Source organism: Desulfovirgula thermocuniculi DSM 16036, assembly GCF_000429345.1.
In the GTDB taxonomy this organism is placed as follows: Bacteria; Bacillota; Desulfotomaculia; order Desulfotomaculales; family Desulfovirgulaceae; genus Desulfovirgula; species Desulfovirgula thermocuniculi.
Genome location: NZ_KE386887.1, coordinates 78600 through 121056 on the forward strand (window position 1 = coordinate 78600; position 42457 = coordinate 121056).

A 42457-nucleotide genomic window follows, 5' to 3' on the forward strand; every position below is an offset into this window, starting at 1 on the left:
CTGCGTTTCAATCCCACAATGGTTCGATTTGAACCGGCTGGAGTTTCAACGCTCCGTTTAAGGCCGATATGTTTCAATCCCACAATGGTTCGATTTGAACCAACGAAAAAATCGAGTATTTTTAATGGCTTGGTGATTCAGGGTAGCCGCAAATCCCGGGTAGGCGGATTTTAACCGGGGATCGACGGCACCAATTATAAACGGAAACTTGCATAAAATCTTGCTCCGCCCTATAAGCACTACCAGGAAAAACCAAATTAGATCCGGAAAAACCGTGTTCGACGGCAATTATAATACGAGTCTGGGAATCCATGCAAGCACCGGATGGGTTATCCCCTCCATATGCCCCTGTAGAACTGCAAGTTACCGCCTCCGGGTAGGTACCACACGGAACATGCCAAATCCCTGCATGTTCCTCTCCCCCAGGCCGGCTTCGTACGCCAAGAGGAGCAGGCTTTTTTCTCCCTCCAAAGCAAATCGCCCTTCATAACACCGCACCTGTGTTCCCTGCACCGTCAACAGCTTGGAACGCCACTCTCCTATCCTTTCAAACCGTACCCGCGCCCCCTCTTTAACCGGCACCTCCAAGGCATAAGCCTTGCGGAGCAAATTTACCTCCAATACTTCCCAAAAACGCGGTTCATCGGGAGATAGAAATTGTTTCCGCAGCTTGCCCCCCGACATAACGCCGGTCGAGGCCACCAGGGGTGAGATGGTCTCACATAACACGCGCCCCTCCAGCTCAGGGACCGGCTCTACCTCTATCCTTTCCACCGCCAAACGATTGGTCCCCAAAATTGCCTCTCCTTCCGCCAACAGGGTTACGGCCAGCGCCTCCATGGGCGCAGCGAGGGGGGAGGAAACCCACCAGTGAATGGGAGGCGTTAGGGTCAGGCCCGCGCTACAGGTAGCGGCGCGGCGGGGATAAAGTTTTGAGAACACCACCATCTTGTAGCGGTGGCTTTCGGCCACAAAGCCCTGTTCATGCAGGAAGCTACCCAACTGTGGGCGGGCCCTGGCAATGGCCCCGTACAAAAAACCGTGCAGGAGGTGCGGGTAATGCCAGGGTAAAGTTATTGGTTTCCCAGTGTTAAACACAATGTGCAAGCGCATTTTTAACCTTCACCACCCTTTCCGCTCCGGAGGCCCCGGCTTTTAAAAGCCTGGGGAGGAAGGCGCGGTAATTTTTTTCTTTCGGCCAAATTGTGGTATCATAAAAACATGAAGCGCTGCAATATCGTCCGCGTGCTCTTCTCAAAAGAGCAAGCCAAAGTCCTCGAAACCCTGGGAGACCGCTGCGCTGCGCTCTGGAACGCTGCCAACTTCCGCTGCCGCCAGGCGTTCCTGAAGAGGGAACCCATGCCTTCCTACGCCACCTTGTGCGCGGAGTTCCAAAACCACCCCGCGTACAAAGCCCTGCCGTCAGACATCGCGCAGGAGGTTTTGAAAAAGCTCAGGAAGGCGTGGGACTCCTTCTTCGCTTGCTTGCGGCTCTGGAAGAAGGGCAAACTGGAGAAGCGGCCCGGTCTCCCAAGGTATTGGAAAGATCGCCGCACGGGGAAGAGGCTGGTCAAGCTAATCCCGGTCAAGTCCCCACGGTCCTACTCCCTAGACGCCAGGACGCTTTCCCTAACTCTGCCCGCAGACCTGCGGGACGGCAACAGCCGCCTGGTCCTACATACGAAGGGCGTCCTGCGCTTCTCCGGCACCCCAAAGACCCTGGAACTCAGGCACGACCGGGTGAAGAAGCGCTGGTACGCCCACCAGGTCGTGGAAGTGCCGGAACCAGCAAGAAAAACCCGGCCCGAGAAATGCGCCGCTTTAGACCTCGGCACCAGGGTACTGGCAGCCCTGGCCGTCGAAGGCTTAAATCGCCAGATTCTCTTTTCCGGCCGCAAAGTTTGGAAGGACTTCCTGTACTGGACTAAGCGAATCGCAGAAGAGCAGTCCAGGCTGAACCGGGCCGGGCGTAAAACTTCCCGGCAGTTGGGAAGGCTCTACCTGGTTCGCGCCCACAGGCTCAGACACGCCTTCGTTGCCCTGGCCGCGGAAATCGCACGCATCCTGAAGCAGCACCGCGTGACCACGCTATTCATCGAAGATCTGGCAGGCATCCGGGAAGACATGGACTTCGGGCCGAAGAACTTCCTGGTGCACAACTTCTGGGCTTTCAGGATGCTGAAGAAGCTTGTCGAAGCCGCCTGCGCCCGGGCCGGGATAAAAGTCGTTCCCGTCGAACCGCACGGGACCTCTTCCAGGTGCGCCGTCTGCGGCTCTCCCACTGGGCGTCCCGTCCGGCACAAGGCGGTGTGCAAAAGATGCGGCTACGTCTGGCACGCCGACGCCAACGCGGCGCTCAACATACTGCTTTTGGGCTCCTCGAAGGGGCACGGGGCGGAGGCTACGCCCCTGAAGCCGCTTGCCCTCCGGTGGAACCGCCATCGGTGGGTAAGCCGCTTCGAATCTGCCGCCGGTACGCCTAAAACGGCGAGCGGTAGCCGGATGGCGGCGTAAGCCGCCTGAAGGAATCCCCGGGCTTTAGCCCTAGGGAGGAAGTCAATCCAGGATTTGGTCTATAAGGGCCTTTTCCTGTCCCATAATCTCTTTTCGCAGGTACTTCTTATGTGGCAGGCGGTAGATATAAACACTATCGTAGTCGGGATCGATGAGGTTTTTTAACCCCAACTTTAAGCGTTCCAGCTGGGATTCGCTCAATTCTCCTTCAAAGGCACTGTTCTGCACCCAGTGCAAAAAGCGCCGCAGATACTGGCACACTTTGGCCACGCGCGCCTGTTCCACGTCGTACACGATGACCACGTACATACCCTCACCACCAGGCTCTAAGAGACCTGTAAGGCTCCATGCCCGTGAGATGCCGGATGATCTTATAGGCCTCAAGGCGAATTAAGTGACGGTAGGATACGTTGCGCTTTAGCCTCCGGTGATAAACCGTTGTTTGCAATGTTTCTTCCAGCTCACGGACTACGGTTTTCCGCGCCTTCTCTTTAAGATAGACTGCCGGCGCCTCGCCCAGGCCCACGAAATCCTCTTCATCAATGACGCCCCGGTTGAGCAGGCGGAAAAGCACACGGTCCCCAACCAGGGGCTTAAAAATTTCGGCTATGTCCAGTGCCAGGGAAAAGCGGCGCTGGGAAGGCTCGTGCAGGTAGCTGATGGTGGGATTTAACTGCGTCACATAAATCTCTGAAAGGGTGGCCGTATAGATGAGGGTGTTAAGGAATGAGATCAGGGCATTAAGCATATTGTCGGGCGGGCGCCGCACCCGCTTCTCGAAGGGCTCTTCCAGCTCCAAAATTTCGTTAAAGGCGGCGTAATACGCTTCCCTGGCCTGCCCCTCTTCGCGCATCAATTCGGGAACGCTCTCGCACGCGGCAAGTCTTTCCATGCACCGTTCCACCACGGCCAGCGAGCTTCCTACGGCCTTACCCCTGTGGCTGTAATAGTTGAGATTGCGCCTAATGTGGTAGAGGGCACTACTGACAAACTCGCGGGCGAGAAGCATCCGCTTTGGTAAATCCAGGTAGTGTTCTACCTGTTTGACCATCAGGTGGCCGCTGATATTTGTTTCGCGCGGGTAAAAACTGCCGGCGTAAAAACCGTGGTAGTTAAAGAAATGGACGACTACCCCGTTTTGGGCAAGGAAGTTAAGTAGTTTTGTGTTTAGGTCAATTTCCCCAAAAAGGTAAATATCGTGCACATCTTCAATGGGAATGGGTTGGCGGGTAATTTCACCGGTTTCATCTTCCTGCTCAAGGTAGAGTGTGTTTTGCCGCCGCCGCAGGCGGCCATTGCGAAAAATGTAGTAGCTACGGGCCAAACCGGTCACCTCTTACCCCCAGCATAGCTCACAGTATGCACAAATGCGGCAAGTGGGCATAAAGTTTGCTTGTGGCGGTGAGGGCAGCTGTTCAACCCGGCGGATGCCCCGCAGGGCTTCCATAACGGCGGCTTCCAGCTCAGGCGTCAGATGAACTTCCTCCCTGCGCCGCTCCTTTGGAAATCGCAACTCACCGGCCAAGTCCCCGGCACCCAGGCGCCTCAAATAAAGGAGGTAGTAGGCAACCTGCAGGCGGGCGGCATCCACAAGCTTGCGAGAGTGCTTGATTTCCAACACCTTGCTTTCCGCTTCCAGCAAGTCTATCTTGATGAGATCGTCAATGAGCACTTCCCGCCTGGATAAATCGGGGTAGGCACGCTCGTGAAGCAGACGCCCCAACGCCACCCTTTCCGATAACGGCTCCATGCGCAGTCCTTTGGCATACAACCATACTTTGCGGTGGCATACCACCCAGTAGTTGATCTTAATACCGTTCGTTCGCAGTTCGGCAAATTCTTCGTCGGTCATCAGGTCAAGCGATGAAGCCGACATCCAAGTCGACCTCCCCGGGCAGCAAACCCAATTCGGGGTCATATGCAACATTTGCTACCAACGTGCCGTCTTTTAAGGGCGTAAGTCTTCCCGCATTGTTTAGCATCCAGAAAGTACCAAGCGGGACGGGCACTAACAGCTGTGTTGCGAGGAGAAAATGCTTTTGGGTACGATGCTCTTCATACTCCGGATATAAGCAGCGAGGCAGCACTTCCACACCTTGAAACATGTTGCGGAATTGTTCTTCACCTTCAGGCATGCGGTATAAGGGGCGCAAAGAATTAAGCACGGTTTGAAAAGCGTTCTGAGCCTGCTCAAACCGCTTGCGTTCTTTGGCTGTCCAGCCATTACGATATACCTGACGCACCCACTCGGCAGCGACTTCCACCGTTAATGGCTCGCCGTCAGGCGGCGCACTTTCCAGTGTCCCCTGTAAGCGCTCTAAATCATAAACGCGCCGTAACTGCTCAGCGTTAAATTCCCGCGTCACATGAACTTCCACGCCTTCAGGATGCTCGCCGTAGCGGTTCACCCGCCCAAAGCGCTGCAATAAGTCGTCAACAGGAGCAATTTCCGTGAAGATGGTGTCAAAACTGACATCCAGCGATACCTCCACTACTTGCGTGGCCACAAGCACACGCACATCAGCATCCTCTCTACCTTGCAATGTTCCGAGGATTGCTTTTTCCTTGGCCACCCGATCACGACGGGTAAAGCGTCCGTGCAAGAGATGAACGCCGTCTAGCTGCTTTTGCAACTGCCGGTATAGTTCCTGGGCCTGGGCCACGCGGTTGGCGACGACGAGCACGCGCTTTTTATTTGCGGCGGCTTTCACGATAGCCGGTACAAGCGCTTCAAGGGGTTCATCATGCCAGCGCAAGCGATGACGCACTCGAGCAAGGAATTGTTGTGCCCATTGGGCATCACCACCCTCCAAGCCGAATTCGGCAGCTGGCTCACCCAACGCCTCTTTAAGCAACTCCTTTAAAAAGGGAGGGAAGGTGGCGCTCATGAAGAGGCAACGCCCGCCCAGTTTTTTTAGCACCCGCACCATCTCGACAATAAGCGCAACCGTATGGGCATCGTAGGCATGAATCTCGTCAAAGATGAATAACCCGCCGAGCATTTCGCTGACGCCGATTTCAAAGCGCGGAATGCCGAAAAACCACTTGAGCAACTGAAAGGGCGTAGCGACTTTAATGGGCTTATGGATAAGGCGATTGACGTCGGCTTCGGATTTGGCCTGTGCTGCGGCCACTTCATACTCGCCACTACGCTCAAAATATTCCCGGAAGGCATAATCCAGCGCCCGCGCATGAACAGTCCCCACATTTTCTTTACCGAATCTCTCTTCCAAAGTATCCGCCATTGCTTCAATGCTAGCCTGGTACGGCAAAAGATAAAAAATCCGCTCATTATGCTGACGGTTGCGTCGCGTCCACAGTAAAGCAGCCAGTGTTTTGCCCGAACCCGTCGGCGCCTCCAAAAAAGCATGGCCTTCATGCTCGCCCGCACGCTTTTGGAATGGACGTAAAAAAGGTGGCATTGGTGGCTCAGGGAGAGCGTTTTTGAACTCCGACACGCCCGCACTGACCGCATGATCCGCTGCCATGAGCCAGCCGCGTACAAGAAGTAAGGCTAAAGATTTTTTGTTACAGAAGAGGGTCTCATTGCCGGTTTCCGATTTTAGGCCTTCTATAAAACCGGCAGGTAGCGGCATTTGTTCCGGCATTTTGGGTAAGCATAACCCGTGCAGTTCAGATTGCTCTTTGCAAAATTTTTGTAACCACGCCCAAAAGGCTTGCAACTCATCGGCTTTTTCGCGAAACTTCCGAACGGCGCTTTCCACGATGTCGGGTTCGGGTAAGGGTACAAAGCCCGCATCGCCTAAAAGTTGGGCATCGCTCAGATCACGGTGGTGGGTGAGCACAGCCGCAACCGCCAGCGCCTGTATGTCATCGTCCATGTCAGCGGCAAGCAGCAGCGCTGCCGATAAGACCTCGTGGCGAAATTCCCAGCGAAACCATCCGTCCGTAAGGCTGCGCTGAAAGCCGCTTGCAGCTTTGCCCAAGTCATGGGCAAGAGCAGCGATGATAAGGGCCTGCCGCAACCGCTCCGCCTGTTTGTCACCAAGTAAGCGGCGCCAGTGATCCCAATATGCTTCCGCTACAGCTTGGGCATAAGCTGCGACCTGGCGGGAATGCTCTGCCAACGAAATCGCCCGCTCACCTGATTTGGCTAGGGGTTCTCCTATGGTCATATTACAATCCCCCAGAGCAAAAACGCATTTTCTAAATTTGTTAATCCCACGTAAAAGTCCCCTTTGGAATTTGGATCATTCGCTTTCCTCACAAAGCAACATTTAAGTTCTTAGTTACCCACTCTCGTCGATATAATGGTACTACTGTCCCACCAGTGGTATCTCGCACCAACCAACCGAAGGCTCGCACAAAAGCAGGGCGGTGTCTGACATCTACTACACCGAAAATTTTCATGCCCAGCAATTTCCGGTAAGGCTCAGCGGTGAAGGCAAGGGGTAAGTTGTGCAACCATGCGCCTACCCTGTTCTGGCTGTCCGCCACCAGTTCTAAGGGCAGCAAGACCCCACTTACCTCGCCCTCGTCAACAGGCTCTAAGGTAACAGGCGTTATGGAGTCCACACCGGCGACATCCTGCGTGCGTCCCAGAAGCAAAGGATAACGCGGTTTACGAAACGCTGCTTCCCATTCCGGAGGCAAGTAGAGGGCCAGGCGGGGCATTACCAAAAACTCGCGTTGGAGAACATTGCGTCCGACAAGCCGCGCAGCTTCTGTAGGTTTAGAGCGCTCCACCGTAATGATTGCTTCTAAATCCACCGCCTTGCCCTCATATTCACAACGGTATGCCAGCCATTCTACTTCAGTAGGCAAAATCCATCGCCCCGCTGCTGCAGACAGTAAGCCATAGATCGTGGACAATGGCGGTACGGGCAGCGTCAGTTGGTGCCCAACAAAGCTGGGCACTCGAAAGGAAGCCGTATAGGCAGTTAACACAATACGGATAGCGCTTATCATGGGCATACACCCTGAGAGCTACAATTTATAGCATTCGAACACCGGCTTCACTTGCTCCGCTGCTTTCTCCAGCGCTTGCTGCGGTGTTCCCGACATCTCAATGAAGTCCTTAAACGGTGCCTCCTCGGCAAAGGCTTTGAGCACCTCGTTTTCATTGGCTAGCACGGTCGGGCGATAGCCGAAATACAGAGCTTTTCCACTTTGAGGTACCAGCAAGCGGTCCTGGTAGTCTGCCACCACAGAGCGCAACCGTTTCAGATTCAGTCGCACCCGCTCGTTGTTCTCGTCGGGTTCAAACAGACGCTGGAAAGGCGCATTGCCGCCATCCAGAAAGCCCACCAAAACGACGACAGGGCCCACGTCGGAAAGGTTGCGGGCCAGATGAGCCCCTCCGCGCAGGCGCGCTAATGCCTTCAGGACATCTTGCACGCGCCTGATGCGCTTATCGCACGGCAGCCGGTAAGTACGTTCATCTACTTGCTCCAGTTCGTTTTGATAAACCCTAAGCGTCTCATCGGACAAGTCGAACATTTCTCCCACTTCAAACCGCCCCACATCGCCCAGCGAGAGGGTGAAGGTGCCTTGGAAATAAGTCGTGTAGTGTTCGGTTTCAAAGGGGATGATGTCAGCGCCGGGCGGTAAGTTTCGGGAGAAGTGCCCGAAATCTCGCTCAATGACATTGGGCAAAACAGAGATGAGTAAGCTATTTTTTAGGGGCGAGATGCGGCGGAAGGTGCCTCCCGCTCCGCTCTCTTCATCGCCTTCACCGCGCCGCCGCTGGCGCTTTCTTGCTGCCATGTAGCCAAATAGATCGTCTTCCTCATAAGAAATCGGGTCGCCTTTTGTATACGCGCTTTTTGCTTCGCGCGTCACCTCACTGGGTGTCCAGCCAAAGTCGGCATAGAGCACTTCCCGCCACCAGCGGCGCCACGCCTGCCCCGACACATACGGGTAGCGCAACCGCCCAATGCGGATTTGTTTCACAACGACGGCATTATCGGCCCGGATTCCTTCATCTTGCCCAGCGTTGTTAAGCGCCGCACCATTGGTTTCAATGAGGACGGCCCCTGTTAACACAGGATACGCCATCATACTTCACCTCCACTTATAATTGGCAAAGTACCTTTTATTGGCAATATAGGGGCGAGATATGTATTCATTCTGTCGTGAGGATAGATACATTGGCTTGCCCTTGTTGAACCTCGCCTATGCCAGCGGCAATTTCCTCTTCTTCTGGCACCGCCCCTGGAGCACGGTCAAACAGAAACGCCAGCAGGTAATCGCGCAAAAGCCAAAGGCGGTGTCTGTCATCCAGTGGAGCGAGAAACACAAAATCGGCAAAACCCATCGCACCCGCACGCACGGCACTCAAGTAAACATCTCGGATGCGCTCAGCTTGGCGGGCAGTTTGCAACTGCGCAATCCAACGCGAAAGATTCGGCAAGGAAGCGATGAGCCGCTCGCCGATTTGTTGAAGGCGGGACAACGTTTCGTCAGGTGAGAAGGTCGCTTGACCTCCAAGAGCGGGAAATTCTTCACCCTGCTCCTGGCACCGCTTCCATTCGTAAGCTACTGCCAGTACGATGTCCCGCACCTCACCGGCTGCCCCGTAATCGTTCGGGGGCAACAGGCTGTAAAATTCGTCGTGCTTGAGCCAACCCTGCCGTACATAGCGAAGCAACACGCCGTAAAGCTCGTTCCTCTGCGCCCTCTGTAACTCGTTGAGGCGTTTTTTGGCGTCGTCACTTTGGGCAATGGCAATGCCCAGCCGTTCTATAATGGCCAACTTCTCGACAACCATCCCCCGCACCTCCTTAAGGTAAAGGCGATGTCCTATCCACCCCCCGTGCAGTTTGGGTATATCAGGCTCAAGGCAACTGCCGACAAGGGCATCGCCATTGAGTAACCGTTGAGCGACGCTCTGTACAAACCCGATGCGGATCCTACGTTCTTTCTCGCTTAGTCCATTCGGCACTTGCATCAACTCACGCCAAAAGCGCTGGAAAGCGTGCTTCGATTCCAGTTGCAACTTTGCCAAAAATCGAAGTAAATCGTTGGGGACGGGAAGAGCTTGCACGAAGCCGCCCCGGTTGTCGTTGGAAAAAACATATGCCGTTGTTGGCAGCGGGCTTTGATAAATCGCCCGCACTTGGTCGCCAAAACGCTCTAAAAGTTCGCAAAGCAAGTAAAGCACCGTCCCTGCATCGCCCGCTGTCTCCCAAGAGCTGAAAAAATCAAGTATTTCATTGGCAGCGATGTGTCGGTCAAAATGCTCCCAGCCGTAAGTTTGGGCAATAACAGTAGCAACTGGTAGCGCTTGTGTATGCAGAAACCATAAGCGGTTTTGGACACCCGTACGCATGACTGCCATCGGCAAAAACCGCACCGCTAACGCGCACAAACCGCAGATGCGAACGCCATAAGCAAAGGCGGGATAAAAGTTCACGATGCCTTCCAAGAGCGGCATTTTGTCCTTGCGCCGTATCTCCATGGCCTCTGCTTGACGGCGCTCACCACAGGCAAAGCAAACCTCGTCGCCACCTGCGACTTGCAAGCATTGTTGTGCTTTCCGCAATTCTGATGCCAGTGCTTCACGGAACTTGCGCCGTACGTTTTCCGCTTTCCCCTCCGCTGTTTCGCCTCTCCAGTTGGAGGGATTATCCAGTTCGCTATTGGGAAAAACTCGCTGCAGCGCTTTTTTGGGACCCGAAAAGGCTTTGCCCACCCCAATACCCAGCGCCTGGTCGCTGAGCAGGATTCGTTCCAATTCCTTTGTAGCTATCTCTAAATGTTCAGGCATTAAATCCTCTAACCGCTGAACTTTTGCTGCCGCCGCCAGCGCTGCTAACCCCGCATCCACGAAGGGATGTCCTGTCCAGTGCACCTGCGCCATCGATCTCACCTCAGCCATATTTCAAGCCGTCACCGCTACCACCACTTTACCACTTCCCACTGCAACCAGTGTGCAGTGCCGCAAAGTTTTTAACGGTAAATCTGCGCCATCTTTTGGATCTCTTCCCTAATTGCCTGCCTCAAAGATTCGGGAGCCAGAACCTCGGCGTGGCTGCCGTAGCCCATGACCCAGCGCTTGACTTCGTCCAAGCCGCCGGTAAAAAAGCGCAGGATGAGACCGCCGTCGGGAAGCTCTTCGATTTCCTGGCTGGGGTGCCAGGATCGTTCCCGGATGTAGCGGGCCTGGTAGGGGTCAAACTTTATCACCACCTCCACCGGCTCCTCACCCCGCTCGGCCACAAAGGCCTGGGCCATCCACTTTCCCACCGAGAAGCCCGGGTCGCGCTTAAATTCCTGGTTTAGCACCTCCCACTCCTCTATGCGCCCGGCGTGAAATGTGCGCATGTCACGGCGGAGGTGGTCAAAAGCAATTAAGTACCAGTCCCCGCGGAGGTTGTAGAGATGGTAGGGCTCCACCACCCGGACCTGCCGGCACCCTCGGCTGGCCGTATAGTAGCGGATTTTTACCTGCCGGCAGCACTGGATAGCCCGATGCAGTTCCAGGAGCAGCTCTTCTTTCACCGATACCACCGGGGGAGGGGCAAAAATATAGCAGGCCCGCAAGTCCCCCAGGCTCACCTGGATCTGGCTCTTCAGGCCTGCCGTTATCTTTTCCACTGCTGAGCAAAGCGGTCCCTCAAAGGCGGTGCCCAGATACCGCCTGGCAACTTCCACGCTTAAGAAAAAGGCCAAGAGCTCTCCCTCCGTTACCAGTACGGAAGGCAGCGCCCAGTTAGGGTCCGTGTAATACCAGCCTCCGCGGCGGCGGTCATAGGCCAGCGGCGCCCGCAGCCTGTCCACCATGAACTGCCGGTCCTGGTAGATGGTGCGCTCGCTCACTTCCAGCTCTCTGGCCAGCCGGCGGGCATTGGGATATTTGAGGGCCCGGATTTGCCGGTCTATTTCCAGTATGCGTTCCAGCTGCTGGCGGCCGGACATATTTCGACACCCAGCCCCTTATTTTGACATAATGCTTCCATTACTAGATTTATTTCACTATGTTAAGAGAATTTTCCTCCTTACTAGAGCCACCAGTTTAGCCAGCCACCATCTTCCAGAAACGCAAGCAATGGCGCCAGCAGCACCAGGCTGAGGAAAGCCATGCCCATAATGGCCAGCGGCCAGAAGTCAAAGGCCAGAAGGTTGCTGACCACCAGGGCCAGTAAAGCGGCCAGGCAAAAGGACATGCCCATAACCGCGACGATCCCGGCCAGCACCAGTAAGCGCAGGATTGCCGCCCGCAAACGCCTCCAAATGCCCAATGCCCACCCCTCCTCCCGGAGCGGTAATCATATATTTTACTTGCGCGAATATTTTCCCTTTTCATTGTGCAAAAAATATAAAGCGCATATTATCTTGGGGGGAGGCGTTCTTCATGACCGGGGAACCGGTAACGGTCTACACCACACCCACCTGACCCCACTGCCGCACGGTGAAAGAGTTTCTTTCACAGAGAGGTATTAAATTTACGGAAAAAAACGTAGCCGAAGACGAGGTGGCGCGCAACGAGATGGTGCGCAAGACAGGCCGGCTGGCCGTGCCCACGATTACCGTAGGCGAGCGGGTGGTGGTGGGCTTTAACCGCGAGGAGCTGGAAAAACTGCTCCACTAGGAAACGGCGGCCTAAAAAGAAAAGCCCTCCTGAATAATGGAGGGCTTTTCGGCCTTTTTTATTTTTAAAGCAGGCTCTCCAGCTTTTTGGCCAGCACGCCTTTAGGCGTAAAGCCCACTATTTGATCCACTACCCTGCCGTCTTTGAAAAACACCAGCGTGGGGATGCTCATCACGCCAAAGCGGGCGGCCAGGTCCCGGTTTTCATCCACGTTTACCTTGACCACTTTTGCCCGTCCGGCAAATTCCCCGGAGAGCTCCTCAATGATGGGCGACATGCTGCGGCAGGGCCCGCACCAGGGAGCCCAGAAATCCACCAGCACCGGCTGGGCCGATTTCAAGACCTCTTCTTCAAAATTGCTCGCGCTAAGCTCAAGGGCCACTTTTGTTCCCCCTCCTTATAGTTTAAATGTCGCTCAGGGTCACCGACCCTGCGCTTCAGATGGCTCACCCGCCTCCCGCACCGGCAGTGCTTGTCCCGCCACAACTGCCGCCGCCCCCTTTCACCTGCACGGCACAGGGGGTAATAAGCTGCTTCACGCGGCGGCTTTCGCAGTGCGGGCAGGCTACCTTGTGCCTTTCTTCGATGCCCACCAGTACGGTAAACTCGCGCCCGCACTCCTCGCAGCGGAAGTCATAAAGAGGCATGGACACACCGACCTCCTTTTAGGCTATTAACGGTTAGGCTATGGTGATAGCCCCTTGAGGGCAGCTGAAGATACACTCCTCGCATTCGCGGCACAGCTGCGCGTTCACTCTGGCCACCTTGGCGGCAACCGCAATGGCCCCGTACGGGCAGGCCAGCACGCAGGCGCCGCACCCGGCGCAAAGTTCGGAAATGACCAGGGCAGGCATGATATGTCTCCTAATCGTCTTCTCTTTTCTATTATACTAAACCTTATTTTCGCTTTCAATAGTTAACTTAAGCCCGACCTCTTGAATAGCTGGATAAAGTTCAGAATAAACTGCAGCTCTTTTTGGTTGAGATTGCAGACCAGGTTTAAAACGGCCTGCACGTTGGGATGCATGAGCAATTCCCTTAGTTCCGGGTTCATCAGGCTCAGCATTTGGTCGACGGCCCCCGGCTCCATGATGAAATAGCAGGGCGAAACACCCATTACCTCGGCCAGCTTTTCCAGCGTCTTCAGGGAGGGCTGTACCTTGCCCTGCTCGATCTGACCAATCAACCCGGCGGTAACGCCGGCCAGCTTGGCCAGCTGCGCCTGGGTGAGGCCGTATTCTTCCCGCAGGGCTTTTAGCTTATACCCCAGGGAGCCTTCCTGGCCCATGATGGAGGTGGGAGGGACACCCAGCGCCTCGGCAATACGCTTTACGGTGTTAAGGGAGGGGTATACGGTGCCGCGCTCAATTTCACTCAGGTAAGAAAGGGAAATGCCGGCACGCTCGGCCAGTTCCTGCAAGGACATTTTTTTCTCCGTGCGCAGGATGCGGATTTTATCCCCCAGGGAAAGGCCGCGCTCCACCACATCCCCCTCAATGAGCTGGGTCTTGGGTACGTTTAAGGCCGCGGCCAGTTTTTCCAGCGTCTTCAGCGAAGGCTTCTTGGAGCCCCTCTCGATTTCGCTTAAATAAGAAAGGGACAGGTTTGCCCGGCGGGCCAAATCCTGCAGGGTATAGCCTCTCTCTTCCCTTAAGGCGCGGATTTTTTCCCCCTTGATAATCATTGCCAGACCCCACACTCCCAACGAAAAACAACTATACTATTATCGTACTATAACCATACTAAGCAGTCAACGCTTCCTGCCAGAATTTTCCCCATATTTTTTAAAAAGTTCAAAAAGCTACTGCGCGATCCCCGCCTCAAGGGCACGAAATTTCTCTTCCCACCCCTTACGACTGATACTTTTTCTTGTTGGCGTTGTGCTCCTCCAGGGTACGGGCAAAGGCATGAGTGCCGTCAGGGCGGGCCACATAATAGAGGTATTCGGTGCGGGCCGGCAAGACGGCGGCCAGCAGCGAGGCTTCCCCCGGGCAGGCTATGGGGCCGGGGGGAAGGCCGCTGAAAAGGTACGTGTTGTAAGGGGAGTTAACCCCCAGGTCGCGGTAGTAGAGCTTTGCCCGGTGCGTTCCCAGGGCGTACTGCACGGTGGCGTCCACCTGGAGGGGCATGCCCAGCCTGAGCCGGTTTAAGATTACCCCGGCAATGAGGGGCCGCTCCTCGTCCACCTTTGCCTCCCTCTCGACCATGGAGGCAATGGTCACCGCCTGATGTAGCGTAAGGCCTGCTTGCTCCGCCCTGCGGCTGTAGTCCAGCTCCTTCATCTTCTGGGCAAAGCGGGAGAGCATCATTTCTATAATCTCTTGCGGAGCAAGGTTGTATCCCAGGTAGTAAGTGTCCGGGTAAAGGTAGCCCTCAAGCCGGTTTGGGCCGGGAGGAAGATTTTTAATAAATGGGTAAGGAAAATCCGCATTTGCCGCCGCGGTCAGAAATTCCTGGCGGGAAGCCAGGCCCTCCCTCTCCAGCAAGTCGGCTATCTGGTTAACGGTAAAGCCCTCGGGGATGGTCACCACCCTTACCTCGGCCTCCCCCGCTACCAGGCGATCCACTAACTCCCCCAGCGGCATGGAGGTGGTAAAGGTATAGCGTCCCGCCTTGAGCTGGCTGTCCACCCCCTTTAAGCGGGCATAAAAGCTAAACGCACCGCCACTGCGCACCAGCCCCTTTTCCTGCAGAAGCCAACCTATCTCCCCGGTGGAAGCATGGCGCGGGACGATTACGGAGACGGTGCGCCCGAAGCCGGGCGGGCAAGGAGGGTAAAAAAGAGAAACTCCCCAGACAAGCACCAGGATTCCTAAAAATACCATCATGCCTCCGGCCAAAAACCACTTTTGGCGGCGAAACATCTATCCCCCGCTCCCACGGTTACCTTGCGTTTTCCTTAAGGTTGGGGCTGCCGCTCCTGCCACCCCTCCGGTGAGGCCTGCCCCGGAGGGGATTCTCCTCCCGAAAGAGGGGCCTGCCCCGAGGGGGAAGCCCGAGCCGGCGCCCCAGGGCTGGAGCCGGAAGGCTCTTCCTGTCCCCGGCGGCCCGGCGCAACCGGCCCGGCAGCAGGTTCCCGGGCGTCACGCTCTTTCTCCTGCCCCGCAGGTGGCGGTACCACCGGCCCGGTGCTCGGCTCCTTTGCCCCGATGACCACCACCTGATCTACCGGCTCGTAAAAACTATCGGGCAGGTTCTCCATATAAACCCGGTCCCCTTCACGCACCACCCGCTGGGCGGTAACGCGGTAGCCGCGCGAGCCCTTCTGCTTGACCACCTGTTCGCCCCGCGTGAGGTTGGGGTCCACCTGCTGAACGATCTTTGGCTCCAGCACCTCCACCACCTGGGTGCGGATCTCCACCGGCACCCTGTAGTCGGTATTGCCGTATATCTTAAAGGTGAGCCGGTCACCCTCCACATAAGAGCGGATGTAAAGGTAGCTTTCGGTATTATTGCGGAAGCGCAAGTCGATGTAGCCGTAAACCACCGTGGCATCGCGCCCCAGGGGCACATACGAGACCGGCAGGGAATGGTTGGTGCGCTCCAGGATTTCCAGGTTGGCCAGCAAGACCGCGTTGTACAGGGTAGTGCTCACCTGGCAGACACCGCCGCCCGGGCCTTCCACAAACTGGTTATTAACAATCACCCGTGCATTCTTGTACCCGGCTTCGTGGCTGCGGGGCCCCACCACGTTGTTAAAAGAGACTTCCTGGCCCGGAGGCACCAGGAGTCCGTCCAGGGCGGCAGCGGCCACGCGGATGTTGTACGCCCGGTCGATGTCCGACGGATCAAACCTGGTGGTATAAGAGGCCAGGAGGCCCTTTAGACCCATGGCCTGCACTTCTTCGGTCGTCACCCGCGGCTTTACCCTGGTGAGGTTGAGGCCGATAACCGGTTCTGCGTTCCCTGCGGCAAGGGCCAGCAAGAGGTCCTGGTAGGCCCGCTCCGTGTCAACTTCCAGGCCCTCCCGCCCGGGTATTATCTCAATGACATCCCCCGGCAGCACGCGAAAGGCGGCATCCTGGGGTGGACTGGCTATCGAGGCGGCGAGATCGCTCACCTGCCGGGTAAATTTTTCCCTGTTGACGGCGTAGACGAGGGGCAAATCCAGCCCTCCGCGCCTGGCGCGCCAGCGCGTTGCCAGCCTCTGCCACCAACTACCCTCCCTGCCCACCTCCAGGGCCCTGGCGGCCGTCGCTTCCGCATCCAGGTGCAGGCCGATTTCTGCCGCGCGTAGAGTCCAGGTGCGGTCCTGCCAGGTAAAGGTTACCGGCATGGCGGCCAGCCTTTCCTCCAAGGGCTGCAGGGCCTCAAGGCACTCCTCCCGGGTAAGGCCGGAAAGGTTCACCTCCCCGGCTACCACACCGCCCACCACCCGCTCCCCCCCAAAAGAAAAGGCTGCCAGCCCTACGGTAGCCATCAACGCAAGGATAGTTGCGGCCACGCCCGCTACCTTTAAAAAAATGCGCATCCCCCGTTCCCTGCCCCACCGGATACAAACATAAAAGCTGGATGAGCAGGTAGCCCTGTCCCCAGCTTTTAGCCCCTACCGATAACCTCCCTTAGGCATCCTCCTGAGAGGCCATCTCTTCCCAGTAATCGGCTACTTTTTCCCATTCCTCGTCGTCTTCAATGTCCACGAGGATCTCGCTGCCGTCCTCGTCTCTCTCAAACCGAAGGATGATGGCCTCCCCTTCCTCTTCATCCTCACCGACCTCTACGGGAAGCAGCACCGCATACTTTTTTCCTTCCAGGTGTAAAATGTCGATGACCTCAAAATCCCTCTCCTGGCCCTCCTCATCGACCAGCGTAATTATTTCTTCCAGCTCCAGATCTTCGGGCATACAGGTCACCCCTTACCTAAAGTTGTGCCTATTCTATACCACGATAAAACCCTTGTCAAGGATCCTCCATCCCGCAAAGTTAATTTTCCCCACTTCTTTCTTTTTTATTATAAAAATCAAGATAACCCTGCAGAATAAGAGCTGCCGCCAGCTTATCGACCACCTTCCGGCGCCTGGCCCTGCTCACGTCGGCGGCCAGCAGGATTCTCTCCGCCCCCACGGTGGTGAGCCGCTCGTCCCACGTTTCCACCGGCAACCCCGTAGCCTCCCTGAGCCACCGGGCAAATTCAAGCACCCGCAGGCCCTGCCTGCCGAGGGAGCCGTCCATATTGCGCGGCAGGCCCACGACAATTTTCTCCACCCCGTACTCCTGCACCAGCCTGTTAACCCTCTCCAGGAGCTTTCCTTCACCTATATCCCTGGGTATTACCTCTACACCTTGAGCCGTCAAGCCCAGGGGATCGCTCAGCGCCACGCCTACGTTTTTCTCCCCCACATCTAAGCCCATGACGCGCATGGCCACGGCTCTCCTTTACAGTACCTTAATGCAAAAATGGGGGCACGCCGCGCCGCAGTAACCGCAGAGCCGGCAGCGCGAGTGGTCCACCACGGCGCGCCCTCCGGACAGCGAGAGGGCGCCCGCCCCGCACTTCTCCACGCACCGCCCGCAGCCGCAGCACCACTCCTCAATGTGCAGGCGCCGCTCCCTTTTTTCCAGGATCTGCCGTAGCTCCGCAGGTACCTCCCTCCCCGTGAAAAACCTGACGTTAAAATCAACCTCTTCCCTGCTCCGCATCCCCACGGCTACGCTGGCCAGGTAGGGAATCTGCAGGGCAAAAGAAAAGGCCTCTTCGGCCCGGGCGATTAGATGGCCCCCACCCAGCACCTTCATGGCGTAGAGGCCCTTTCCAAAGGCAGCCGCCTCCTCTATGGCCGCCAGCATGTCCTCGCGCGTTCCGCCCTGGATGCCCACGCCGGCAACGTTGACCAGGGGATGAATGACGTCTATTTCCGGCACGCGGGCCGCAGCCCGCACACCTTCAACGCTGTGGGTGGAAATACCGACGGCCCTGACCAGCCCCTTCTCCCTGGCCTGCAGGAGAAACTCGAAGGCCTCCCAGTGGCCGCGCAGGGTTAAAGCCGACTCCTGCTCGTGCAGGAGGAAAATATCAATATGGTCGCGGCTTAAAGCCCTCAGGGCTTCCTCCAGGCTTTCCCTCATGCCGCGGTGAGAGTAGGCGTAGGACTTAGTGGCGATAATTACCTCCCCATCCCAGCCCTGCAGGGCTTTCCGTATATGCGCGTAAGTGCGGTAGCTCTCGGCCGTGTCGAGAAAATTAACGCCCGCCTCCAGGGCGTAGCGAATTACGGCAGCGCCTTCTTCAACCGGCAGGTTGACCTGCAGCGGGCCAACGGTAAGGGTGCCGAAACAGAGGCGGGACACCCTTATGCCCGTTTTTCCCAGCACGCGGTATTCCAAAATGCCTAACCTCTCTCCAGGTAGTTCCTTACCAGCTCCTCCAAGAGCTCATCACGCTCCAGCTGGCGGATCATGCTGCGGGCGTTCTTGTGGCTGGTGATATAAGCCGGGTCCCCCGAAAGTAGGTAGCCCACAAGCTGGTTGATGGGGTTATAGCCTTTTTCTTTTAAAGCCTCGTACACGGACACGAGTATTTCTCTGGCGCGGCTAACTTCCTCCGCTCCCTTTTTAAACATCACGGTATTTTCCTGCGCGTCCCTGGCCATGGCGCCTGTGCCCCCCTCCCCCGTTAAATTAAAAGGTAACCTTTAGGGGATTTATATTCGGCTGGGGCCACTCCTTTTCCTCTCTACCCCTTTAACTGGCTGGCCGCAACGGCATAAGCCCTTTCCAGGGCCTCCTGCAGGCGGGAGGGGTCCTTGCCGCCTGCCTGGGCCATATCCGGGCGCCCACCGCCGCCGCCACCTACAACGGCGGCCACCTCTTTAATCAGCTTACCCGCGTGCAAACCGCGCGGCAGCAGGTCCTTCGTCACGGCAGCCACCAGGTTGACGCGCCCCCCTACGGGGCTGGCCAGGACGATAACCGCCGAGCCCAGCCGCTCCCGCAGGAGGTCCACCATGGCCCGCAGGCTATCCATGTCCGGAGCGGAAGTTTTGGCGGCCAGGAATTTGGCGCCGTTTAGGTCTTTTACTTGCTCCAGCAGGCTTTGTACCTCAAAGCGGGCTATCCGGGCCCGTAAGGTCTCGCACTCCTTTTCCAACTCCCTGTTCTCTCTAACCAGGGCCTCCACCCGGGCCACAACTTCGTCGGGAGAGGCTTTAAGCAGGGAAGCTACCTGATCCAGCTGTTCTTCCCGGGCCCTGAGGTAACCGAGGGCACCCGCGCCGGTTACCGCCTCTACCCGGCGCAGGCCCGCCCCCACGCTGCCCTCGCCGACCAGCTTGAACAGCCCTATTTCGGCGGTGGAGCGCACGTGGGTGCCCCCGCAGAGCTCAAGGCTAAAGTTGCCCATCTTCACGACCCTCACGCGCTCACCGTACTTTTCCCCGAAAAGGGCAATGGCCCCCATCTTTCGCGCCTCGTCAATAGTGGTGAGGTATGTTTCCACGGGGAGGTTTTCCAGTATCTTTTCGTTAACCAGGTCCTCCACCCGGCGCAGCTCCTCGGGCGAGAGGGCGGTATAATGGGTGAAGTCAAAACGCAGGCGGTCGGGCGCCACAAGGGAACCGGCCTGGTTGACGTGCGGGCCGAGCACTTCCTTCAAGGCCTTGTGGAGCAGGTGGGTGGCGGAGTGGTTGCGGGCCGTATCCCGCCGGCGCCGGGCGTCGACCTCCACCCTCACTTCGTCGTTTTCCCGCAAAATGCCGCTCCGCACCTGCCCGCGGTGTACGATGAGCCCCTCCACGGGGCGGAAGACATCCCGCACCTCCACTTCCAGGTCGTGCCGGGCCCTGACCACCGCATGGTCGGCTACCTGGCCGCCGGCCTCCGCATAGCAAGGGGTGACGTCCAGGACAAACTCCACTTCCTCACCGGCTGCCGCCGCCCCCACGCGCCGTCCCTCCTTGAGGACCGCCCGGACCCTCGCCCTGGCCTCTAAGCTCTCGTACCCGACGAAGATGCTCTCGCCCAGCTCATCCCGCAGGGACTTGTAAAAGGCATCCCTTTCGGAAAGGTACTCCATTTCCACGCGGGCGCTGCGGGCCCTCTCCCTCTGCTCCTCCAGGGCGCGCTTGAAGCCTTCTTCGTCCACCGTGAGGCCCTCTTCGGCAGCCATTTCCTTGGTTAGCTCAAGGGGGAAGCCGTAGGTATCGTACAGCCTGAAGGCATCTTCCCCGGAAATGACCGTGCTGCCCGCCGCCCTGGCCTCGCTTATAAGGGCGTTTAAAATTTCCGTGCCCTGGGCCAGCGTTTCGCCAAAGCGCTCCTCCTCGCTGCGAATCACCTTTAAAACGTGCTCGCGGTAAGTCACAAGCTCGGGATAGACATCGCCCATCTGGCGGATAACGGCATCGGATACACGGTAAAAGAAAGGCTCGTGCAGGCCCAGCAGGCGGCCAAAACGCACGGCGCGCCGCAAAAGCCTCCTGATGACGTAGCCCCGCCCCTCGTTGGAGGGAAGGGCGCCATCGGCAACGGCAAAGGTCACCGCCCGGCAGTGGTCGGCAATGACCTTCAGGGCCATGTCCGTTTTCTTGTCGGCCCCGTAGCGGACGCCGGCAATAGACGAGGTAAAGTCCATAATTTCCCGGAAGAGATCGGTATCGAAGTTACTGGGCACCCCCTGCAGGACGGAAGCCACCCTTTCCAGGCCCATGCCCGTATCAATGCCCTTGCTGGCCAGGGGGGAATAGTTGCCCTCCTCGTCACGGTAAAACTGGATAAAGACCAGGTTCCAAATTTCCAGGAAGCGGTCGCAATCGCACCCCACCCGGCAGTCGGGAGAGCCGCAGCCCCGCTCTTCCCCCAGATCGACGTGGATTTCCGAGCACGGGCCGCAGGGACCAACGCCTATTTCCCAGAAGTTGGTATCCTTGCCCATGCGCACTATCCTCTCCGCAGGGACACCCACTTCCCGGTGCCAGATGTCAAAGGCCTCGTCGTCGTCCAGGTAAATGGTCACCCACAGCTTGTCCGGAGGCAGGCGGAGTACCTCGGTGACGAATTCCCACGCCCAGGGAATGGCCTTTTCTTTAAAGTAATCCCCAAAGGAAAAATTGCCCAGCATTTCAAAAAAAGTATGGTGCCTGGCCGTGCGCCCCACGGACTCGATATCCGGCGTACGCAGGCACTTCTGGCAGGTGGTCACGCGGCGGAATTCGGGTATGGCCGTCCCGGTAAAGAAGGGCTTGAAAGGCACCATGCCTGCCGCCGTCCACAAGAGGCTGGGGTCGTTGGCCGGGATGAGGGAGGCGCTGGGCAAAATGCGGTGCCCTCTCTCCTCGAAAAATTTGAGGAACTTCTCCCTGATCTCTTTTCCGGTCACTTAACTTTACCTCCTACACACAGCGGGCAAATTAGAAGAAATCCCTTCTTATTTCGGTGTAATTATACAAAAGCGCTCTCTCCAATGTCAATAAAAGAAAAAAGTGAGGAAACCCCCACCTTTACCTAACGCAAGATGTATTCGCTTACCCTGCTGGATACTCCCCTTAAGAAACGGCGTGCGCGGGAAGGGCGGCTCATGCGTACGAGGCGGAAAATGTTCCTCTCGTCCTGTTTCCTAGGGGGAGGGGATAGCAGCATCCCGATCAGGGCACCCAGCAAACTGCCGGCGATCACGCCGCGCCAAAAGCTCAAGCGCATAAGATCACCCCCCGGGAACTATGTTAAATGAAAAACTCGTTTTCCGGGTCGAAGGCGACCAGGCTGCCGTCCTCGGCAACTTCATAAATTTGCACACCTTCCTTGTTTATACGGTACTCAACACAGCAGTCCCAGCAGTAATAGTGGTCCTGGCCGACCTTACCGGTAGCCTTTCCTTTGCAAATCGGGCAGTGCAAAAACACTTCGCCTCCTGTGCTGCAACACCTGAACTCATCATGCATTATGCCCTTAAAAGACCCGAAAAATACCCCCCTGGCCTGGAATATTCAAGCACCCCGCACGGCATTTGGAGGGGCACCGAAAACAACTGCCTTGCCCGCCTCCCTGACCACCAACTCCCCCTTCCCCACCAGGTGCATGAGGTGGGCCAGGGTTTCGGCCATAGCGAAACGCACCTCGTGCATCGTCAACCGGTCCCCAAAAGTTGCACGGGCCACTTCATAGGCCGTGGCCCCGGGGGCGGCCAGTTCCTTCATCAAGCGAAGCCTCTGCCGGTGGTGCTCGAGCAACTGGTTGATGCGCTCGGGGAGGTTGGCGAAGGCCTCACCGTGAGCCGGCAAAACCAGGCTTACCTCCAGCTTCAGGCATTCTTGCAGGGACTGCAGGAACTTGGCCAGGGGATCCTGCTGGGCAAAAGGCCACAGCCCGACGTGGGAAGAAATATGGGGGAGGAGGTGGTCCCCGGAAAATAGGATGCCGAGGGCAGGGCTGTAAAAGCAGAGGTGGCCGTCGGAGTGCCCGGGGGTCAAAAGCGCCCGGCAATTAAATACCCCTAGCCTTACCTCCTCGTGGGGGCTTACGACGGTAAGGCTGGGGTGGGCGTTCATGGTGGCCATGAGCTCTTTCATGGCACCAACGGCCTCGCGCGCCAGGGCAGGAGGCATGCCGTGTCGGACAAACAGCTCCCTTACCGCCTCCGCCGCCCTGGCGCCGTCACGCCAGTAAATCCCGGCCAGCCGGGCATCGGCAGCACTGATGCAAACCCTCGCCCCGGTCAACTGCTGCCACCAGCCGGCCAACCCGTAGTGATCGGGGTGGAAATGAGTGAGGTAAACGGCCTTTACGTCACGGGGGTCAACGCCGTGGGCAGCCAGGAAGTCCTCCCAGGCCTCACGGGCCGGCGGGATGTTTAAGCCACAGTCGACGATGTACCAGCCCTCCCGGCCCTGCACGGCATAGCAGAGCACGTGATCCAGGCGGAAAGGCAGGGGAAGCCTCACCTGGTAAATCCCCCACCGCTCGAGTTCCATATCCTACCACCTCCCGGCGGACTACGAGGTGCTCCTCCCGGCTATTATCCCGCCCCCCACCACGCACTGGCCCCGGTAATAGACCACCGCCTGGCCGGGGGTGATGGCCCTCTGGGGCTCTAAAAAGCTTACCTTCACCCGCCCTTCCCCCAGGGGGCTGATAACTGCCGGGGCGGGGCGGGACCTGTAGCGGATCTGCGCCTGCACCTCCAAGGGCGAGGTTAGCTCCTCAATGGAAATGAAATTGTTGTCTTCGGCAACCAGCTCGCTCCTCCAGAGCGCCTCCTGCGGCCCCAGGATTACCGCATTGCGGGTCGGGTCGATGTCCACCACGTACAGCCTCCTACCGGCAGCAATCCCCAGCCCCCGGCGCTGGCCCACGGTATAAAACGGCAGCCCCTCATGCCAACCGAGAACGTTGCCTTCCAGGTCCAGGAAAGGGCCCGGCTTAATCTGCGACCCGGCCACTTCCCTTAAAAACTCCCGGTAGTCGTCGTCCGGGATGAAGCATATTTCCTGGCTCTCGGGTTTTTCGGCCACCGGGAGATTTCTTTCACGGGCCATTTGCCGCACTTCCTCCTTGGTATAATCGCCCAGGGGCATCAGGGTGTGGGCCAGCTGTTCTTGCGTAAGGGTGTACAAGAAATACGTTTGATCCTTCTGCTCGTCCCGCGAACGGCACAGGTAATAGCGGTTACGCCTCCCGTCGTAAACAATACGCGCATAATGGCCGGTGGCCACGTAGGTGGCCCCAAGGGCGCGCGCCTTCCGCAGGAGTAATTCAAACTTGATGAAGCGGTTGCAGGCAATGCAGGGGTTGGGCGTGCGACCGCGCAGGTATTCAGCGCAAAAGTAGCGGATTACCCTTTCTTCAAAGGCACGCCGGAAGTTGAGGACGTAATAGGGGATACCCAGGCGGTTGGCAACGCGGCGGGCATCCTCCACCGCCGCTAGGGAACAGCAGCCCACGTGCTCACCGGCCACCTCGGTCACCGCCGGGTCCCAGATCTGCATGGTTACCCCTATGACCTCGTAACCCCTTTCAACTAAAAGAGCGGCGGTTACCGAACTGTCCACGCCGCCGCTCATGGCCACCAGTACCCTGGTTCCCATTAACCACCACCCGTTTTCTCCTGCCGTTCCTTTTTGCTCAAGTAATCCTTGATGGCCGCATGGAGGGCATCAGCCGCCAGGTTGGAGCAGTGCATTTTCTGCGGGGGGAGGCCCCCCAGGGCCTCGGCCACCTGCCGGTTGCTGACCTGCAGCGCCTCCTCAATGGTCTTCCCCTTCACCATTTCCGTAACCATGCTGCTGGTGGCAATGGCCGCCCCGCACCCGAAGGTTTTGAACTTGATGTCCTCGATGACGTTATTTTTTACCTTGATGTAGATTTTCATGATGTCCCCGCAAACCGGATTACCCACCTGGCCTACCCCATCGGCATCGGGAATCTCCCCTACGTTCCGGGGGTTCATAAAATGATCCATTACTTTTTCAGAATACATTAACGGTGACCCCCTATCCCTTACATATGTGGCTCACCCGGCAGCCGTTGCAGTGATTGGAAACGGTAAACTCCGTCTCCTGGTCCAGCGGCGACATGGCGCGCAGCCTCTCCACAATCGGCGGCATTACTTCCAGGAAGTAGTCAATGTCTTCCTCTGTATTATCCCGCCCCAGCGTGATGCGGATGGAGCCGTGGGCCACCTCCGGTGGGATGCCCATGGCCAGCAAAACATGGGAGGGCTCCAGGGAACCGGAGGTGCACGCGGAGCCGCTGGAGGCGGCAATCCCCTTTAAGTCAAGGCTCAAAAGCATGGACTCCCCTTCGATAAATTCAAAGCAGAAGCTGGCGTGGTTGGGCAGGCGCTTGGTGGGGTGCCCGGTCAGGCGGACATGGCTTATTCTGGTGGTAACCTCGCGGATAAGCTTATCGCGCAGCCTGGCCAGCCGCGCCGACTCCTCCTCCATGCTGGCCATGGCCAGCTCCACCGCCTTGCCAAAGCCTACAATGCCCGGCGTGTTTTCCGTGCCGGCCCGGCGCAGGCGCTCCTGGGCTCCCCCGTGGAAGAGGGTCTGCTTCCAGCGGGTTCCCTTCCTTATGTACAGTGCCCCTACCCCTTTGGGCCCGTATATCTTGTGAGCGGAAATGGTGAGCAGGTCCACATTCAGCTCATCCACGTTGACCGGAATTCTCCCGAAGCTCTGCACGGCATCCGTGTGGAAAATAATGCCCTTTTCCTTGGCCAGGCGGCCTATCTCGGCAATGGGCATGATGGTGCCCACTTCATTGTTGGCGTGCATGATGCTTATTAAAATGGTCTTATCGGTAATGGCCGCCGCCACGTCCTCCACGCTGACCATGCCGTACTTGTCCACCGGTAAAACGGTTACGGTAAAGCCCTCCTTGCCGAGGGCTTTCACGGTATTGAGCACCGCATGGTGCTCCACGGCACTGGTAATGATGTGGTTGCCGCGGTTGCGGTTGGTGTAGGCCACCCCGTGAATGGCCATGTTGTCGGCTTCCGTGCCGCCGCTGGTAAACACAATTTCGCTCGGGTGCGCCCCGATGGCTGCGGCCACCTTTTCCCTCGCCTCTTCCACGGCCTTGCGGGCCCTCTGGCCAAACCAGTGAAGGCTGGTGGGGTTACCAAAGTTATCCCTCAAAAACTCGCACATCACCTCCACCACTTCCGGGTGCACCGGTGTGGTGGCGCTGTGGTCAAAGTATATGCGGCGGGTCATGTAGCGTTATGGCCTCCCTTCCTAACATCTTCCGCTTCCCGGCAAAGATCGGCCAGGCTGATGGAGTCCAGAGTGCTTGCCACGGCATCCCGCACCCGGAGCCACACGGTGCGCGCGCGGCAGTACGTAACGCGGTCGCATGCCACCGGGTCGCCCTCTTTCACGCAGGAAACCGGCGCAATTGGGCCTTCCAGGGCACGGATCACCTCTCCCACTTTAATTTTCTCCGGCTCGCGTGCCAGCATATACCCCCCCTGGGCCCCCCTCACACCCTTGACCAGCCCGGCCTGGCGCAGGAGGGCGATGAGCTGCTCTAGGTAATGTTCGGATATGCCCTGCCTTTCGGCCACGCTCCGCAAAGCCACCGGGCCCTGGCCGTAGCGCAGGGCAAGGTCCATGATGGCCTTTAAGCCGTAGTGTCCCCGGGTGGACAGGCGCACCTGCCTCACTCCTGCCGTTTTGGACTCCCGTTCAAATTCCTACAAAAATACTCGGAATTCGTTGGTTATGATTTTAATATATCCGGGAGGGCCTGTCAATTCTCCTCACCCTGGCCCGACGGCTCGTAAAAAACGCGACCGGCCAGCTCAGGGGGAAGGTACTGCTGCGGGACATAGTGCCCCGGGTAGTCATGGGGGTACTTATACCCCCTGCCGTGGCCGAGCTCGGCGGCACCGCTGTAGCTGGCATCCCTCAGGTGAGGAGGCACGGGATGGGATCTCTCCCTTTCCACCGTTTCCATGGCCCTGTTGATGGCCCGCAGGACGGAGTTGCTCTTCGGCGCCCTGGCTATGTAGATGGCGGCTTCGGCCATAATGAGGGCCGCTTCGGGCAAGCCCACCCTTTCCACCGCCTGGGCCGCTGCCGTAGCCAGCAGGAGGGCCCTGGGATCGGCCAGCCCCACGTCCTCGGCGGCGTGGATGATGAGCCGCCGGCAGATGAAGTGCGGGTCTTCCCCGGCGTAAAGGAGGCGGGCCAGCCAGTACACGGTGGCCTGGGGATCGGAGCCACGCATGCTCTTAATAAAGGCGGACACCACGTCGTAGTGCTCATCTGCCCGGTCGTATTTGAGAACCTGCTTGCCGCTGGCCTGCTGGGCCACACGCAAGTCAACGCGCCTGATGCCGTCCTCCCCGGGAGGAGTGTGCAGCACGGCTATTTCCAGGTAATTCAAAGCCGCCCTGGCATCGCCGTTGGAGGCCCGCGCCAGGTGCTCCAGCGCGGCAGGCTCTACTTCTACCCGGTAGGAGCCGAGCCCCCTTTCCCTGTCGGCCAGCGCCCTCCGGAGGATGCGCGCGATGTCTTCCTCCCCGAGCGGCTCCAGGCGGTAGAGGTGGACCCTGCTCAGCAAGGGCCGAATGACGGAAAACATGGGGTTTTCGGTGGTGGAGCCAATTAAAGTGATCAGCCCCTTTTCCACCGCCCACAGGAGGGCATCCTGCTGCGCTTTATTAAAGCGGTGGATTTCGTCAATGAAAAGAATGGTCTTTTGATTATAGTAGGCCCTCCTCTCCCGGGCCTCTTCAATAACCCGCCTGATCTCCCCCACACCGGACGTAACGGCGTTGAGGGTGACAAAGAACGCCCTGGTCGCGCGCGCAATAATGTGGGCCAGGGTGGTTTTGCCCGTGCCGGGAGGCCCCCAGAGGATAAGGGAGGGTACCAGGTCGGCTTCAAGGGCCCGGCGAAGGGGCGTCCCCTCGCCGACAACGGAAAGCTGGCCCTCAAATTCCTCTAAAGTACGCGGGCGCATGCGCTCGGCCAGGGGGGCTTCCCTTTCTAGGGTTTCTTTTGCCGCTCGCGTGAAAAGATCCTCCAAGGCGCACCACCTCATGAACTATTATACCGCCCATAGGATAAGGAAAAAGCCGGCCTTTCACATAAAGGCCGGCCCAAAACAGGCATTCGCTTAACTGGCCTTTTTAACTATAAGGTTTAGGTAATCTCCTCCCAGCTTGGTGACGCTGCAGATTTTGCTCTTGCCCTCCGTAGAGACGTCCACCAGGCCAAGGGCGTACAGCTGCATCACCACATGGTCCAGAACCGCCCTTTTAACCTTGGCGGTGAGAGACAGCTCCTCCTTGTTCATGCTTCCCTGCTCGGCCAGGGCATGAAGGACTCTCTCCGCCTCGCTGGGCAAACGCTCGCTGACTTTCTGGAAATACTCCACAAGGCTAATACCGGTCATAAAGGTCACCTCCTGCAAAGTTTTTATTTTTCCTGCCCTTTGCTAATAGTATGGTCATTCCTTTAACGAGATAATACATCCCAGAACAAAAAAAAAATTTAAGGCACGCTTTTTACTTTCCCGCGTGCCTTAAAATTCTCTCTCCGGTATGTCAATAAATTAATTATAAGTGCTTATCCAGGAGGGCCTTTATTTCCCTTTTTGTTTTAAAACCCACCGAGCGCTCCACTTCTTGGCCGTTCTTAAAGACGATGAGCGTGGGAATGCTGATCACCTTGTACTGGGCCGGCGTCTTCTGGTTCTCGTCCACGTTGAGCTTGGCCACCTGCACCTTCCCCGCATATTCGGCGGCTATTTCTTCTATTACCGGTGCAATCATCCTGCAGGGCCCGCACCATTCCGCCCAGAAATCCACCAGGACGGGTACCTGGGAGTTAGTGACAAACTCCCTGAAGGTAGCGTCCTTTAAAATTTGGATATTCCCGCTCCCCAACCCTTTCTCCCCTTTCTCCCGAAAAACTAACTAGCCTCATTTCATTATAATACCCGGTTAAAGGCGGTGTCAATTTGTATACACAAAAACCCCACCGATGCCGTGAACCCCCAAGTTCCCTGAACCCGGTCCTCACAAGGTGGGTGCCCTCCTAACTGTTTCTTGCTTCCTCATCTCCCGGTCAGGGGAGGAGGCCTGCATTCCACAGCCAGAGCCCGGGCTCCCTTTTTGTTGGTGTTGGCTCAGAACTTCAGAGGCGTTCACGCGCATAGCAGGGTTTTGGCCTTGCAGCTTTATGTTAACACAAAGCGCGGCCCTTTGCAAGGGGAAACCCGTCTAGGAGCGCGCCGCCCTTGCCTCCGGGGGGAGGTGAACCCTGATGTGCAGCTCCCGCAGCTGGTCCGGAGAGACCTCGCTGGGGGCCCGGGTCATTAGCTCGGCGGCGCTCTGGGTCTTGGGGAAGGCTATAACGTCCCTGATGGTCTTCTTGCCGGCCATGAGCATCACCAGGCGGTCAAAGCCAAAGGCGATGCCCCCGTGGGGAGGAGTGCCGTATTCAAAGGCTTCGAGCATGAAGCCAAACTTCTCCCGGGCCTCCTGGGGTTTCAAGCCGATGGCCGCAAACATCTCTTCCTGCACGTCGCGGCGGTGGATGCGGATGCTCCCGCCTCCCACCTCCACGCCGTTTAACACCAGATCGTAGGCCCTGGCCCTCACCCGCCCCGGATCGGTCCTGAGCAGGGGAATGTCTTCCTCCCGGGGCGAGGTAAACGGATGGTGGACGGCCACAAAGCGGCCCTCTTCCTCGTCGTAGGTTAAAAGGGGAAAGTCAACCACCCACACAAAATTAAAAGTGCCCTCCGGGATAAGACCCAGCCGCTGGGCCAGGTGCAGGCGCAGCGCCCCCAGGGAGGCGGCCACCACCTCGGGTTTATCGGCCACAAAGAGGAGCAGGTCGCCCGGCGAGGCCTCCAGGCGTTCCAGGATGGCCTTTATTTCTTCCGCGGTAAAGAACTTGGCAATGGGCGATTTCACGCCTTCAGGAGTGACGTAAAGGTAGGCCAGGCCCCTGGCACGGTAGTTGGCCACAAAGGCCGTAAGTTCTTCGAGATCCTTGCGGCTGAAATTGCCGCAGCCCCTGGCGTTAATGCCCTTTACCTGCCCTCCCGCCTCTGCGGCAGAAGCAAACACTTTAAAGCCGCACTTCAGGGCTATGTCGGTAACGTCCTTTAGCTCCATGCCAAAGCGGGTGTCCGGCTTGTCCGTGCCAAAGCGTTCCATGGCCTCGCGGTAGGAAAGCCTTGGAAAAGGACGGGAAAGCGCGATGCCAATGGTTTCCCGGAACAGGTAGACCATCATTTCTTCCATCAGTTCCAAGACGTCGTCCACATCCACAAAAGACATTTCGATGTCGATCTGCGTAAACTCCGGCTGGCGGTCGGCGCGCAAATCCTCGTCCCGGAAGCAGCGCACGATTTGAAAGTAGCGGTCGATCCCCGCCACCATGAGGATTTGCTTGTAAAGCTGCGGCGACTGGGGCAGGGCATAAAAGCAGCCGGGGTTCAGCCGGCTGGGCACTAGGAAATCGCGCGCCCCTTCCGGCGTGCTGCGGGTAAGCATGGGCGTTTCGATTTCCCAGAAGCCGTGCCTGTCCAGGAAGTCCCGCACCGCCTTTGCCGCGCGATGCCGCAGGGCCAGGGCCTGCTGCATTTCCGGACGCCGCAGGTCCAGGTAACGGTAGCGCAGGCGTACGTTTTCGTCCACCTCCACACCGTCTTCAATGGGAAAGGGCGGCGTCTTGGCCTGGTTTAACACGCGCAACTCCCCGGCCACCACTTCAACTTCACCGGTGGCCAGGTTCCTGTTTTCCGTGCCTTCCGGGCGCGCTTCCACCCGGCCGGCCACGGCCAAAACATACTCCGCCCGCACGGCCTCGGCCTTGGCAAAGGCCTCCCCGGAGCGGTCGGGGCTCACCACCACCTGCACTATTCCCGTGCGGTCCCTCAGGTCGATGAAGATTACCCCGCCGTGATCCCGCCGGCGGTGCACCCAGCCCATTAACACCACTTTCTCGCCCACGTGTGACCTGCGCAGCAAGCCGCAGTAATGGGTACGCTTAAGCCCCTGCATGGTTTCCATTAACAGGCGCACTCTCCTTTCTGCCGGTGCAACGGAGTTTTACTTCCTCCACCAGTTTGGACAGCGGCACCTCTTCCTGGATGCCGGTACGCATGTCGCGCAGGATGACCGCCCCGCGCGCAAGTTCCCCCGCGCCGCAAATGGCCACCAGCCCCACGCCCAGCTTGCCGGCAAACTTCATTTGCGCCTTCAGGCTCCGCCCCATGTAGTCGCGGTCCGCCGCAAGGCCGCTTTTCCTCAGCTGCTGAACCAGGACCAGGGATTGCTCCCGGGCTGCTTCATCGGCGGCAACCAGAAAAACGTCCAGCCCGGGCGGCGAGGGCACGGAGATGCCCTGCCGCTCCATGGCCAGGAGGACGCGCTCCAGCCCCGAGGCAAAGCCAATGCCGGGCACATCAGGGCCCCCGCACGCCTCCACCAGGCCGTCATAACGACCGCCCCCGCCGATGGAGCTTTGTGCCCCTACATCCCTGGCCACGACCTCAAAAGCCGTGCGGTTGTAGTAATCCAGGCCTCGCACCAGGCAGGGATTCACGGTATAGGGCACCCCCAACTGCTCCAGGTACCCTAGCACGGCTCGGAAGTGATCCTCGCACGGGGAACAAAGGGAGCCCAGCACGGTGGGAGCGCCCTGCGCGGCCCCCCGGCAGCCCTCCTCCTTGCAGTCCAGTATGCGCAAGGGGTTGCGTTCCAGGCGGTCCCGGCAGTGCCGGCACAATACACCGTCCCGCTCCCGGAAAAACTCCCGCAGCCTTTCACGGAAAACCGGGCGGCACTGCGGGCACCCGAGGCTGTTCACGTGCAGTTCGATTTCCTTTAAGCCCAGCCGGGAGTACAGGTCCATGGCCATGGCCATGACCTCGGCATCCAGCGCCGGGTCATGCGAACCCAAGGCCTCCACCCCGAACTGGTGAAACTGGCGGTAGCGTCCGGCCTGCGGGCGATCATAGCGGAACATCGGCCCTAGATAATAAAGCTTCACCGGCTGCGGGCCAGCATAAAGCCGGTTCTCCAGGTAAGCCCGCACCACCGCCGCCGTCCCTTCCGGCCTTAAGGAAATGCTGCGGTTACCGCGGTCTTTAAAGGTATACATCTCCTTTTCCACAATGTCTGTGGCTTCCCCCACGCTCCGCTCGAAAAGCTCCGTGTGCTCAAAAATGGGGGTGCGAATTTCCCGGTAACCGTATTCCCGACAGAGGTTGCGGATCACCTGTTCTAAATACTGCCACTTTTCCACTTCCCCGGGAAGGATATCGCTGGTACCCCGGGGCCTGGTGGTCAGCATGGCGCGGAGACCTCCTTAACAGCATAAGCTCCCGCACCCGGTCGCCCACGCAACCACGCAAAAGGCCGGGACGGGAGCAACTCCCTCTTTTCCTCCCCAAATATTTTATGAACCGGAAAAGGCGCCTGTCAACCAAGCTGCTCCAGGCGCGCCACCAGCTCCTCCAGCGCCTGCGTGTAGCGGCTGAGCTCTTCATAGGAAACAGGCCTGGGCCCGAAGCGCTGGTTTAGCCTCGGGTGTTCGGGAAGCACCCCCGCCAGGGGGATGCCCAGCGCCACCGCAGCCTCCTGGGGAGCCTCATCTGCCAAGGACGGCAGGCGGTTGCACACCAGGTAGAAGTTGCCGGTATCCAGCCCGGCTTCTCTTAAGCGCTCTAAGGTTTCAGCTGCGTGCTGGAGGTGATAACGGTAGGTATCCTCCACCAGGAGGACCACCCCCGCCTGGGAGAGCAGGCACAAGACATACTCCCGCACCACAGAGCGGGTATCGAAAACAACCACTTCGTAGTCCGTGCGCTTGAGATGGGAAAGCACCACCTCCACCATCTCTGCCGCCCTGCCGGGATAGTCGCGCGGGCTGGCGGCCAGCACAAAAAGCCCCGTATAATGCTGCTGGATAAGGGAGGTCACCCTTTCCAGGGGAAACTCGATTTCATAATAAGGCCGCCCTTCGCGCATGAGCTCGTCTATTTCCTGGAGCCACTGGCCCAGGTTGGGTTCGGGAGGTAGTTTCAGCAACCCGGCCACCTGGCCCCCGCCCAGGGCCATGTCTACCAGCAGGGTCTTTTTGCGCCGCAGGCAGTATGCCCCGGCCAGTTCCAGGGCTACGGCGGTTTTGCCGGCACCTTCCCTGGTCCCGTAAACGGCCACCAGTTTCTGCCCCATAACTCTTCACACCCCGTAGCAGGCAAGTTGCCTAAAAGAGATCCGTTAGGAAAGGGTTATACCTTGCTTCTTCCCCAACGGTCGATGTAGGTCCGTGGCCGGGCAACACTTTAGTTTCCGGAGGGTACACCAGGAGTTTTTCTTTAATAGAACGGATGAGCTGCTGGTGGCTGCCCCCGGGAAAATCGGAGCGGCCCACCGAGCCGGCAAAAAGAGTGTCCCCGGTTATCAAACAGTCCCCTACTTCCAGGGAGATGCTGCCCGGCGTGTGCCCGGGAGTATGTATTACTTTTAAGGTCAACTTGCCCACCGTCACGGTGTCGCCGTCCTCCAGTAGCCTTTCGGCCGGGTCAAAGCTCAAGGCCATGCCCACGTAGAGGGAGAGGTTGCTGGCCGGGCTGGTCAGCATTTTTCCGTCCTCGCGGTGTATGAGCACCTCGGCCCCCGTAGCCTCTTTCACCTGGCCTACGGCCCCAATATGGTCGGCGTGACCGTGGGTGAGAATTATGTACCGGCACGTGAGCCCTAGCTGCTCGAGGCGGCGCAAGATACGCCCTCCCTCTGCACCGGGATCTACCACCGCCGCTTCTTTTGTCTCCGGGCAGCCGATAATGTAGCAGTTGGCCGCCATGGGACCCACAGGAAAGCCCTCCAAAATCAACCGGCATACCCCCCTTTTTAAAATTCCTTCTTGCTATCCAGCAAAACGGTTACAGGCCCCTCATTGACAAGCTCCACCTGCATGTGCGCGCCAAAAACACCGGCGGCCACGCGGACCCCCTGTTCCTTCAAGTAGTCCATGAAAAGCCCGTAAAGCAGCCGCGCTTCTTCCTGGCCCGCCGCCCGCTCAAAGCTGGGGCGCCTGCCGTGCCGGCAGTCGCCGTAAAGGGTAAACTGCGAAACCACCATTACCTCCCCGCCAACGTCCAGGACGGAAAGGTTCATCTTGCCGCGCTCGTCCTCAAAAATGCGCAGGTGCGCCACCTTTTGGGCCAGGTACCTTGCATCCTCAGGGGTATCTCCCAGGCCCACTCCCAGGAGGACCAGAAGCCCCCGCCCGGTGGCGGAAACCACCTCCCCGTTCACCGCCACTGCGCTCCTGGAGACACGCTGCACCACCGCCCGCACTGCCCTTCTCCTCCTTAGAAGTAGCCGGCGTGCGCGCCTGCCTTTCCGGCATATTAACACCTTAACACCGGAAACCCCGGCAAATCAAGATCCCGATCCGCAAAACCCACTTTAAATTTTTATTCCCCGCCTCCGACCCCCCTTCCTGCACCCGCCGCAAGGGTTGTCTCGGGGAGTTACGGCCTTCCTACCAGGGCGCGCAGCTCCGCGGCGTTATGTAGCGCGTGACCTTCGGCGTCGTTATTAAAGTAGGCATATACGTCTAGGCCCTGCCCGAGCCAGCCCTCGATCCTGCGCGCCCAGGTGCCGAGCTCTGCGGTGCTGTAGTTCGAGCGGTACAACTGCTTGCCCCCGTGAAACCGCAGGTACACAAAGTCGGCCGTAATTTCCTCCGCTTGCGGCCAGCGGGGAGAGTCGCCGATGCAAAGGGCAAAGTTACCGGCGGCAAGAATCCTGTAGGTGGGCGGCGCAAACCAGCTGCGGTGGCGAAACTCAAAGGCGTGGCGGGTGCGGGCCGCAGGAGGGATTTCCCGCAGCAGGGCACAGAATGCCGCTAATAGCGCCTCATCTGACTGGAAGCTCGGCGGAAACTGCCAGAGCACCACGGCCAGTTTCTCTTCCAGGTGAGCGGCGCAACGGAAAAAGCTTGCCACAGCCTCGCCGACGTCGCTCAGTCGCCGCAAGTGGGTGATGAAACGGTGTCCCTTGAGGGCAAAGCGGAAGTCCGGAGGCGTAGTCTCGTGCCACTTCTCAAAGGTGCGCGGCTGGACCTGCCGGTAAAAGGTCACGTTCAGCTCCACCGTGTTGAAGTGCTCGGCATAGAACCCCAGCCAAGCGCGCGCAGGCATTTCGGGTGGGTAGAACCGCTCCCGCCAGTGGGGGTAGTTGTATCCGCTCGTGCCTATGTAAAGGCCGCCGGTCGCCAAGCCATCGTCACCTCCCGAAGACCCAGGGCCGGATTTTCCACGAAAGCCCCGCTCCCCGGCTTTTTACGCCCAACCTGCGGGCCCAAGCTGACCCGTACACGGAAAAACCCGCATTGCCCTCTGCCGCCGTCAACCGTAAAATAACCTTTCTGGAAGGCATCCCGCCATATTATATCGGGAGGTGCGGTTGCCACCAACGCCATGCGCAGTGCCAAAGCGGTGCTCTTTGCCCTTGCTTTCGCAGCGATTACCACATTGGGCCACGCGGCGGCGGCATCCCAAATAAAATCCGTGGTCATCCTTGCCGGGGCAAGCGAGATATGGGTGGAGGGCCAGGTTAGGAAGCTACCGGCAGCCCCATACCTTTCCGGCGATTACCTGATGGTCCCGCTAAGGCAGGTCGCCGAGGCGCTCGGGGGCAAAGTTGAGTGGCAAAGCCGCCCGGAAAGCGTAGTGGTAACTTTAAACGGCACCAGCGCCGAGGTTTACCCTGACAGCTCCATCGTCATCATCACCGGGGAAGGCAAGGCCGCCGGGGCAAGGGTACTCCCCGCGGAGGTCAAGAAGTCCGGCTGGGTAACCTTCGTCCCTCTGGCGTTTTTCAGGGAGGCATTTGAGCTGCCGTACGCCGCCTGGCCGGATGAAAAAATGTATTCTCTCGGCTCCGACAACTGCCCTCCGGTGGCACGCTTTGAGGTGGAGGAACCCCTGTACGCCGGTATGCCCGTAAAGTACATAATCAGAGTAAAGGACCGCGAGGGCGACCCCGTCGTTGAAGAACGTTGGACGGGCAGGCAGGATGTTTTCCCCACCCCGGGAAACTACACCGTCACCCTCCAGGTTAAGGACAGCCGCGGTGCCTGGAGCATACCCTACCAGAAAAGCCTCAGGGTTCTCGCCGCCCCAAACGAAGCACGGCCCGGGGAAGTGCTGGCCCAAAGGCCGGAACCGGAGAAAGTTACCTACCGCCCCGCCAAGAACCGGTCCGGCCCCAGGCTCCTTTTCAGCAACAGCCCGGAGTATGTGGATAAGCCGGGTATTCTCTACCGGGACAAAGCCGGCGGGAAGGTGAGGCTGTACTTCTGGCATGCGGTAACCTCCCCCCTTCCCCTCAAGCTCTGCCTCCTGGCGGTAAATAAAGGCCAGGAGCTGGCCGTTCTCTTTGCCTTGCGCGGGGGCTTTGCCGGCCCTTCGAAAGATGCCCATGCCGTGGCCAAAGAAGCCCTCCGCTCGTTTTACCGGTCCCCGCAGCAGGAAAAGCACTGCATCCGCCCCGGTGAGGCCCTGGTGCTCCACGAAACTGCACCTGCAGCCGGTGGGGGGCAGATCCTGCACGGCATACTGGATGTGGAAAGCGAAGCGGAGTTGGAGTTTATTTTTGCCGCCCTGCCCGCGCACATGCCGGCAAGGGAAGGTTGGCGCCAGCTACCTCATCTTCCTCCCGACGGCATCCATGCCAGGGGAACTTTCCCTTACGCCACACTGGAAATGGAAATTCGCGGCGTGGGACGTGAAGCCGGGGCCCTCCCGCTTGCGGACGGGAAGGAGGACGAGTTTGCCACCGGCAGAGATAACCTTACCGGAGCGACGGTGGTAAACGTAGGCAATTACGGCATACTGTATAACATCTCCCTGGAGGCGGTACAGGACACCCGGGTATTGCTGGTGGCTACCAGCGGCTGGTTTGGGGGCACGATCTCCGTGGAGGAGAAAATAATTGACGTGCCCGCGACCGGGCACGTTAAACTGCCGGGCGAAGCTATTTTTGTCGAAACCCTAAGGAGAGGACGCTGGTACAGGTTGTCCTTCATGCCCCCCGGCGGCTCCTACCTGCCCGTTAAACTGCTCTTTGTGCCCCTCGCGCGGCTCTAGCTGGTGCGCCTGACCTCATAAATATCCTTTACGCGGTTAATACGGTTAATGATGGTTTCCAGCTGCTCCTTGCTCTGCAGTTCCAGCAGCAGTTCAATGATGGCCCGGTGGTTTTTTAACCCCCGGGCGTTAACCCAGTTGGCGCTGATCCTCATCTCGCTGAGCACGGCCATCACATCGCCCAGGAGACCGGCTCTGTCTATCCCCAGCACCTCAAGCCTTACCTGGAAGGGGAGATGGTAGTTGCCGTTCCAGCTCACCTCCACCAGGCGCTCCTTATCGTGCTGCTGGAACAGGAGGACGTTGCGGCAGTCAAGCCGGTGGATGGATACGCCGCGCCCGCGGGTGATGTAACCGATAATGGGGTCGCCGGGAATGGGGTTGCAGCAGTGGGCCAGCCTGGTCAGCAGGTTATCCGTGCCCTTAACTTTAATACCGTGCACCGTTTCCTGCGAGACGCGCTGCTCGGCCTTTGGGACCTGGGTTAACTCCACCGCCGCCTTCGGCGGCCTGCCCTCTTCCTTCAGGCGGTTTACTACCGCCTGCGCCGTAAGGGTCCCCTCGCCCACCGCCGCGTACAGGTCCTCCAGGGTGGAGAAGTTAAAGCGCTGACCGACGGCCAGCAGGCGCTCTTCCTTGAGCACCTCTACTTCCAGCCCCTGCCGCTTAACTTCCCGCTCCAGGGCCTCCCGGCCTTTAACTATGTTTTCGTCCCGCTGCACCCTCCTGAACCACTGGCGGATGCGGTTCTTGGCCTGGGAGGTTTTGACAATGTTTAACCAGTCCCGGCTGGGGCCCATGGCGTTCTTGGAGGTAATAATCTCTACAATGTCACCGTTCTTCAGCTGGTAATCCAGGGGAACCATGCGCCCGTTTACCTTGGCCCCTATGCAGCGGTGGCCCACCTGCGTGTGAATGCGGTAGGCAAAGTCTATGGGCACGGACCCGGCGGGAAGCTCGATGACGTCTCCCTTGGGGGTGAAAACAAAGACGGAATCGGCAAAAAGATCGATCTTGAGGCTCTCCATAAACTCGCGGGCGTCCCTGAGCTCCCTCTGCCAGTCCAGGAGCTGGCGCAGCCAGGCCAGCTTTTGATCAAAATTGCGGTCCGTCTTGCCGCCTTCCTTGTAGCGCCAGTGGGCGGCAATGCCGTACTCCGCCGTGCGGTGCATCTCGCGGGTGCGGATCTGAATTTCCAGGGGCTCGCCCTGGGGACCTATGACGGTGGTGTGCAGCGACTGGTACATGTTTGACTTGGGCATGGCAATGTAATCCTTGAAACGCCCGGGAATGGGCTTCCAGAGGGCGTGAACCGTGCCCAAAACCGCGTAACAGTCCCGCACGGAATCGACAATCACCCGCACGGCCATGATGTCGTAAATCTCGCTTAAATCTTTTTGCTGCTTTTGCATTTTGGTGTAAATGCTGTAGAGGTGCTTCGGCCTGCCCTGTATGTCGGCATTTATGCTCACTTCCGCAAGCTTCTTTTGCAGGACCTCAATGACCCCTTTAATGTGCTCCTCCCTTTTTACCCTGGTGCGGGCCAGCCTCTCGGCCAGCTCGCGGTACTTCTCCGGCTCAAGGTAAGAAAAGGCCAGGTCCTCCAGCTCCCACTTTAAGCGGTATATTCCCAGGCGGTGGGCCAGGGGAGCAAATATTTCCAGCGTCTCGCGGGCAATTTCCTTGCGCTTCGGCTCGGGGTGATACTTCAGGGTGCGCATGTTGTGCAGCCGGTCGGCCAGCTTTATAAGGATCACCCTGATGTCCCGGGCCATGGCAAAAAACATCTTGCGCAGGTTTTCAGCCTGCTGCTCTTCCCGGGAGCGGTACTCCAGGCGGCTTAATTTAGTCACCCCGTCAACCAGCAGGGCCACTTCTTCGCCGAACTCGGCTTTTACTTCCTCCAGGGTTACTTCCGTATCCTCCACCACATCGTGGAGGAAGGCGGCAACAAGGGTCTGCATATCCATTTCCAGGTCTGCCAGGATGCGGGCCACCGCCAGCGGGTGGTGTATGTATGGCTCACCCGAAATGCGCTTTTGCCCCTGGTGAGCCTGCGCAGCAAAGCGGTAGGCCTTATTTAAAAGCGCAATATCGGCCTGCGGGTTGTATAAAATAACGCGGTGGATGAGTTCCTGGAGCACAGGACTCACTTCCCCCAATACTGGTGGCAAAAGCTTATCAAGTTATTATATCAGGTTTTCTACCCCTCTTCCCAGCACATATTCCACCCAGGCCGAAACTTCCTCCTTGAGCCTCTGCAGGCGGCAAAAAGTAGGCGAACTGCTCAGGTCCCGCTTCTCCCCTTTAATACGGGGGAGCAAAAAACGTCCCTCCGCCACTTTCCTGACCAAACCCAGTTCCTCAAAAACGGTCAAGCCCGCGGCCACGGTGAATTCCTGTGCCCGCGCGTAACCCTCCCGGCGCAGCAGGCCGGCGAGGTGGTGCCAGAAAGGCTCCCGCCGCAGCCCGCGGGGGACTGCTTCCCGGCGGGAAAGCCATCGCAGGGCTATGTACAGCCTGGCCAGAAAATCCCTGTCCGGCACCAGGGATTCTATGTGGTCGCGGATCTCCCGGAGATCCTTTAAATCAAAGCACAGGAACAGCTGCCTTGCCCCGCCCGATCTGGCGGCCCTCAGAACCATCTCCCACTCCTCCCGGTGGCACGGCGGGTCATAGAGAACAACACCATCCAGGCGCGGCGCAGCCGCCAGGCAGGCCGCCGAAGGCGTGACCACCAGGGTGCTTATTTCCCCCAGCGCAAACATGCGGCATATCGCCTCCAGCTGCTCCCAAGGCAGGCCCATGTGGCCAAAGGCCACGCCGGCCTCCGGGCTAACCTGCCGGAAAAAGGCTGCCAGCTCCACCGCCCGGTGGGCCGAGCCGGTTATCACCAGCAGGCGCTCTCCCCTGGCGGCCAGGCGGGCCAGCCAGGAAGAACGGGCAGCCGTGCCGCGCAGGGCGACAACGGAGGGAGCGCGGGGGGTAACTTGCGCCGCACCCCGCGAGGCGGCAATTTCACCTTCAGCCACAAAGGGGAGAGCAGGGGAGAAAAACCCGCCCGCCGCCTGCCGCTGGAGGCATTCGGGAACAAACCAGGAGGTACTCTTTTGCAGGGCCTCTGCCGCCTGTTTAAACAGTTCATCCAGAAAGCCGTTTACTAAAAGCGGCGGGCCCTCCTCCAGGCAGGTGCATCCCGGCTTCCCCGAACTCCGCAGGTCTTTGAGCTCCAGCTGTACCCGCAGGGTTCCGTTCCACCTGTCCAGCACGGGCACGAAGGCTAAATCCAGTGATTCCCCCGGCTTTATTTCTTCCAGATAACTACCTAAAGCAAAGCCAATGGCATCCAGTGCCGTTTCCCGCTCTCTTACCCAGAGCTTCAGGTGGCGCCCATCGCGCCCGGCCTCCCTCACGCTTACCACGCACGCCCCGCGGCAGGCCAGCACCGGCTCGGGATTTCCGGGACCAAAGGGGGCCAGGCACTCCAGTTCGGCCACCGTTTCCGGCACAAGCTCGTCCAGCGAAACAAGGGCATCAATGTCCAGGGAGGGCACGAGGAGCTCCGGCGTGAGAATGCAGGAAGCATACTCGTTTATGGCCGCCCGCAGGTCCTCCACCCGGTCGGCGTGAACGGTAAAACCCGCCGCTCCCTCGTGCCCCCCGTAGGCAAGGAGGTGCTGCCGGCAGTGGTGGAGCGCCCGGTAAAGGTGGAACCCCGGGATGCTGCGCCCGGAACCTTTCCCACGCTCACCCTCAATGCTCACCAGCAGGACAGGCCGGTAGAGCATTTCCACCAAGCGGGAGGCCACAATGCCCGTGACCCCGGGGTGCCAGCCCGAAGAGGCCAGCACCACCACCATCTCCCCGGCCTCCCCGGCTTCAATCATGCCCAGGGCCTCCGCCAGCACTTTCGCCTCCACTTCCTGACGCTTCCTGTTCAGGTGGTCCAGCCCTGCCGCCAATTCTAGGGCCTGGCCCTCATCCCGGCAGAGGAGAAGCTCTACGGCCAGGCGCGGGTCATCCATGCGCCCGGCGGCGTTAAGCCGCGGCGCCAGGGCAAAGCCGACCTCCCTTACCCCCAGCCTCTCGGGCTTTAAGCCGCTCAACTGCATTAAGGCTCTCAAGCCGGGCCGAGAAGTATCTGCCAGCCTGGGCAGGCCGTACTTAACAATAAGGCGGTTCTCTCCCACCAGGGGTACCAGGTCGGCCACCGTGCCCAGGCAGGCGAGGTCCAGGAAATCTTGCCAGGCCTCCCTGCCCTCTCCGGCTGCTTCCAGGAGGGCCTGGGCCAGCTTTAAGGCTACCCCTGCTCCGGCCAGGTCGTTGAAGGGGTATAAAGAGTCCTCTCGGCAGGGGTTAACTACCGCCAGGGCCGGCGGCATTTCCTCGGGCACATGGTGGTGGTCGGTAACGATGACCTCCGGACCACCGGCCTTCCCCGCCTCTTCTATTTCTTTCCTGGCACTCACCCCGCAGTCCACGGTGACCACGAGGCCGTACCCCGCCTGCCTTGCCCAGTTAAGCACGTCGGTATGCAGGCCATACCCCTGATGGAGGCGGTGGGGAATGTAGTAATCCACCTTTGCCCCCAGGCGTCTCAGGGCAGATACCATGAGGGCGGTGGCGGTAACCCCGTCTGTATCGTAATCGCCGTAAACGAGGATCTTTTCTTTCCTTTTAACGGCGGCAACGATCCTCTCCACGGCCACAGGCATGTCCGGCAGCAGAAAGGGATCGGCTGCCTGTTCCAGAGTGCCTCTTAAAAAAAAGCGGGCATCTTCCACCGTAAGCACCCTGCGGTTAACCAGAAGCCGGGCCAGCAGAGGAGAGATACCCATTTCGCGGGAAATAATTTCCTGGAGAACGGGGTCTTGACCCTTCACGCGCCACAATCTCTCTCTGTTCATCCCTTACACCGTCGGAGCAATGGTAAAGTCCTTATATTCGCCCGTATAGGGCTCTTCTACTACCTCCACCTTGTCCACCCGCGAGGCCGGTGGGCCCTTCCTGCACCAGGCCAGTATTTCCTCGACGGCGCTCTCCTCGCCCTCAAACACCGCCTCCACCCGCCCGTCCCGGCGGTTGCGCACCCAGCCGGTAAGGCCAAGCCTGGCGGCCTCATCCCGCGTGTAAACGCGAAAATAAACGCCCTGCACTTTGCCGCTGATAAAAACGTGCCTGCGCACCAACGGCAAAAAACCACCCCCCAGTGCTAGCGGCGGTAGCATTCCACAAAACGGGCATACGAGCGGTCGTAGGTCTTCTCTACCTCAGGAGGGAAGAAACATCCCGGCAGCTGGTTGTACCTGCGGTGGTAGGCCACACACTCGCAGCATTTGCCCTTGCGCGAACATGGCTCGTAGGTACAGGTACACTGGGCCTTATTTTTTTCCACATGGCATTCCATAATTAACCATGCCCCCCTCTCAGTCTTTTACAAATGTATCTTACCGCAGAAAAAATGGCCTGGCAATCCCACCTGCGGACCTAGTCCGTGTCAAGATTCAGTAGGTGCCCTCACAAGAAAATTTCCCTTATGAGACCCCATCACCCAAACGAACGCCTCGAGGAACCTGCCTTGAAACCAAACCGTAGATGGTTTAAACAAGCCACCACAGAGTCGGCCTCAGGAAATAAACACCAGCATGAGCATACCATCCGGTTACATATGCGTCAGACGTGGCCGTAGAGAGCAATCAGGCCTGCCGCCAGCTTTTTGCTCCCCCGGTGCTGGACGCCTCCAGGGCCAACGACCCCGACGTAGGGAGCGTGACGCCGGTGAGGTTCTGAATTGCCGACAGGCGGGGTGAAGACTTTTTGACTACG

44 protein-coding genes and 1 other RNA gene are annotated in these 42457 nt (G+C 58.6%); 3 read left to right on the forward strand and 42 right to left on the reverse strand.

Annotated features, from left to right (window positions below):
- Positions 1–363 precede the first annotated feature (363 nt).
- Positions 364–1113 (reverse strand): CRISPR-associated endoribonuclease Cas6, encoded by a 750-nt coding sequence (gene cas6, locus G454_RS0115725; RefSeq protein WP_027719317.1) that lies wholly within the window; start codon positions 1111–1113, stop codon positions 364–366.
- Between the two features lie 90 nt (positions 1114–1203).
- Here cas6 and G454_RS0115730 point away from each other — a divergent pair, with 90 nt between their 5' ends.
- Positions 1204–2514 carry an RNA-guided endonuclease InsQ/TnpB family protein gene (locus G454_RS0115730; protein ID WP_245574436.1) on the forward strand — a complete coding sequence of 437 codons (1311 nt, stop codon included), beginning with the start codon at positions 1204–1206 and terminating at the stop codon, positions 2512–2514.
- Between the two features lie 42 nt (positions 2515–2556).
- Here G454_RS0115730 and cas2 read toward each other — a convergent pair whose 3' ends face one another.
- The 9 genes from cas2 to G454_RS0115775 form a co-directional block, all read right to left on the reverse strand.
- The gene (gene cas2, locus G454_RS0115735; RefSeq protein WP_027719319.1) at positions 2557–2823 is read right to left on the reverse strand and encodes a CRISPR-associated endonuclease Cas2; all 267 of its coding nucleotides are present in this window, start codon (positions 2821–2823) and stop codon (positions 2557–2559) included.
- Between the two features lie 4 nt (positions 2824–2827).
- The gene (cas1b, locus tag G454_RS0115740) at positions 2828–3838 is read right to left on the reverse strand and encodes a type I-B CRISPR-associated endonuclease Cas1b (RefSeq protein WP_027719320.1); all 1011 of its coding nucleotides are present in this window, start codon (positions 3836–3838) and stop codon (positions 2828–2830) included.
- Between the two features lie 12 nt (positions 3839–3850).
- Entirely contained in the window at positions 3851–4390 is a 540-nt protein-coding gene (gene cas4 / locus G454_RS0115745; protein WP_051276603.1) for a CRISPR-associated protein Cas4, read from the reverse strand.
- Positions 4371–6650, reverse strand: a complete 2280-nt coding sequence (locus G454_RS0115750) for a CRISPR-associated helicase/endonuclease Cas3 (protein WP_027719322.1) — start codon at positions 6648–6650, stop codon at positions 4371–4373. The genes cas4 and G454_RS0115750 overlap by 20 nt, the downstream gene beginning before the upstream one ends.
- Before the next feature lie 88 nt (positions 6651–6738).
- Complete coding sequence (gene cas5b / locus G454_RS20650; RefSeq protein ID WP_169719391.1) at positions 6739–7443, reverse strand: type I-B CRISPR-associated protein Cas5b; 705 nt, start codon at positions 7441–7443, stop codon at positions 6739–6741.
- 18 nt (positions 7444–7461) lie between these two features.
- Entirely contained in the window at positions 7462–8532 is a 1071-nt protein-coding gene (gene cas7i / locus G454_RS0115760) for a type I-B CRISPR-associated protein Cas7/Cst2/DevR (RefSeq protein ID WP_027719323.1), read from the reverse strand.
- Between the two features lie 67 nt (positions 8533–8599).
- Positions 8600–10354, reverse strand: coding sequence for a type I-B CRISPR-associated protein Cas8b1/Cst1 (gene cas8a1 / locus G454_RS0115765; protein WP_027719324.1), 1755 nt, complete (start codon positions 10352–10354; stop codon positions 8600–8602).
- 71 nt (positions 10355–10425) lie between these two features.
- The gene (locus G454_RS0115770) at positions 10426–11394 is read right to left on the reverse strand and encodes a helix-turn-helix transcriptional regulator (protein ID WP_027719325.1); all 969 of its coding nucleotides are present in this window, start codon (positions 11392–11394) and stop codon (positions 10426–10428) included.
- Positions 11395–11477: 83 nt separating this feature from the next.
- On the reverse strand, positions 11478–11717 hold the full coding sequence (locus G454_RS0115775) for a hypothetical protein (RefSeq protein ID WP_027719326.1): 240 nt from the start codon (positions 11715–11717) through the stop codon (positions 11478–11480).
- Positions 11718–11830: 113 nt separating this feature from the next.
- Here G454_RS0115775 and G454_RS19870 point away from each other — a divergent pair, with 113 nt between their 5' ends.
- On the forward strand, positions 11831–12067 hold the full coding sequence (locus tag G454_RS19870; protein ID WP_084413558.1) for a glutaredoxin family protein: 237 nt from the start codon (positions 11831–11833) through the stop codon (positions 12065–12067).
- Between the two features lie 64 nt (positions 12068–12131).
- Here the strand turns inward: G454_RS19870 and trxA (G454_RS0115785) are convergent, their stop codons facing one another.
- From trxA (G454_RS0115785) to G454_RS0115910, 28 genes are all read right to left on the reverse strand, one after another.
- Positions 12132–12449, reverse strand: a complete 318-nt coding sequence (trxA, locus tag G454_RS0115785) for a thioredoxin (protein WP_027719327.1) — start codon at positions 12447–12449, stop codon at positions 12132–12134.
- A 64-nt stretch (positions 12450–12513) separates the two neighbouring features.
- Entirely contained in the window at positions 12514–12714 is a 201-nt protein-coding gene (locus G454_RS0115790; RefSeq protein ID WP_027719328.1) for an FmdB family zinc ribbon protein, read from the reverse strand.
- A gap of 33 nt (positions 12715–12747) precedes the next feature.
- Complete coding sequence (locus G454_RS0115795; protein ID WP_027719329.1) at positions 12748–12921, reverse strand: 4Fe-4S binding protein; 174 nt, start codon at positions 12919–12921, stop codon at positions 12748–12750.
- A 62-nt stretch (positions 12922–12983) separates the two neighbouring features.
- Entirely contained in the window at positions 12984–13751 is a 768-nt protein-coding gene (locus tag G454_RS0115800; protein ID WP_027719330.1) for a helix-turn-helix domain-containing protein, read from the reverse strand.
- Between the two features lie 166 nt (positions 13752–13917).
- Positions 13918–14931, reverse strand: a complete 1014-nt coding sequence (gene mltG / locus G454_RS0115805; protein WP_051276609.1) for an endolytic transglycosylase MltG — start codon at positions 14929–14931, stop codon at positions 13918–13920.
- Between the two features lie 35 nt (positions 14932–14966).
- Positions 14967–16538 (reverse strand): VanW family protein, encoded by a 1572-nt coding sequence (locus G454_RS19875; protein ID WP_051276611.1) that lies wholly within the window; start codon positions 16536–16538, stop codon positions 14967–14969.
- Between the two features lie 91 nt (positions 16539–16629).
- A complete protein-coding gene (locus G454_RS0115815; RefSeq protein WP_027719332.1) occupies positions 16630–16911 on the reverse strand; it encodes a DUF1292 domain-containing protein in 282 nt (93 codons plus the stop codon).
- A 79-nt stretch (positions 16912–16990) separates the two neighbouring features.
- A complete protein-coding gene (gene ruvX, locus G454_RS0115820; RefSeq protein ID WP_027719333.1) occupies positions 16991–17428 on the reverse strand; it encodes a Holliday junction resolvase RuvX in 438 nt (145 codons plus the stop codon).
- A gap of 15 nt (positions 17429–17443) precedes the next feature.
- A complete protein-coding gene (locus tag G454_RS0115825; protein ID WP_027719334.1) occupies positions 17444–18391 on the reverse strand; it encodes an aldo/keto reductase in 948 nt (315 codons plus the stop codon).
- 5 nt (positions 18392–18396) lie between these two features.
- A complete protein-coding gene (locus G454_RS0115830; RefSeq protein WP_027719335.1) occupies positions 18397–18657 on the reverse strand; it encodes an IreB family regulatory phosphoprotein in 261 nt (86 codons plus the stop codon).
- A gap of 83 nt (positions 18658–18740) precedes the next feature.
- On the reverse strand, positions 18741–21380 hold the full coding sequence (gene alaS / locus G454_RS0115835) for an alanine--tRNA ligase (RefSeq protein WP_027719336.1): 2640 nt from the start codon (positions 21378–21380) through the stop codon (positions 18741–18743).
- Between the two features lie 125 nt (positions 21381–21505).
- Positions 21506–21700 carry a hypothetical protein gene (locus G454_RS21155; RefSeq protein WP_211230135.1) on the reverse strand — a complete coding sequence of 65 codons (195 nt, stop codon included), beginning with the start codon at positions 21698–21700 and terminating at the stop codon, positions 21506–21508.
- A 23-nt stretch (positions 21701–21723) separates the two neighbouring features.
- Positions 21724–21897 (reverse strand): hypothetical protein, encoded by a 174-nt coding sequence (locus tag G454_RS21960; protein WP_169719393.1) that lies wholly within the window; start codon positions 21895–21897, stop codon positions 21724–21726.
- Between the two features lie 90 nt (positions 21898–21987).
- On the reverse strand, positions 21988–22971 hold the full coding sequence (locus G454_RS0115845) for an MBL fold metallo-hydrolase (RefSeq protein WP_027719337.1): 984 nt from the start codon (positions 22969–22971) through the stop codon (positions 21988–21990).
- 21 nt (positions 22972–22992) lie between these two features.
- Complete coding sequence (gene mnmA / locus G454_RS0115850) at positions 22993–24084, reverse strand: tRNA 2-thiouridine(34) synthase MnmA (protein ID WP_027719338.1); 1092 nt, start codon at positions 24082–24084, stop codon at positions 22993–22995.
- The gene (gene nifU, locus G454_RS0115855; RefSeq protein WP_027719339.1) at positions 24084–24476 is read right to left on the reverse strand and encodes a Fe-S cluster assembly scaffold protein NifU; all 393 of its coding nucleotides are present in this window, start codon (positions 24474–24476) and stop codon (positions 24084–24086) included. Before nifU ends, mnmA begins: the two co-directional genes overlap by 1 nt.
- Before the next feature lie 13 nt (positions 24477–24489).
- Positions 24490–25716 carry a cysteine desulfurase NifS gene (gene nifS, locus G454_RS0115860; protein ID WP_027719340.1) on the reverse strand — a complete coding sequence of 409 codons (1227 nt, stop codon included), beginning with the start codon at positions 25714–25716 and terminating at the stop codon, positions 24490–24492.
- Positions 25713–26156 carry an RrF2 family transcriptional regulator gene (locus G454_RS0115865; protein WP_027719341.1) on the reverse strand — a complete coding sequence of 148 codons (444 nt, stop codon included), beginning with the start codon at positions 26154–26156 and terminating at the stop codon, positions 25713–25715. Before G454_RS0115865 ends, nifS begins: the two co-directional genes overlap by 4 nt.
- Positions 26157–26251: 95 nt before the next feature.
- On the reverse strand, positions 26252–27550 hold the full coding sequence (locus G454_RS0115870; RefSeq protein ID WP_035108153.1) for a replication-associated recombination protein A: 1299 nt from the start codon (positions 27548–27550) through the stop codon (positions 26252–26254).
- Between the two features lie 75 nt (positions 27551–27625).
- A complete protein-coding gene (locus G454_RS0115875) occupies positions 27626–27904 on the reverse strand; it encodes a transcriptional regulator (protein WP_027719343.1) in 279 nt (92 codons plus the stop codon).
- 163 nt (positions 27905–28067) lie between these two features.
- Complete coding sequence (gene trxA / locus G454_RS0115880) at positions 28068–28397, reverse strand: thioredoxin (RefSeq protein WP_027719344.1); 330 nt, start codon at positions 28395–28397, stop codon at positions 28068–28070.
- 84 nt (positions 28398–28481) lie between these two features.
- Positions 28482–28678: non-coding RNA, 6S RNA (ssrS, locus tag G454_RS21160), on the reverse strand.
- A 55-nt stretch (positions 28679–28733) separates the two neighbouring features.
- Entirely contained in the window at positions 28734–30536 is a 1803-nt protein-coding gene (gene aspS / locus G454_RS0115885; protein ID WP_035108168.1) for an aspartate--tRNA ligase, read from the reverse strand.
- Positions 30514–31821, reverse strand: a complete 1308-nt coding sequence (gene hisS / locus G454_RS0115890; protein WP_027719346.1) for a histidine--tRNA ligase — start codon at positions 31819–31821, stop codon at positions 30514–30516. Before hisS ends, aspS begins: the two co-directional genes overlap by 23 nt.
- A gap of 128 nt (positions 31822–31949) precedes the next feature.
- Positions 31950–32705 carry a CpaE/TadZ family protein gene (locus G454_RS0115895; protein WP_027719347.1) on the reverse strand — a complete coding sequence of 252 codons (756 nt, stop codon included), beginning with the start codon at positions 32703–32705 and terminating at the stop codon, positions 31950–31952.
- Between the two features lie 31 nt (positions 32706–32736).
- Positions 32737–33336 carry an MBL fold metallo-hydrolase gene (locus G454_RS0115900; RefSeq protein WP_211230140.1) on the reverse strand — a complete coding sequence of 200 codons (600 nt, stop codon included), beginning with the start codon at positions 33334–33336 and terminating at the stop codon, positions 32737–32739.
- A gap of 47 nt (positions 33337–33383) precedes the next feature.
- A complete protein-coding gene (dtd, locus tag G454_RS0115905; protein WP_027719349.1) occupies positions 33384–33833 on the reverse strand; it encodes a D-aminoacyl-tRNA deacylase in 450 nt (149 codons plus the stop codon).
- A gap of 176 nt (positions 33834–34009) precedes the next feature.
- A complete protein-coding gene (locus G454_RS0115910; RefSeq protein WP_027719350.1) occupies positions 34010–34759 on the reverse strand; it encodes a DUF72 domain-containing protein in 750 nt (249 codons plus the stop codon).
- 201 nt (positions 34760–34960) lie between these two features.
- On the opposite strand from G454_RS0115910, the gene G454_RS0115915 reads away from it, so the two are divergent.
- Positions 34961–36631, forward strand: a complete 1671-nt coding sequence (locus tag G454_RS0115915) for a copper amine oxidase N-terminal domain-containing protein (protein WP_027719351.1) — start codon at positions 34961–34963, stop codon at positions 36629–36631.
- On the opposite strand, the gene G454_RS0115920 is transcribed toward G454_RS0115915, so the two are convergent.
- From G454_RS0115920 to G454_RS0115935, 4 genes are read right to left on the reverse strand one after another with little or no spacing between them, the layout of a single operon-like run.
- Complete coding sequence (locus G454_RS0115920) at positions 36628–38775, reverse strand: RelA/SpoT family protein (protein WP_035108154.1); 2148 nt, start codon at positions 38773–38775, stop codon at positions 36628–36630. The two genes, G454_RS0115915 and G454_RS0115920, sit on opposite strands and share 4 nt — an antisense overlap.
- A 45-nt stretch (positions 38776–38820) precedes the next feature.
- Positions 38821–41514 carry a single-stranded-DNA-specific exonuclease RecJ gene (gene recJ, locus G454_RS0115925; RefSeq protein WP_051276613.1) on the reverse strand — a complete coding sequence of 898 codons (2694 nt, stop codon included), beginning with the start codon at positions 41512–41514 and terminating at the stop codon, positions 38821–38823.
- A 27-nt stretch (positions 41515–41541) separates the two neighbouring features.
- Positions 41542–41817 (reverse strand): acylphosphatase, encoded by a 276-nt coding sequence (locus G454_RS0115930; protein ID WP_245574439.1) that lies wholly within the window; start codon positions 41815–41817, stop codon positions 41542–41544.
- A gap of 26 nt (positions 41818–41843) precedes the next feature.
- Positions 41844–42026: a DUF6485 family protein gene (locus G454_RS0115935; protein WP_245574437.1), complete on the reverse strand. Its 183-nt coding sequence runs from the start codon at positions 42024–42026 to the stop codon at positions 41844–41846.
- Between the last annotated feature and the right edge of the window lie 431 nt (positions 42027–42457).

What these genes read in the sequence shown, in the direction of transcription:
- mltG (WP_051276609.1), bottom strand. Translation starts at nt 14,931, where the DNA reads ATGTTTCGCCGCCAAAAGTGGTTTTTGGCCGGAGGCATGATGGTATTT.
- aspS (WP_035108168.1), bottom strand. Translation starts at nt 30,536, where the DNA reads ATGGAAACCATGCAGGGGCTTAAGCGTACCCATTACTGCGGCTTGCTG.
- G454_RS0115795 (WP_027719329.1), bottom strand. Translation starts at nt 12,921, where the DNA reads ATGCCTGCCCTGGTCATTTCCGAACTTTGCGCCGGGTGCGGCGCCTGC.
- G454_RS0115870 (WP_035108153.1), bottom strand. Translation starts at nt 27,550, where the DNA reads ATGAGGTGGTGCGCCTTGGAGGATCTTTTCACGCGAGCGGCAAAAGAA.
- G454_RS0115895 (WP_027719347.1), bottom strand. Translation starts at nt 32,705, where the DNA reads ATGGGGCAGAAACTGGTGGCCGTTTACGGGACCAGGGAAGGTGCCGGC.
- mnmA (WP_027719338.1), bottom strand. Translation starts at nt 24,084, where the DNA reads ATGGGAACCAGGGTACTGGTGGCCATGAGCGGCGGCGTGGACAGTTCG.
- ruvX (WP_027719333.1), bottom strand. Translation starts at nt 17,428, where the DNA reads ATGCGCGTCATGGGCTTAGATGTGGGGGAGAAAAACGTAGGCGTGGCG.
- G454_RS0115915 (WP_027719351.1), top strand. Translation starts at nt 34,961, where the DNA reads ATGCGCAGTGCCAAAGCGGTGCTCTTTGCCCTTGCTTTCGCAGCGATT.
- G454_RS0115830 (WP_027719335.1), bottom strand. Translation starts at nt 18,657, where the DNA reads ATGGCCAGGGACGCGCAGGAAAATACCGTGATGTTTAAAAAGGGAGCG.
- cas2 (WP_027719319.1), bottom strand. Translation starts at nt 2,823, where the DNA reads ATGTACGTGGTCATCGTGTACGACGTGGAACAGGCGCGCGTGGCCAAA.
- cas4 (WP_051276603.1), bottom strand. Translation starts at nt 4,390, where the DNA reads ATGTCGGCTTCATCGCTTGACCTGATGACCGACGAAGAATTTGCCGAA.
- hisS (WP_027719346.1), bottom strand. Translation starts at nt 31,821, where the DNA reads ATGCTGACCACCAGGCCCCGGGGTACCAGCGATATCCTTCCCGGGGAA.
- G454_RS19875 (WP_051276611.1), bottom strand. Translation starts at nt 16,538, where the DNA reads ATGCGCATTTTTTTAAAGGTAGCGGGCGTGGCCGCAACTATCCTTGCG.
- G454_RS0115800 (WP_027719330.1), bottom strand. Translation starts at nt 13,751, where the DNA reads ATGATTATCAAGGGGGAAAAAATCCGCGCCTTAAGGGAAGAGAGAGGC.
- cas5b (WP_169719391.1), bottom strand. Translation starts at nt 7,443, where the DNA reads ATGATAAGCGCTATCCGTATTGTGTTAACTGCCTATACGGCTTCCTTT.
- G454_RS0115750 (WP_027719322.1), bottom strand. Translation starts at nt 6,650, where the DNA reads ATGACCATAGGAGAACCCCTAGCCAAATCAGGTGAGCGGGCGATTTCG.
- G454_RS0115875 (WP_027719343.1), bottom strand. Translation starts at nt 27,904, where the DNA reads ATGACCGGTATTAGCCTTGTGGAGTATTTCCAGAAAGTCAGCGAGCGT.
- G454_RS0115900 (WP_211230140.1), bottom strand. Translation starts at nt 33,336, where the DNA reads ATGGCGGCCAACTGCTACATTATCGGCTGCCCGGAGACAAAAGAAGCG.
- G454_RS0115790 (WP_027719328.1), bottom strand. Translation starts at nt 12,714, where the DNA reads ATGCCTCTTTATGACTTCCGCTGCGAGGAGTGCGGGCGCGAGTTTACC.
- nifU (WP_027719339.1), bottom strand. Translation starts at nt 24,476, where the DNA reads ATGTATTCTGAAAAAGTAATGGATCATTTTATGAACCCCCGGAACGTA.
- nifS (WP_027719340.1), bottom strand. Translation starts at nt 25,716, where the DNA reads ATGACCCGCCGCATATACTTTGACCACAGCGCCACCACACCGGTGCAC.
- G454_RS21155 (WP_211230135.1), bottom strand. Translation starts at nt 21,700, where the DNA reads ATGCGCTTGAGCTTTTGGCGCGGCGTGATCGCCGGCAGTTTGCTGGGT.
- G454_RS0115845 (WP_027719337.1), bottom strand. Translation starts at nt 22,971, where the DNA reads ATGGAACTCGAGCGGTGGGGGATTTACCAGGTGAGGCTTCCCCTGCCT.
- cas6 (WP_027719317.1), bottom strand. Translation starts at nt 1,113, where the DNA reads ATGCGCTTGCACATTGTGTTTAACACTGGGAAACCAATAACTTTACCC.
- G454_RS0115815 (WP_027719332.1), bottom strand. Translation starts at nt 16,911, where the DNA reads ATGCCCGAAGATCTGGAGCTGGAAGAAATAATTACGCTGGTCGATGAG.
- cas8a1 (WP_027719324.1), bottom strand. Translation starts at nt 10,354, where the DNA reads ATGGCTGAGGTGAGATCGATGGCGCAGGTGCACTGGACAGGACATCCC.
- G454_RS0115770 (WP_027719325.1), bottom strand. Translation starts at nt 11,394, where the DNA reads ATGTCCGGCCGCCAGCAGCTGGAACGCATACTGGAAATAGACCGGCAA.
- cas7i (WP_027719323.1), bottom strand. Translation starts at nt 8,532, where the DNA reads ATGGCGTATCCTGTGTTAACAGGGGCCGTCCTCATTGAAACCAATGGT.